The organism is Nocardia sp. SYP-A9097 (assembly GCF_009649815.1).
Classification (GTDB): Bacteria; Actinomycetota; Actinomycetes; order Mycobacteriales; family Mycobacteriaceae; genus Nocardia.
In genome coordinates, this window is record NZ_WJIC01000037.1 from 1 (window position 1) to 56,433 (window position 56,433).

Annotated in this window: 55 protein-coding genes, 1 tRNA gene, 5 pseudogenes and 1 CRISPR repeat array (1 of these 62 only partly in view); of the genes and pseudogenes, 24 read left to right on the forward strand and 37 right to left on the reverse strand. The window is 65.1% G+C overall.

Annotated features, from left to right (window positions below; translation table 11 throughout):
- Positions 1-1,209: HNH endonuclease signature motif containing protein (locus GFY24_RS36575; protein WP_153809698.1), on the forward strand; the 1,209-nt coding region annotated here is incomplete at its 5' end.
- Between the two features lie 456 nt (positions 1,210-1,665).
- Here GFY24_RS36575 and GFY24_RS36580 read toward each other — a convergent pair.
- Complete coding sequence (locus tag GFY24_RS36580; protein ID WP_153809699.1) at positions 1,666-2,922, reverse strand: ribonuclease D; 1,257 nt, start codon at positions 2,920-2,922, stop codon at positions 1,666-1,668.
- A 139-nt stretch (positions 2,923-3,061) separates the two neighbouring features.
- A complete protein-coding gene (locus tag GFY24_RS36585) occupies positions 3,062-3,691 on the reverse strand; it encodes a DUF3000 domain-containing protein (RefSeq protein ID WP_309231774.1) in 630 nt (209 codons plus the stop codon).
- 74 nt (positions 3,692-3,765) lie between these two features.
- On the opposite strand from GFY24_RS36585, the gene hemE reads away from it, so the two are divergent.
- Positions 3,766-4,833, forward strand: coding sequence for a uroporphyrinogen decarboxylase (gene hemE, locus GFY24_RS36590; protein WP_153809700.1), 1,068 nt, complete (start codon positions 3,766-3,768; stop codon positions 4,831-4,833).
- Here the strand turns inward: hemE and GFY24_RS36595 are convergent.
- The gene (locus GFY24_RS36595; RefSeq protein WP_153809701.1) at positions 4,809-5,759 is read right to left on the reverse strand and encodes a LysR family transcriptional regulator; all 951 of its coding nucleotides are present in this window, start codon (positions 5,757-5,759) and stop codon (positions 4,809-4,811) included. The two genes, hemE and GFY24_RS36595, sit on opposite strands and share 25 nt — an antisense overlap.
- Positions 5,760-5,879: 120 nt before the next feature.
- Between GFY24_RS36595 and GFY24_RS36600 the strand changes: the two genes are divergently transcribed.
- On the forward strand, positions 5,880-7,115 hold the full coding sequence (locus GFY24_RS36600) for an MFS transporter (protein WP_153809702.1): 1,236 nt from the start codon (positions 5,880-5,882) through the stop codon (positions 7,113-7,115).
- 14 nt (positions 7,116-7,129) lie between these two features.
- Positions 7,130-8,476, forward strand: coding sequence for a protoporphyrinogen oxidase (locus GFY24_RS36605; protein WP_153809703.1), 1,347 nt, complete (start codon positions 7,130-7,132; stop codon positions 8,474-8,476).
- Positions 8,477-8,489: 13 nt separating this feature from the next.
- On the opposite strand, the gene GFY24_RS36610 is transcribed toward GFY24_RS36605, so the two are convergent.
- A complete protein-coding gene (locus GFY24_RS36610; RefSeq protein WP_309231775.1) occupies positions 8,490-9,431 on the reverse strand; it encodes a threonine/serine dehydratase in 942 nt (313 codons plus the stop codon).
- 136 nt (positions 9,432-9,567) lie between these two features.
- Here GFY24_RS36610 and GFY24_RS36615 point away from each other — a divergent pair, with 136 nt between their 5' ends.
- The 4 genes from GFY24_RS36615 to GFY24_RS36630 all read left to right on the forward strand — a co-directional run bounded on the left by GFY24_RS36615 (position 9,568) and on the right by GFY24_RS36630 (position 12,438).
- Positions 9,568-10,218 carry a TetR/AcrR family transcriptional regulator gene (locus tag GFY24_RS36615; protein WP_153809704.1) on the forward strand — a complete coding sequence of 217 codons (651 nt, stop codon included), beginning with the start codon at positions 9,568-9,570 and terminating at the stop codon, positions 10,216-10,218.
- Positions 10,219-10,269: 51 nt separating this feature from the next.
- A complete protein-coding gene (gene hemQ / locus GFY24_RS36620) occupies positions 10,270-10,965 on the forward strand; it encodes a hydrogen peroxide-dependent heme synthase (RefSeq protein ID WP_153809705.1) in 696 nt (231 codons plus the stop codon).
- Between the two features lie 124 nt (positions 10,966-11,089).
- Positions 11,090-11,299: a hypothetical protein gene (locus tag GFY24_RS36625; RefSeq protein ID WP_153809706.1), complete on the forward strand. Its 210-nt coding sequence runs from the start codon at positions 11,090-11,092 to the stop codon at positions 11,297-11,299.
- Between the two features lie 179 nt (positions 11,300-11,478).
- The gene (locus tag GFY24_RS36630; RefSeq protein ID WP_153809707.1) at positions 11,479-12,438 is read left to right on the forward strand and encodes an acyl-ACP desaturase; all 960 of its coding nucleotides are present in this window, start codon (positions 11,479-11,481) and stop codon (positions 12,436-12,438) included.
- A 336-nt stretch (positions 12,439-12,774) separates the two neighbouring features.
- Here GFY24_RS36630 and GFY24_RS36635 read toward each other — a convergent pair whose 3' ends face one another.
- Positions 12,775-14,097, reverse strand: coding sequence for a phosphoribosyltransferase family protein (locus GFY24_RS36635; RefSeq protein ID WP_153809708.1), 1,323 nt, complete (start codon positions 14,095-14,097; stop codon positions 12,775-12,777).
- A 256-nt stretch (positions 14,098-14,353) separates the two neighbouring features.
- Between GFY24_RS36635 and GFY24_RS36640 the strand changes: the two genes are divergently transcribed.
- Positions 14,354-14,575, forward strand: coding sequence for an Hsp20/alpha crystallin family protein (locus GFY24_RS36640; protein WP_375336156.1), 222 nt, complete (start codon positions 14,354-14,356; stop codon positions 14,573-14,575).
- A gap of 66 nt (positions 14,576-14,641) precedes the next feature.
- On the opposite strand, the gene GFY24_RS36645 is transcribed toward GFY24_RS36640, so the two are convergent.
- Complete coding sequence (locus GFY24_RS36645) at positions 14,642-14,920, reverse strand: DUF1918 domain-containing protein (RefSeq protein ID WP_153809710.1); 279 nt, start codon at positions 14,918-14,920, stop codon at positions 14,642-14,644.
- Positions 14,921-15,111: 191 nt separating this feature from the next.
- Between GFY24_RS36645 and GFY24_RS36650 the strand changes: the two are divergent.
- Positions 15,112-15,363 (forward strand): annotated as a pseudogene (locus GFY24_RS36650) (phosphoenolpyruvate carboxykinase domain-containing protein); the annotation flags it as partial.
- Positions 15,327-15,740 (forward strand): annotated as a pseudogene (locus tag GFY24_RS36655) (formate hydrogenase); the annotation flags it as partial. The pseudogenes GFY24_RS36650 and GFY24_RS36655, both read left to right, overlap by 37 nt.
- A gap of 6 nt (positions 15,741-15,746) precedes the next feature.
- On the opposite strand, the gene GFY24_RS36660 reads toward GFY24_RS36655, so the two are convergent.
- From GFY24_RS36660 to GFY24_RS36685, 6 genes are all read right to left on the reverse strand, one after another.
- Positions 15,747-16,094 carry a zinc ribbon domain-containing protein YjdM gene (locus GFY24_RS36660; protein WP_153809711.1) on the reverse strand — a complete coding sequence of 116 codons (348 nt, stop codon included), beginning with the start codon at positions 16,092-16,094 and terminating at the stop codon, positions 15,747-15,749.
- 364 nt (positions 16,095-16,458) lie between these two features.
- Positions 16,459-18,105 (reverse strand): SulP family inorganic anion transporter, encoded by a 1,647-nt coding sequence (locus tag GFY24_RS36665; protein WP_153809712.1) that lies wholly within the window; start codon positions 18,103-18,105, stop codon positions 16,459-16,461.
- Positions 18,102-19,934: a phosphoenolpyruvate carboxykinase (GTP) gene (locus GFY24_RS36670; protein WP_309231776.1), complete on the reverse strand. Its 1,833-nt coding sequence runs from the start codon at positions 19,932-19,934 to the stop codon at positions 18,102-18,104. Before GFY24_RS36670 ends, GFY24_RS36665 begins: the two co-directional genes overlap by 4 nt.
- 94 nt (positions 19,935-20,028) lie before the next feature.
- Entirely contained in the window at positions 20,029-20,376 is a 348-nt protein-coding gene (locus GFY24_RS36675; RefSeq protein ID WP_375336157.1) for an ArsR/SmtB family transcription factor, read from the reverse strand.
- Positions 20,377-20,580: 204 nt separating this feature from the next.
- On the reverse strand, positions 20,581-20,811 hold the full coding sequence (locus GFY24_RS36680) for a hypothetical protein (protein ID WP_153809713.1): 231 nt from the start codon (positions 20,809-20,811) through the stop codon (positions 20,581-20,583).
- The gene (locus tag GFY24_RS36685) at positions 20,808-21,167 is read right to left on the reverse strand and encodes a metalloregulator ArsR/SmtB family transcription factor (RefSeq protein WP_153809714.1); all 360 of its coding nucleotides are present in this window, start codon (positions 21,165-21,167) and stop codon (positions 20,808-20,810) included. The genes GFY24_RS36680 and GFY24_RS36685 overlap by 4 nt, the downstream gene beginning before the upstream one ends.
- A 206-nt stretch (positions 21,168-21,373) precedes the next feature.
- Between GFY24_RS36685 and GFY24_RS36690 the strand changes: the two genes are divergently transcribed.
- A complete protein-coding gene (locus GFY24_RS36690) occupies positions 21,374-21,766 on the forward strand; it encodes a DUF5313 domain-containing protein (protein ID WP_153809715.1) in 393 nt (130 codons plus the stop codon).
- 37 nt (positions 21,767-21,803) lie between these two features.
- Positions 21,804-22,077: direct repeats of the CRISPR family, unit length 29 nt; unit sequence GGGCTCACCCCCGCACGCGCGGGGAGCAT.
- A 118-nt stretch (positions 22,078-22,195) separates the two neighbouring features.
- Here GFY24_RS36690 and GFY24_RS42625 read toward each other — a convergent pair.
- The 3 genes and pseudogenes from GFY24_RS42625 to GFY24_RS36700 form a co-directional block, all read right to left on the reverse strand.
- A pseudogene (locus GFY24_RS42625) lies at positions 22,196-22,358 on the reverse strand (IS256 family transposase); the annotation flags it as partial.
- Between the two features lie 277 nt (positions 22,359-22,635).
- Positions 22,636-22,851: a hypothetical protein gene (locus tag GFY24_RS36695; protein WP_153809716.1), complete on the reverse strand. Its 216-nt coding sequence runs from the start codon at positions 22,849-22,851 to the stop codon at positions 22,636-22,638.
- Between the two features lie 81 nt (positions 22,852-22,932).
- Positions 22,933-23,355 (reverse strand): DUF4254 domain-containing protein, encoded by a 423-nt coding sequence (locus tag GFY24_RS36700; RefSeq protein ID WP_153809717.1) that lies wholly within the window; start codon positions 23,353-23,355, stop codon positions 22,933-22,935.
- A gap of 261 nt (positions 23,356-23,616) precedes the next feature.
- Between GFY24_RS36700 and GFY24_RS43940 the strand changes: the two are divergent.
- From GFY24_RS43940 to GFY24_RS36715, 3 genes and pseudogenes are all read left to right on the forward strand, one after another.
- Positions 23,617-23,787: pseudogene (locus GFY24_RS43940) on the forward strand (helix-turn-helix domain-containing protein); the annotation flags it as partial.
- An 82-nt stretch (positions 23,788-23,869) separates the two neighbouring features.
- Positions 23,870-24,520, forward strand: a complete 651-nt coding sequence (locus GFY24_RS42630; protein ID WP_228567013.1) for a DUF5753 domain-containing protein — start codon at positions 23,870-23,872, stop codon at positions 24,518-24,520.
- A complete protein-coding gene (locus GFY24_RS36715; protein WP_153809720.1) occupies positions 24,520-24,924 on the forward strand; it encodes a DUF397 domain-containing protein in 405 nt (134 codons plus the stop codon). The genes GFY24_RS42630 and GFY24_RS36715 overlap by 1 nt, the downstream gene beginning before the upstream one ends.
- Before the next feature lie 607 nt (positions 24,925-25,531).
- On the opposite strand, the gene GFY24_RS36720 is transcribed toward GFY24_RS36715, so the two are convergent.
- On the reverse strand, positions 25,532-26,095 hold the full coding sequence (locus GFY24_RS36720) for a hypothetical protein (protein WP_153809721.1): 564 nt from the start codon (positions 26,093-26,095) through the stop codon (positions 25,532-25,534).
- Positions 26,070-26,798 carry a hypothetical protein gene (locus GFY24_RS36725; protein ID WP_153809722.1) on the reverse strand — a complete coding sequence of 243 codons (729 nt, stop codon included), beginning with the start codon at positions 26,796-26,798 and terminating at the stop codon, positions 26,070-26,072. The genes GFY24_RS36720 and GFY24_RS36725 overlap by 26 nt, the downstream gene beginning before the upstream one ends.
- A gap of 120 nt (positions 26,799-26,918) precedes the next feature.
- Here GFY24_RS36725 and GFY24_RS36730 point away from each other — a divergent pair, with 120 nt between their 5' ends.
- Positions 26,919-27,302 carry a hypothetical protein gene (locus tag GFY24_RS36730; protein WP_153809723.1) on the forward strand — a complete coding sequence of 128 codons (384 nt, stop codon included), beginning with the start codon at positions 26,919-26,921 and terminating at the stop codon, positions 27,300-27,302.
- A 119-nt stretch (positions 27,303-27,421) separates the two neighbouring features.
- Here the strand turns inward: GFY24_RS36730 and GFY24_RS36735 are convergent, their stop codons facing one another.
- The 4 genes from GFY24_RS36735 to GFY24_RS36750 form a co-directional block, all read right to left on the reverse strand.
- Positions 27,422-28,246, reverse strand: coding sequence for a DUF6301 family protein (locus GFY24_RS36735; RefSeq protein ID WP_153809724.1), 825 nt, complete (start codon positions 28,244-28,246; stop codon positions 27,422-27,424).
- Positions 28,243-28,692, reverse strand: coding sequence for a hypothetical protein (locus GFY24_RS36740; protein WP_153809725.1), 450 nt, complete (start codon positions 28,690-28,692; stop codon positions 28,243-28,245). The genes GFY24_RS36735 and GFY24_RS36740 overlap by 4 nt, the downstream gene beginning before the upstream one ends.
- Positions 28,689-29,168: a DUF6301 family protein gene (locus GFY24_RS36745; protein ID WP_228567014.1), complete on the reverse strand. Its 480-nt coding sequence runs from the start codon at positions 29,166-29,168 to the stop codon at positions 28,689-28,691. The genes GFY24_RS36740 and GFY24_RS36745 overlap by 4 nt, the downstream gene beginning before the upstream one ends.
- Before the next feature lie 136 nt (positions 29,169-29,304).
- Positions 29,305-32,871 (reverse strand): hypothetical protein, encoded by a 3,567-nt coding sequence (locus GFY24_RS36750; protein WP_153809727.1) that lies wholly within the window; start codon positions 32,869-32,871, stop codon positions 29,305-29,307.
- 296 nt (positions 32,872-33,167) lie between these two features.
- Between GFY24_RS36750 and GFY24_RS43945 the strand changes: the two are divergent.
- Together GFY24_RS43945 and GFY24_RS36760 are read left to right on the forward strand one after the other, a co-directional pair.
- Positions 33,168-33,821: pseudogene (locus GFY24_RS43945) on the forward strand (ISL3 family transposase); the annotation flags it as partial.
- Between the two features lie 106 nt (positions 33,822-33,927).
- Positions 33,928-34,269, forward strand: coding sequence for a hypothetical protein (locus GFY24_RS36760; protein ID WP_153809728.1), 342 nt, complete (start codon positions 33,928-33,930; stop codon positions 34,267-34,269).
- 53 nt (positions 34,270-34,322) lie between these two features.
- Here GFY24_RS36760 and msrB read toward each other — a convergent pair whose 3' ends face one another.
- The 4 genes from msrB to GFY24_RS36780 all read right to left on the reverse strand — a co-directional run bounded on the left by msrB (position 34,323) and on the right by GFY24_RS36780 (position 38,605).
- Entirely contained in the window at positions 34,323-34,766 is a 444-nt protein-coding gene (gene msrB / locus GFY24_RS36765) for a peptide-methionine (R)-S-oxide reductase MsrB (protein ID WP_153809729.1), read from the reverse strand.
- A 39-nt stretch (positions 34,767-34,805) separates the two neighbouring features.
- Positions 34,806-36,089 (reverse strand): glycosyltransferase family 87 protein, encoded by a 1,284-nt coding sequence (locus tag GFY24_RS36770; RefSeq protein WP_309231777.1) that lies wholly within the window; start codon positions 36,087-36,089, stop codon positions 34,806-34,808.
- A 146-nt stretch (positions 36,090-36,235) separates the two neighbouring features.
- A complete protein-coding gene (locus tag GFY24_RS36775) occupies positions 36,236-37,798 on the reverse strand; it encodes an alpha/beta hydrolase (protein WP_153809730.1) in 1,563 nt (520 codons plus the stop codon).
- 36 nt (positions 37,799-37,834) lie between these two features.
- Positions 37,835-38,605 carry a pyrimidine reductase family protein gene (locus GFY24_RS36780; protein ID WP_194853159.1) on the reverse strand — a complete coding sequence of 257 codons (771 nt, stop codon included), beginning with the start codon at positions 38,603-38,605 and terminating at the stop codon, positions 37,835-37,837.
- Between the two features lie 35 nt (positions 38,606-38,640).
- Between GFY24_RS36780 and zapE the strand changes: the two genes are divergently transcribed.
- Together zapE and GFY24_RS36790 are read left to right on the forward strand one after the other, a co-directional pair.
- Positions 38,641-39,666: a cell division protein ZapE gene (zapE, locus tag GFY24_RS36785; protein WP_309231778.1), complete on the forward strand. Its 1,026-nt coding sequence runs from the start codon at positions 38,641-38,643 to the stop codon at positions 39,664-39,666.
- A 49-nt stretch (positions 39,667-39,715) separates the two neighbouring features.
- Positions 39,716-40,543, forward strand: coding sequence for a tyrosine-protein phosphatase (locus GFY24_RS36790; RefSeq protein ID WP_153809731.1), 828 nt, complete (start codon positions 39,716-39,718; stop codon positions 40,541-40,543).
- 18 nt (positions 40,544-40,561) lie between these two features.
- Here the strand turns inward: GFY24_RS36790 and GFY24_RS36795 are convergent, their stop codons facing one another.
- The gene (locus GFY24_RS36795) at positions 40,562-41,512 is read right to left on the reverse strand and encodes an oxygenase MpaB family protein (RefSeq protein ID WP_153809732.1); all 951 of its coding nucleotides are present in this window, start codon (positions 41,510-41,512) and stop codon (positions 40,562-40,564) included.
- Between the two features lie 157 nt (positions 41,513-41,669).
- Between GFY24_RS36795 and GFY24_RS36800 the strand changes: the two genes are divergently transcribed.
- Positions 41,670-42,317, forward strand: a complete 648-nt coding sequence (locus GFY24_RS36800) for a helix-turn-helix domain-containing protein (protein WP_309231779.1) — start codon at positions 41,670-41,672, stop codon at positions 42,315-42,317.
- Between the two features lie 154 nt (positions 42,318-42,471).
- Complete coding sequence (locus GFY24_RS36805; protein WP_153809733.1) at positions 42,472-44,103, forward strand: TlrC/CarA/OleB/SrmB family ABC-F type ribosomal protection protein; 1,632 nt, start codon at positions 42,472-42,474, stop codon at positions 44,101-44,103.
- On the opposite strand, the gene GFY24_RS36810 is transcribed toward GFY24_RS36805, so the two are convergent.
- Together GFY24_RS36810 and GFY24_RS36815 are read right to left on the reverse strand one after the other, a co-directional pair.
- Complete coding sequence (locus GFY24_RS36810; protein ID WP_309231780.1) at positions 44,079-44,618, reverse strand: GNAT family N-acetyltransferase; 540 nt, start codon at positions 44,616-44,618, stop codon at positions 44,079-44,081. The genes GFY24_RS36805 and GFY24_RS36810 overlap by 25 nt on opposite strands.
- On the reverse strand, positions 44,615-45,832 hold the full coding sequence (locus tag GFY24_RS36815; protein WP_153809734.1) for an MFS transporter: 1,218 nt from the start codon (positions 45,830-45,832) through the stop codon (positions 44,615-44,617). The genes GFY24_RS36810 and GFY24_RS36815 overlap by 4 nt, the downstream gene beginning before the upstream one ends.
- Before the next feature lie 219 nt (positions 45,833-46,051).
- Between GFY24_RS36815 and GFY24_RS36820 the strand changes: the two genes are divergently transcribed.
- Both GFY24_RS36820 and GFY24_RS36825 read left to right on the forward strand, forming a co-directional pair.
- On the forward strand, positions 46,052-47,002 hold the full coding sequence (locus GFY24_RS36820; protein WP_309231781.1) for a hypothetical protein: 951 nt from the start codon (positions 46,052-46,054) through the stop codon (positions 47,000-47,002).
- A gap of 79 nt (positions 47,003-47,081) precedes the next feature.
- Positions 47,082-48,062, forward strand: coding sequence for an SDR family NAD(P)-dependent oxidoreductase (locus GFY24_RS36825; RefSeq protein WP_153809735.1), 981 nt, complete (start codon positions 47,082-47,084; stop codon positions 48,060-48,062).
- Between the two features lie 82 nt (positions 48,063-48,144).
- Here GFY24_RS36825 and GFY24_RS36830 read toward each other — a convergent pair whose 3' ends face one another.
- From GFY24_RS36830 to GFY24_RS36870, 9 genes are all read right to left on the reverse strand, one after another.
- Entirely contained in the window at positions 48,145-49,734 is a 1,590-nt protein-coding gene (locus tag GFY24_RS36830) for an ABC transporter substrate-binding protein (protein WP_153809736.1), read from the reverse strand.
- 179 nt (positions 49,735-49,913) lie between these two features.
- Positions 49,914-51,074: a hypothetical protein gene (locus tag GFY24_RS36835; protein ID WP_194853158.1), complete on the reverse strand. Its 1,161-nt coding sequence runs from the start codon at positions 51,072-51,074 to the stop codon at positions 49,914-49,916.
- A gap of 80 nt (positions 51,075-51,154) precedes the next feature.
- Entirely contained in the window at positions 51,155-51,454 is a 300-nt protein-coding gene (locus GFY24_RS36840) for a hypothetical protein (protein ID WP_067564484.1), read from the reverse strand.
- Between the two features lie 120 nt (positions 51,455-51,574).
- Positions 51,575-51,647, reverse strand: a tRNA-Gly gene (locus GFY24_RS36845).
- A gap of 101 nt (positions 51,648-51,748) precedes the next feature.
- The gene (locus GFY24_RS36850; protein WP_153809737.1) at positions 51,749-52,579 is read right to left on the reverse strand and encodes a hypothetical protein; all 831 of its coding nucleotides are present in this window, start codon (positions 52,577-52,579) and stop codon (positions 51,749-51,751) included.
- Positions 52,576-54,270 carry a cutinase family protein gene (locus GFY24_RS36855; protein ID WP_309231782.1) on the reverse strand — a complete coding sequence of 565 codons (1,695 nt, stop codon included), beginning with the start codon at positions 54,268-54,270 and terminating at the stop codon, positions 52,576-52,578. The genes GFY24_RS36850 and GFY24_RS36855 overlap by 4 nt, the downstream gene beginning before the upstream one ends.
- Positions 54,271-54,295: 25 nt before the next feature.
- The gene (locus tag GFY24_RS36860; RefSeq protein ID WP_153809738.1) at positions 54,296-54,916 is read right to left on the reverse strand and encodes a hypothetical protein; all 621 of its coding nucleotides are present in this window, start codon (positions 54,914-54,916) and stop codon (positions 54,296-54,298) included.
- Positions 54,913-55,770, reverse strand: coding sequence for a hypothetical protein (locus GFY24_RS36865; protein WP_153809739.1), 858 nt, complete (start codon positions 55,768-55,770; stop codon positions 54,913-54,915). Before GFY24_RS36865 ends, GFY24_RS36860 begins: the two co-directional genes overlap by 4 nt.
- Positions 55,771-55,773: 3 nt before the next feature.
- On the reverse strand, positions 55,774-56,433 hold the 3' portion of the coding sequence (locus GFY24_RS36870; protein WP_153809740.1) for a hypothetical protein. It continues 135 nt past the right edge of the window; the window shows 660 of its 795 coding nt (coding positions 136-795); its start codon lies beyond the right edge, outside the window — the gene reads right to left on this strand; it ends in the stop codon at positions 55,774-55,776.

Consider the following 56,433-nt stretch of genomic DNA (forward strand, 5'->3'; position numbering starts at 1 on the left):
AGCAAGCTGGGGGTGCGTCTGGAGTTGGGGCAGGAACTCGAACCGACGTTGCCGTTGATCGCCGAAGCCCAACGCGAGGGCGCACTCTCGGCCGATCACGCCCGGCGGGTGATGCGGGTGATGGAGCAGTTGCCGCGCGGGATCGGTGTGGAGAAGACGGAGATGGCCGAGGAAATTCTCGCTGAGTACTGCCGCCGGGGGTACCCCGATGATGTGTGCAAGGTCGGTGCGGCGATGATCGCGCGCCTGGACCCCGACGGGAAGCTGACCGATGCGAAGGACCGTCAACGCCGCCGCGGTCTCACCTTGTGCGCGCAGCAGATGGATGGAATGTCGAGTCTGACTGCTGATCTCACCCCGCAAACCCGGGCGTTGTTCGATGCGATGCTGGCCAAGTTCGCGCGCCCGGGCATGTGCAACCCCGCCGACACCGACAGCCCGTGGACCGCACAGGACGCCACCGACGACGCGCGCCTGCAAGCGGCCGCCGCCCGTGATACCCGCACTCCCGCGCAACGCAATCATGATGCGCTGCTGGGATTCCTGCGTCCCGAACTCGGTGGCCCGGCGAAGCGGGGTTCGCATCGCGGGGTACCGGTCGCCACGATCATGACGATCAGCATCGCCGATGTCGAACGCGCGGCCGGGGTCGCCACCCTCGCCACCGGTGGCACCGTCCCGATCAGCGAGGCCCTGGAGTTGGCCCAGAGGTCCCAGCGGTTCCTGATGGTGTTCGACCACGCGGGGATGCCCCTGCATGTCGGGCGTGAATCCCGCACCGCGACCAAGGCCCAACGCCTCGCGCTGATCGCGACCGAGCGGGGCTGTACCCGCCCCAACTGCTCCGCGCCCGCCTCGCGCGCCCAGGTGCATCACCTCACCGAGTGGTCCAAGGGCGGCGCGACCGATATCGAGAACCTGACCTTGGCGTGCGATAGCTGCCATGCCCAGGTCCACGACGGTCCCGGCGGCTGGAAAACGGTGAAACTCGGCCCTGATACCGCGTTTCCGGGCCGCACCGCGTGGATCGCGCCCCCGCACATCGATCCCACCGGTACCCCGCAGGTGAATCACCGGCATCATCCCGGCGAGTTGATGGCCCTGACCCTGTCCCGGATCCAGGACCGCAACCGGCAAGCCAGGGAACGTCATAAGCGCTGGCTCGCCACCCACAGATCCACCCCCACTGGCGCCCCCGCCACCCCCTGAAAGCGGTCCTCCACACACCCGTGGCACCGCAGGCTCCGGCCTGCCGGTGCCACGGGCGCTGGTGTCTCGGCGACCAATCCTTCTCCGGCTCTTGGCTTTCAGTCTTTTGTTCTTTATTTCTTTGTTCTTTTATGTTTTGTCTCTGAACGTAACCACAGCCTGCCAGCCAGGCTGGTACGAGAGATGACGGCACCCAATGGGGGAGCGAAAGCCGGGTACGGCACCCAAGGTTCCCACACCTCTTCTTTGTCGCATGCACGCCACAACCGAACACCACCAAGATCGCACCACGCCATTGGTTCGGCCCCCTCCGGCTAATGCAGCCGCTCAATGAGGGATCGCCCCGGACCAATCCACCATTCGGCATGCCCGAGAAAGTAATGCCGGTGAGCGAGCCGGTAGAACCCATCATCCCGGCCAAAACGCCGCGTGCGTGTTCGACGGAGTGCGGCTGGCTTACGACTCTTCGGTCTCAGCCGGGTAGAGCGCTTCGACCAGCCGAGGTACGGCAAGGGTGCGTTGCCAATCCCGCGCTCCGCCCGCGGCGAGGAAGTCGTTGATGAGGGTGGGGGCTTCGCCGTTGGTGGCGGTGCGCGGGAGGCCGTCCCAGCACATGCGGCGGAGCAGGTCTGGGGTGAGGAGGTTTTCGATGGGGACGGAGACCTCTGTGGAGAGGTCGCTCATGGCTGAGCGGGCGCGTTGCAGGCGGGCGGCGGCGGCGGGGTCGCGGCGTTCCCAGCGGTTCACCGGGGGCGGGCCGTCGAAAGGTTGGGTGAGGGGTGGTAATTCGTTTTCGGCGAGGGCGCGGGCGCGTTCGACGGCACCGAGCCATTCGCGGGAGTAGCGGCGTTGGCGGGGGCCGCCGAAGACCGGGAGGGCGCGCAGTTGGGCGATCGATTTGGGTTCGCCGTTGGCGGCGGCCACAATGGCCGAGTCGGGGAGGATGCGGGCCGGGGCTACATCGCGGAGCCGGGCCAGGCGGTCGCGTGTGGTCCAGAGTTCACGCACGATGGCCAGTTGGCGAGTGCGGCGCAGGGTGTGAATCCCGGAGGTGCGCCGCCAGCGGTCCGACTTCGGCGCCGAGGGTTCGGCGTTGCGCACATGTTCGAATTCCTGTGCCGCCCAGTCGGTCTTGCCTTGCTCGTCGAGGTCCAGTGCGACCGCGTCCCGCAGTTCGAGGAGCAATTCCACGTCGAGGGCCGCGTAGTTCAGCCATTCATCGGGCAGTGGCCGGGTCGACCAGTCGGCGGCCCCGTGCCCTTTGCGGAGTTCGCGCCCGAGCAGGTTCTCCACCATGGCCGCGAGTCCGACGCGCTCATATCCGGCGAGTCGTCCGCCGAGTTCGGTGTCGAAGAGCCGCGCCGGGTAGAGCCCGAGTTCGGCGAGTCCGGGCAGGTCCTGATCGGCGGAGTGCAGTACCCACTCCAGATCGTTGATCGCGTCCGCGAGGGGTTCCAGGTCTCCGTCGAGGGGGATCGGGTCGATCAGAAAGGACCCGGCTCCGGCGCGCCGCAATTGAATCAGATAGGCGCGATTGGAGTACCGGAACCCGGAAGCGCGTTCGGCGTCGACGGCCAGGGGCCCGGTGCCGGCGGCGAGTCGCTGGGCGGCGTCGGTGATTTCGGCAGCACTGTCCAATACCGGCGGCACACCCTCCACTGGCGCGAGCAGCGGTACCGCGGCAGTGGCTTCGGGCTCTTCTGGTACGGACATGGTCTTGAACTCTACGGGTAGGACAGTCGCGATCCGCGTCACGTCGCCGAAACGACAGACCGCGACATGGCGCCGGGCTGTTGGGAATCGTAGTGGCCCGGCGCCGATTTCGTTGCGGTACAGGTGTTCTCGTTCGGGACTAGTCGGGATCGCTGTCGTCGTGCCGCACATCCAGCCGGGTAACCCCGGCGGGTGGTAGTCCGGCGGCGAAGGCGAGGACTTCGCCGAAGGCTTCGACGTGCGGCTTCATATCGGTATCGCCGACGGTCCAGGAGGCGCGCAGTTCGAGTTGATGCGCGCGTGGCGGTCCGGCGATATCGCCGTAGCGCACCGAACTTGTCGCGGTGACGGTGCCACCCAGCGCGGTGAACGGTGCCCGCGAGTCGAGGGCGTCCACCAGCCAGCTCCATGCCACTTCGGGCAGTAGCGGGTCGGCGGCGAGCGCGGAGTCGATATCGGCCTGGATGTAGGCGACCAACCGGAATACTCCGTGCCAGGCGTCCTGCCCGTCCGGGTCGTGTAGCAGGATCAGTCGGCCGAAGGCGTCCCCCTCGGAGTCGACGGGGACCACATTGGTGTCGGGGCGAGTGACTTCCGCTCCTAATGCATAGGAGTACGGAGCCAGGCGCTGCGGGGGGCGGATCGGAGCTAGCCCGATCCGTGGATGCACTGTTGCGGTTCCCATCGCATCGACCGCGGCGCGGAACCCTATGGGTTCTTCGGGCTCCGGGGTCGGTGCGGCGCCGTCGCGGAAGTCGAGCGGTGTCACGTATGAGGACGGTAGACCTACCGGGCCCGGTGTAGTGAGAGGCGCGCCGCTCGCGGCCTTTACGATGAGCGGTGATGAGCACTCACACTCGCCGCCAGCTGACCGATGCGCCCCTTCTAGTCGCCGCCTCGGGTGGCGTCCCGCATCGCCGTCCGGTGTGGTTCATGCGTCAGGCAGGGCGTTCGCTGCCGGAGTACCGCGAACTGCGCAAGGGGATCGGCATGCTCGAATCATGCTTCGATCCGGAGCTGGTGTGCGAGATCACCATGCAGCCGGTCCGGCGGCACGATGTCGACGCGGCAATCCTGTTCTCGGACATTGTCGTTCCGTTGAAGGCCGCCGGGATCGATCTGGATATCGTGCCCGGTGTCGGGCCGGTCGTCGCGAATCCGGTTCGGACCGTGGCCGATGTGCGCGCCCTGCCGCGCCTGCGGGCCGAGGAGGTCGGTGCGGTGACCGCCGGTATCGGGCTGCTGCTCGACGCGCTCGGCGAGGTGCCGTTGATCGGATTCGCGGGCGCGCCGTTCACCCTGGCCTCGTATCTGGTCGAGGGCGGGCCGAGCAAGAACCACGAGCGCACCAAGGCGATGATGCTCGCCGATCCGGAGACCTGGCATCAGCTGCTCGGGGTGCTGACCGATATCACCATCGAATTCCTGCAGGCGCAGATCACCGCCGGGGTGGACGCGGTGCAGTTGTTCGATTCCTGGGCCGGGGCATTGACCCTCGCGCAGTATCGCGAGTTCGTGTTCCCGCATTCGCAGCGGGTCTTCGCGGAGGTGGCGTCGGCGGGTATCCCGCGCATCCACTTCGGTGTGGGCACCGGAGAACTGCTGGGCGCCATGGGTGAGGCCGGGGCCGATGTGGTCGGTGTCGACTGGCGGATTCCCCTGGATGACGCGGTGCGCCGGGTCGGTCCCGGAAAAGCGTTGCAGGGCAATCTGGATCCGGCGGTGTTGTTTGCCGGTCCGGCCGCCATCGAATCCGAGATTCGGCGGATCGCCCGGGAAGCGGATGCGGCGATCACCTTGGGCGCCAAGGGGCACATCTTCAATCTCGGTCACGGCGTACTGCCCGATACCGATCCCGAGGTGATCACCGCGACGGTCGAGCTGATTCACAGCCTGCCTTCTCCGCTGTAATCGACTGCCCAGGCCGGCCGCCACACCGGTGCGGCCGGCGGTGCCAGGCTCGCGAGATGTTCGATGATCGCCCGCAGTCCCGGGTGCGGGTTCGCGCTCGGGAGGAGGAGCGAAATCGGGTACGCGAGTACCGGATTCGCGATCGGAATACGGCGCAGGTCGTGATTCGCGGGCCAGAGGTAGCGGTCGCGCGCGCCGACCAGCGTGGCCACATCCGCGGAGTCCGCGAGGATGTCCAGGAGTACCTCATTGCCGAAATTCGGTCCCGCGGCGTCGATGCGGAGGTCGAATTCGGTGACGAGCTGATCGTAGAAGTCCGACCATTCGCTGCCCGGCGCGATACCCGGCACCCAGATCCGATGTTTGCGTAATTGAGCCGGGGTGAGGCTGCGTGCGGCGGCGAGCGGATGTCTCGGGCCGACAAGCAGTTCCAGCGGTGAGTCGAACGCGTGGATCATCCGCACCTCGCGCGGTAGCGTGGCCGGATCGGTGACCGAGCGGAACGAAGCGTCGATATCGCCCGCGCGGACGGCGGCCACCGCCGCCTGCGGATCATTGACCCGCAGGGTCACCACATCGAGCGCCGGTTCGGGATGCGCACGCCAATAGTCGTGTAGCACAACGGCTTGCGCGGACCGCAGACCGAGCACATCGATTCGCAGCGCCCGCGAGCCCGGTTTGATCGCGGTGATCGCGCGATCGACACTGCTGACGATATTGCGTGCGTGGGGGAGGAACGCTTGACCGTCGAGGGTCAACTCGACCCCGCGCGCGGTGCGGTTGAACAGCCGGATGTCGAGTGCCCGTTCGAGTGTCGCGATCCGTTTCGACACGGCCTGCTGTGTCACGCCGAGCTCGTCGGCCGCGTGCTGCAGCTGTCCGAGTTCGGCCGCACGAACGAACGATCGCACCGCTTCGGTATCCATCGATCCACCTTACGGGTGCTCAACCGATGGTTGTGGCTCGCCGGAAGACAGTTGTTTGATCCCCGGCCGGTGCGGCTGCTGTGATCGCCGTATTCGAATATCGGTTTGTGGCAAGGGAGTATGCGCGTGCAATTGGGGCGCAATTTCGGCTGGCTGTGGTCGGCCTACGCGGTCAGTACATACGGCACCTGGATCGCGTTCGGGGCGTTTCCGCTGCTCGCGGTGCGGGTGCTGGACTCGAACGCCTTCGCGGTATCGCTGTTGGAGGCGGCGGGTCTGGCGGTCGCGGCCGTGGTCGCGTTCACGCTGGGGCCGTGGGTGGAGCAGCGGGCCAAGCGTCCGGTGATGATCGGGATGGACCTGATCCGATTCGCCGCGATGGCGAGTATTCCGGTCGCGTATGCGCTCGGCGTGCTGTCCTATGGTCAACTGTTGGTTGTCTCGGTCGTGTCCGGGACCGCGAGCATAGCGTTCACCGCCGCCTCCGGCGCATACCTGAAATACCTTGTCCCGCGCGATCACCTGCTGGTGGCGAACGGGCGATTCGAGGCGACGAGTTGGGCGGCGACCGCGGTGGGGCCGCCTCTCGGTGGCGCGTTGATCGGTCTGCTCGGCCCGGTTGTCACCGTGCTGGCCGACGCGTTCAGTTATCTGCTGTCCGCACTCGGGGTGCTGCGTATTCGTGGCGGTGATGTCGCGTCACCGCGCGGTCCGGCGACCAGGATGCGCCCGGCCGACCTGCTTGCCGGTGCGCGGTTCATCCTTCGAGACCACGCGCTGCTGTGCCTGTTCCTCAATTCGATCCTGGTGGGTGGCTTGATCATGGCCACGCTTCCACTGCTGGCCGTGCTGCTGCTGGGCCAATATCATTACCCGGCTTGGCAATACGGTCTCGCCTTCGGTCTCCCGGCGCTCGGCGGTTTTGCCGGCGCTCGCCTGTCCGCACCTCTGGTAGCCCGCTATGGCAGTCACCGGGTCATGATCGTCTTCGGTTGGCTGCGTTCGATCTTCCCGCTCGGTCTGGCGTTCATCGGTCCCGGCATCGCGGGACTGCTCACCGTGATCGTGGTCGAGGCCCTGCTGATCACCTGCATGGGCATTTTCAATCCGATCTACGCGACCGAACGCCTGCAACGGGTGCCTGCCGATCATGCCGCCCAGGTCCTGAGCACCTGGAGCGCCGCGGGCAAACTGCTCCACGCCACACTCATGGTGATCTGGGGTGTCCTGGCTATCCTCACCAGCCCGCTCGCGGCGATCACCATCTCCGGCGTGCTGCTGCTCGCCACTCCGCTGCTGCTGCCCAACCGCACGCACTTGGCCGGCCGACCCGGCCCGAGAGTAGCTTTCAAATAGGAAGGGAGAGATCGATGCGGATCGCGATAGTCGGTGGCGGAATCAGTGGCCTGGTGGCCGCCTACAGATTGCGCCGAACCCTGGGCGCGGCAGCCGACCTGGTGTTGATCGACGAGCGCGACCGCCTCGGCGGCATCCTGCGCACCGCTGAAATCGACGGCCATCCGGTCGACCTGGGCGCGGAGGCATTCGTCGGCCGCCGCCCCGAAATCCCTGAGCTGATGCGGGAATTGGGTATCGAGGACCAACTCGTTTACCCGGCCGGTAAGCGTCCGCTGGTGTGGTCCGGGGGCACTGGGCACAGGTTGCCGGAGCGCACGCTCATGGGAATCCCCGCGGGCCCAGAGTCCATTGCCGGACTGGTGGATGACGAGACCGTCGCCCACGTTGCCGCCGAGCCCGGCAGGCCGCTGCGGTGGGAGCGCGGGGGAGACGTCTCGGTAGGCGCACTGGTAGCGGACCGTTTCGGCGAGCAGGTGGTCCGCCGCAGCGTCGATCCACTCCTGGGTGGCGTGTACGCCGGTACCGCCGATTCGATCGGTGTCCGAGCCGCCCTGCCGACCCTCGCTGCCGCCTTGGACGCCGGCGCAGAGAGCCTCACCGACGCCATCCGCAAGACGTTGCCACCGCCCTCCAGCACGCCGGTCTTCGGTGGTATCCGTGACGGCTATCAGGTTCTGCTGGAGGCCCTGCGTGCCGCCGCCGACGTGAAGGTCGAAACCAATACTCCCGCAACGCGACTCACCCGCACCGCGACCGGCTGGCACCTCGATCCGATAGGCGCGGTAGACGCCGTGGTATTGGCGACCCCCGCACCGGTAACCGCCGCCCTACTCCGCGATATCGCCCCCGACGCCTCGGCGATCGCCGCCGGAATCCGGCTGGCTTCCTCGGCGGTGGTCGCCATGACCTTGCCGAAGGACACCGAACTCCCCGACAATTCCGGAATCCTGGTGGCGACCGGTGAACCGTTGCGCGCCAAGGCTTTCACCCTGTCCAGCCGCAAATGGCCGCACCTGGCCGCCCGCGATGTAGCCCTGATCCGCGCCTCCTTCGGCCGCTTCGGCGACGACTCCCTGCTCTCCTGGCAGGACCCCGACCTGATCCGGGCCGCCGTCGAAGACCTGACCACTGTCACCGGCGCGGCCCTCCGCCCGATCACCGCGGTGGTGCAACGCTGGCGCGGCGGCCTCCCGCAGTACGCCCCCGGCCACACCACCCGAATCGCCGACCTACGTTCCGCCACAGCCGATCTCGACGGCCTGGCCCTGGCCGGCGCCTACCTCGACGGCGTCGGCGTACCCGCCTGCGCGGCCTCCGGCACCGCCGCCGCAGCACGAATCACCCAGCGGCTGAACTGATTTGCGCGGGTGTCTACTTGCTGACCAGGTCGCTGGGGTCGGTGTTGGCTCCGCAGATCACCACTGCGATTCGCTCGCCGGGATCCGGAAGATACGCCCCGGATTGCAGGGCCGCGAGCGCGGTTCCGGCGGCGTGTTCCACTGCGAGTCGCCGGTCGTCCCACAGGGATTGGCGTGCGGCGATGATCTGTTCGTCGGTGACCAGGACCGAGCGGACCACTGCTGCCCCGGCTGCCGCGATGGCCATCTCCGAAGTTCGGCTCGCACCAAGGGAATCCGCGGCGACCGACTTGATGGGGACGTCGACCGGATATCCGGCGGCCAGGCCGGCGTTGAAGGCGCGGCAGCTTTCCGGCTCGGCCGCCACCACTCGAATGCCATGGTGTGCGGCGGCTGTCGCGACACCGGTGAAGAGTCCGCCACCACCGACCGCGACCACCACGGTGTCGAGTTCGGGCATCTGGGCGACGATCTCTTCGAGCAGAGTGCCCGCACCTGCCGCGATATACGGGTCGTCGTAGGCGTGTGAGCGCAGCGCCCCGGTTGCGGTCGCGTAGCGCTCGCATTCGGCCGCGGCGTCGGCATAGGAATCACCGCCGCGCAGCACCTGTGCGCCGAGTCCGCGCAGTCGCTCCAATTTCACCGCGGGTGCGGAGTTGGGCAGGAAAACCGTTGCGGCGGAGTCGACTATGCGTGCGGCCCAGGCGCAGGCGACGCCTGCGTTACCGCCGGAGGCGATGGTGACGCCGACGCGCGGGAGCGTCCCGAGTTCCTGGTGCGCGAGCATGAAGTTCACCGCGCCGCGGGCTTTGAAGCTGCCCGAGTGCTGGAGGTGTTCGACGGCGAGTCGCACGCGTGCGCCGCCGAGGGTTTCGGCGGAGGTGAGGACCACGGGTCGTACCTGGCCCGAGATGCGGTCGCTGGCCGCCTTCACGTCGGCGTAAGTGGGCTGCACTGCACTTCCTTCGCTGTTCGGGTCGGTCCGGGGGCAGGTCGGTTTCCGGCGGCCGCACGGCGTTGGCGCGGTGGCGAACGAAAACTGTGCGCGGGCCGGTGCAGCGGATAATTACACTGTAACTTACGCTGGATTCATGCCCAGGACCTCGAAGTCGCTCGAAGAGGCGACACCGGAGGCGATCGCGCGCGCCGGGCTGGAAATCATCGAGACACGCGGGGCCGCGCAGTTGAGCTTCCGCACAATCGCGGCGTATCTACAGGTCTCTCACACGACGGTCGTCCGGCGTGGCGGCGGTGATTTCAGTGGTCTGCTGGATCTGCTCTCGGATCATCTGGCCGCGAATCTGCCTGAGATTACGCCGGGTTCGAAGCCGTGGGCCGACGCCACGCAGGAGCGTTTCGCCGCCTGGTACACACTCACGGCCGCGCACCCGGGCCTGCTGCTGTTGCGCGGCACCCGCCCGCTGCTCGGCCCGCGCCTGTTGAGCCGGTTGACCGAACCGCAGGTGGCGGACAATATTCTGCTGGGTCTCACGGTCACCGACGCGTTCACCGCGTACCGGGAGATGTACCTGTACACCCTGGGTTGCGCTGCGCTGGTGGAGCATTGGAACGACAAGGCGGTCAAGCTGCGCACGCGTTCGGCGCTGGCGGCGCTGGACCCGGAGGAATTCCCTTTGCTCTCAACTCATTTGACCGAGGTCACGACGATCATCACCTCCGACGAACCGTTCCGGGACGGCCTGCGCCGCCTCGTCGACTCGTGGTCCGCGACCGTGAAATAACCCACCGGGACCGCTGCCGGCACGCGCGCGAGCGAGTGGCACGATGGAGTCATGGCGCGACTCGACTACAAGTCCCTGAACGACACCATCCGTTACCTCATGTTCTCGGTCTTCCAGGTGGAGCCCGGTGTGCTGGGCGAGGATCGGGCGGCCGCCATCAAGGAGGCGCGGGCCTTCTTCGATTCCCTCGAGGACCGCGGTGTGGTGGTGCGCGGTATCTACGATGTCGCCGGTATGCGCGCGGACGCCGACTTCATGATCTGGTGGCACGCCGAGAAGATCGAGGAGTTGCAGGCCGCGTACGCCGACTTCCGCCGCGTCACCGAGCTGGGTTCGGTCAGTAATCCGGTGTGGAGCAATGCGGCCCTGCATCGCCCGGCCGAGTTCAACAAGAGCCACATCCCCGCGTTCCTGGCGGGCGAGGAGCCGGGTAACTACATCTGCGTGTACCCGTTCGTGCGCTCCTACGAGTGGTACCTGCTCCCCGACGAGGAGCGTCGCAAGATGCTCTCCGATCACGGCAAGGCCGCCCGCGATTACCCGGACGTGCGTGCCAATACCGTCGCCTCGTTCGCCCTCGGCGACTACGAGTGGATCCTGGCCTTCGAGGCCCCCGAACTGCATCGCATCGTCGACCTCATGCGCGATCTGCGCGCCACCGAGGCGAGGTTGCATGTGCGCGAGGAGATTCCGTTCTTCACCGGCCCGCGCGTCGAGGTCGAACAGCTGATCGCCGCCCTGCCGTAGTAACCACACGGTAGCTGGGCAACTGCCCGCAAAATTTGGGGCATGCACGTAATCGTGCGTGCCCCATAGAGTTTCTGCGACCAGCTCGTTGTGTTGCCGTCCGAGGGGTGCAATCGCAGAGAGAGTGAGTTGCCCTCGGCGTGTCGACAAGCGGCACGCCGAGGGCGTACGTGACTATTCGACGCCGGCCGCATTGGCGCGCCGCCTGTTCGGGGAGCTGCTGAACGCCCCGCCGGAGTCGGCCCCGGCCGAACCGGCGGACGCCATCGCGGCGATGTCCGCCGATGAATTGGTGCGGCTCGCGCGCGGGATGAGTGCGCCCGAGCTCGAGTAGCTCGCGGGCCGGATCGATGCGTGCGGGAACACATCGTGTTGCCTATTGTGAGCGGGACGACACCGCCGACTCCATTGGATCCCAGCGGTGGTCGTCGACCGCTGCGATGCGGCGGAGTCTTGATGTGCTTATCAGATTTCGGTTCTGCAGTTGTTCTCACTCACATCGGAGGGCTTTGCATGGCGAAGGATTTGACCCAACTCGAGTTGCTGACCGCACTGGATCCGGTGGTCGGCCAGAATATCGATCGGCATCTGTCGATCGCCAAGGACTGGTACCCGCACGACTACGTGCCCTGGGACGAGGGCCGCAATTTCGCCGCGATGGACGGGATCGACTGGGACCCTGAGCAGTCCCGATTGTCGGAGGTGGCGAAGGTCGCGATGATCACCAATCTGCTCACCGAGGACAACCTGCCCTCGTATCACCGGACCATCTCCGAGAACTTCTCCCAGGACGGCGCGTGGGGAACCTGGGTGGGGCGCTGGACCGCCGAGGAGAATCGGCACGGCATTGTCATGCGCGACTATCTCGTGGTCACCCGGAGTGTCGATCCGGTCGCGCTGGAGAATGACCGTATGGTCCACATGACCAAGGGTGTGCAAGCGCCCGCGGGTTACGGTGGTGTGCTCGATCAGGTTGCGTACGTGACGTTTCAGGAACTCGCCACCCGCGTCAGTCACCGCAGTACCGGCAGGGTGTGCGCCGAGCCGATCGCCGACCGCATGCTGGCCCGTATCGCCGCGGACGAGAACCTGCACATGATCTTCTACCGCAATATCACCGCCGCCGCGTTCGACCTCGCCCCCGATCAAACCATCGAAGCCATCACCAAGGTGGTGAAGGAATTCGCGATGCCGGGCCACGGCATGCCGAACTGGCGCCGCAATGGCGTATTGATGGTCAAACACGGCATCTACGATCTGCGCCAGCACCTCGACGAGGTCCTCTGGCCGGTCCTGCGGATCTGGAATGTGTTCGAACGCACCGATTTCACCCCTCGCGGCGAACGGAGCCGCCAAGAACTGGGCGAGTACCTCGAGAAACTCGAACGCGACGTAATCCGCTTCGAGGAGCAACGCGACCGCCTCCTCGCCCGAGAAGCGGCCAAAGCCGAAAAGGTCCTCGCAACCAGCTGACCGAATTCCCGCGCTGATTCAACCCGCGGACTGCGGCGCGGGAATGCAACCGGCGCAATGCAATACGAGCCCGTGCGGACGGACGAGTGTCGGTCCGCACGGGCTTTCGTCCGGGCGAGCCCGTCTGTTCAGTCGATAGGCGGGAAGGTCCTCCCCGTGCCGAAGTCCCCGTTTGCCGACACCTGTGCCAGGCTTCGTCCAGTGCTGTCTACCTGTGCTCGGGGTGGGTGTCACCTTGGTGGTGAGGGTGATTGCTGCGGCGATGCTCACCACACCCTGCCACCCGAGTTCCAGGTGTGCTCGATCGCTCCGCTGTTGGTTGCCGAGACGGTTTGCTCATGCCGGCCAGGTGGCGGGCAGCCGGGTGGTGAACCAGTCGCGGGCGAGTTCCGCTGCTTTGCGTAGGGTGCCCGGTTCCTCGAACAGATGGGTCGCACCGGGTACCTCGGCCAGCTCGGTTTCACACGACATCGCCTTCGCGGCTTGATGATTCAGATCCATCACGAGGTAGTCGTGGCCGCCCAGGATCAGCAGGGTCGGAGCCCGCACCGCGGCCAACGCGCGGCCCGCCAGATCCGGTCGGCCACCCCTCGACACCACCGCAGCGACCTGTACCCGCGGGTCGGCGGCGGCGTACAGGGCCGCCGCGGCCCCGGTGCTGGCCCCGAAGTATCCGATCGGCAGCCCCTCGACGTGTTCCTGGCGAGTCAGCCACGCGGTGACCTCGACCAGCCGCCCGGCGAGCAGATCGATGTCGAACACGTTGGCGCGGTTGATTTCCTCGGCGGTGGTGAGCAGATCGAACAGTAGCGTGCCCAGACCGGCCCGTTGCAGGACCTCGGCGACGTAGCGATTGCGGGGACTGTGACGGCTGCTGCCGCTGCCGTGCGCGAATACCACTACCCCGATCGGATGCTCGGGAATGGTGAGATGTCCTGCCAGCTCGACATTTCCGGCCCGTACGCGTACCTCGTCGTCGCGCAGTGGCGGATCCGCGGCCGAAACCGGTTGCGGTGGCGCCGCCCGGATGGCGGCGCGGGTCAGCAGTTCGACGACCTCGTCGTCGGTGGTCTCGTCGAAGTGCTCGTACCACTGGCCGACAGCGTCGAAGAACCGTGGCCGCTCGAGGCAGATCACCTCGTCGGCCTCCCGCCTCAGCACACGCAGCGCATCCTGGGACGCGACCGGCACCGCCAGCACCACCCGCGCCGCGCCTTGCGCGCGGGCCGCCCGGCAGGCGACGCCGGCGGTGGCGCCGGTCGCGGCACCGTCGTCGACGATCACCGCGGTCCGGCCGGTCAACGGGATGCGCGGACGCCCGGCGCGGAAGCGAACCGCCCGGCGTTCCAGCTCCGCGCGCTCGCGCTGCTCCACCCTCGCGATGTCCTCGCCGGTGAGCTCGGCTCCCTCCACGACGTCGGCATTGATCACCCGCGCCCCACCCTCGCCGATGGCGCCGAACGCCAGCTCCCGCTGATATGGGACACCGAGTTTGCGCACCACGATCACGTCCAGTGGCGCGTTCAGCCACCGCGCCACCTCGAACGCGACGGGGACACCGCCACGGGGCAGTCCCAGCACGACCACATGTGCACCGCGTAGCATCGTGAGCTGCTCCGCGAGCCGATGGCCTGCCTCTGCGCGATTCTCGAGGAACATTGAAACCTCCTGAAAGACAGGTCAACCCAGCCTCGCTCCGGCTGCCGAATACCAACAGATCCCGTTGTCGCCGATCGAGAGGGTCCTTGGTCCTCGGCTGGCCGCTACGGCAACTCAGCGCACGACTTTCATGGCCGCGCTTACGTCGCGCAGACCGCTTCGACCGGCGCGTCACAACCGCGGGCTCTCGGATCGAGGCCGAGTAGCCGCTGCGGCTATCAGCGGCGGATCCTTCCGTCCGGCGGCGGACGTCGAGGTGTCCGTCCATGACGGACGGCTGACGATCAAGGCCGAGCGCACCGAACAGAGGGAGGAGAAACGGTATTCGGAGTTCCGCTACGGCTCCTTCGAACGCACCGTCATGTTGCCGGCGGGCGCACAGGAGGAAGACATCACCGCCAACTACACCAAGGGCATTCTCACCGTCAGCGTGCCGGTCACCGAACAGCCCAAGGAACTGACCAAGAAGATGAAGTGACGTCCGGCGATTGATCCTCGTCCGGTCATAGCGGGCGTATCCCGCTGGTATCGAACCGGCGCGGAGTCAGCGCATGTCGGGATGCTCGGCATGTTTCCCGGTGCGATGCGTCATCGAGGACAGGTGCTCGGCGGCGACTTCCTCTCGAGTCCGCAGATCCTCGGCATCGAGCGCGTATGCGTCCGGGCCCGGATAGACCAGTGCCCGATGCCCGGTGTCGGTCCAGTGCACGAGATACGGGGGCTCCCCGGTATCCCCATGCACCTCCTCGATGAGACCGCGCCGTACAGCGCCGCCGATGTTACGGGGTTCGACTATCAGCCAGTCGCCTGATTTGGCATACATGATCTGAACCTTCCTGTGTCGCTGTGACGCCTTGGATTCATACTCGTGCCGACGTCCTATCCGCGGGTAGTGCCGGAAGTCCTGCGGTTCGCGGCAGGCGATCGGTCGTGTCTCAGCGGCCGATCCCGGTGGTCGGCAGTCGCGGGCGCGGGTGATTTTCGTCCTTCGACGGGAGGATTTCGGCCTCCGGCTTCACCAATACCGCACTCACCGACGACGGCGACGTGTGGTGGGAGGGAGTGCCCGGCGAGCCGCCCGCACATCTGACCGACTGGCGTCGCCAGGACTGGACTCCGGCCGCGGGAACCCCGGCCGCACATCCGAATTCGCGTTATTGCACCCCCATTGATCAATGCCCCACCCTCGCCCCGGAAGAAGATCGCCGAGATCGGCACCCCTCGGGGGCGGTCTGGTCACCGACGCCCGACTCGACCACCCCACCGTCGAGCTGCCCGTCACCGAGGTCGGTGCCGGCACCGGTGATGTACTGGCCCGCTACACCGTGCGTCGCGACGAATTCGCTTCCACCACAACACTTGTGGCCGCACTCGCCGGCAATCACCGCGGTGCGCTACAGCTCGCCACCGAGCCGCGTGAGCTTCGCGGCGGCAGCGGGGTCGGCATTGTGGAGGGCTGGCGCGGCACCATCGTGCACCGCGTCGAGGTCGACGCGACCGGCCGATTGACCCGCGCGCGGATCGTCGATCCGTCCTGGTTCAACTGGCCCGCTCTGCCGGTGGCCATGAGCGAGACGATCGTTCCGGACTTCCCCCTGGTCAACAAGAGCTTCAATCTGTCATACGCGGGCAACGACCTCTAGGGACGCTCAGATCTTCTTGACCACACTGGATTTGAGCTGCATCGGACCGATGCCGTCGACCTTGCAGTCGATGTCGTGGTCGCCGACGCCGTTGACGAGCCGGATATTACGCACCTTGGTACCGGCTTTGATGCCGGTCGGACTGCCCTTGACCTTCAAGGTCTTGATGACGGTCACCGTGTCACCGTCGGCGAGCACATTGCCGACCGCGTCCCGGATCTCGGTCTCATCGGCGCCGGTCGCTTCGGTTGCCGGGGTCCATTCGTGGGCGCACTCGGGGCACGTCAGCAGTGCGCCCATCTCGTAGGTGTATTCGCTCGAGCACTGCGGGCACGGGGGAAGTTGATCGCTCATCGAAGTTCCTTCTCTTTGTCGTCGATGCCGCTGCGGAACGGAATCGGCTGGGGCAGCTGGTCAGCTGTGGACGGGCGCCGCGAACGGGCCCCCGGTTCCGACGACCACGAGTGCCGATGCTCCACATCGTGGACACGATTGGGATCCCGCTGCCAGGGCGGAGGTCCGGCACAGCAGAGTGCAGTTGCCGCACCGCAGAATCCGGCCGCGTAGCCGGTAGAACGGTGTCACCCGGATGACAGTCACCTCCATTGTTGATTGCTGATAAACATAACCACAGCCGGTGTCCGCGAGTTCAGGCTCGGCCGTGGCGGCGTTCGTAGGCTTCGCGTTCCCCGGCGGAGCGCTGCCGGGCCTTCGGTTGTCACCGGGAGGCTCCTGTGGGGCGGGACACGTATTCGCGCGCGAGTGCGATCGCGTCCGGGGTGTGGTCGAACAGGGGTGCTTCACCGTCGCCGGGCAGTGCTCCGATCGCTGCCAGCCGCTGGCGATGATCGGCCCGCAGTCCGGACATGAGGACGGTGATGTGGCGGTGTTCGAGTTTGCCGATGGCGTCCTTGAGCACCAGCGCACCGGTGGTGTCGAGCGCGGTCATGCGGGACATCCGCAGGATGACCACCCGTACGTCGGACACCTCGGCCAGTTCGAGCAGGAACCGGTGGGCGGCGGCGAAGAACAGCGGCCCCTCGATGCGATAGGCCACGATGTGATCGTGCAGCAGGGCGTGCTCCTCGGCCACGTGATCGGAGTCGTCGAGCGGAACCTGTTCCAGCCGAGCCTCTTTCGCGATAGACCGCACCGCGAGCACCACCGCGATACCGACGCCGACAGCGACCGCGGTCACCAGGTCCAGCGCGACGGTGACCGCGAAAGTCACGACCATGATGAGCGCATCACCCTTGGAGGCGCGGGCGATCGCCGCCAGCGATGCCGTCTCGACCATCCGCATGGTGGTGGCCAGCAGCACCCCGGCCAGCGCGGCCAGCGGAATATCGGCGACCAGTGATGCGGCCAGGTAGATGATCGCGGCCAGCACCGCCGCGTGGGTGAGCGCCGCGAGCCGGGTGCGCCCGCCGGAGCGCACGTTCACCGCGGTGCGCGCGATCGCACCGGTCGCGGGCACGCCCCCGAACAGCGGTGCGGCGATATTGGCCAGACCTTGGCCGAGCAATTCGCGGTCGGGATCGTGGCGGGTGCCCACGGCCATCGAATCCGCGGCCGTCGCCGAGAGCAGCGACTCCAGCGCGGCCAGCGCGGCGACCGCCAGCGCGGGTGCCACCAGCGACGCCAACTGATCGAAGTGGACGAATCCGATACTGGGAGCCGGTAATCCGGAGGGGATCGTTCCGATGAGCGCCAGATCGAGATCGAATATCCGCGCCGCGACGGTGGCCAGTGCCACCGCGACCAGCGCGAACGGAAGTTTCGGCAGATACCGGCCGCCCACCAGCATGGCCGCGGCCACCAGCAGTGCGGTCGCCAGAGATACGTGGCTCGGCGTCGAGACATATTGCCGGACCGCGTCGAAGGCCACCTGCCACACCTTGTCACCCTGCGCGTGCGCGACGCCGAGCGCTGCCGGGAACTGTTGCAGCGCAATGACTACCGCGATACCTGCGGTGAATCCCTCGATCACCGGGGCCGGCATGTATCGAACTGCCCTGCCGACCCCGGCGATCGCGAGCACCACCAGTACGAGGCCGGCAAGCAGCCCCACCGCCAGCACCCCGCTCCCCCCGAACCGGTGGAAGATCGGAACCAGCACCACCGTCATCGCACCGGTCGGCCCGGAAACCTGAAAACGGGAGCCACCGAAGACCGCGGCCACCGCGCCCGCGATCACGGCGGTGGCCAGCCCGGCGGCCGCGCCCATCCCCGAACTGATTCCGAAACCCAGCGCCAGCGGCAAGGCGACCAAGGCGACGATCAGACCCGACAGCAGGTCCGCGCCGGGAGCACGGACCGCCGGCTTCCAATCGGACCAGTCCGGTAGAAGTGCGCGCACCGTCATAGTTTTCGAGCCAGCCGGAGCTTCAGCGCGGCGAGCTGTTCACGCAGGGTTTCGGGGAGCCGGTTGCCGCCGATGCGGGCGTACCACTCGTCGATGGATTCGGTTTCGGCCACCCATTCATCGGTGTCGACGGTGAGTGCGGCGGCGGCCAACTCGCGGTAGGAATCGGATAGCCCGGTCAGGTCGAGGTCGTCGGCGGTGGGGACGTACCCGATCGGCGTCTCGACCGCCTCGGCGGTGCCGTCGAGGCGTTCGAGCGCCCACTTGAGCACGCGCACATTGTCACCGAATCCGGGCCACAGGAATTTGCCGTCGGCGCTGCGTCGGAACCAGTTGACCTGGAAGATCTTCGGCAACTTCGCCGGATCCGCGGCCTCGCCCAGCTTCAGCCAGTGCGCGAAGTAGTCGCCCACGTTGTAACCCAGGAACGGCAGCATCGCCATCGGATCGCGGCGCACCACACCGACCTGACCGGCCGCGGCCGCGGTGGTCTCCGAGGACAGCACCGAGGCGGTGAACATCCCGTGCTCCCAGTCGAACGACTCGGACACCAGCGGGATCGTGGTGGCCCGGCGGCCACCGAAGAAGATCGCCGAAATCGGCACCCCGGTGGGGTCATTCCACTCCGGGGCGACCGACGGGCACTGCTCGATCGGGGTGCAGTAGCGCGAATTCGGGTGTGCGGCAGGGGTTCCCGAGGCGGGAGACCAATCCTGGCCGCGCCAGTCGATCAAGTGTGCCGGCGCCTCGTCCGTCAGGCCCTCCCACCACACATCACCGTCATCGGTGCGAGCGGTATTGGTGAAGATCGAATTGCCGACCTCGATGGTGGCGATGGCGTTCGGATTGGTCTTCGCGCCGGTACCCGGGGCGACGCCGAAGAATCCGGCTTCGGGGTTCACCGCGTACAGCCGGCCATCCGCGCCGAACCGCATCCACGCGATATCGTCGCCGATCGTCTCGGCCTTCCACCCGGGCAAGGCGGGTTCGAGCATCGCGAGATTGGTCTTGCCACACGAGGACGGGAACGCCGCGGCGACGTAGTGCGTATTCCCTTGCGGGGAGGTGAGTTTGAGGATGAGCATGTGCTCGGCCAGCCAGCCCTCGTCGCGCCCGAGTACCGAGGCGATGCGCAGCGCGAAGCACTTCTTGCCCAGCAGCGCGTTGCCGCCGTAGCCCGAGCCGTAGGACCAGATGGTGCGAGTCTCGGGGAAGTGCGCGATGTACTTGGTCTTGTCACACGGCCACGCGACATCGTCCTGCCCGTCGGCCAGCGGCGCGCCCACCGAGTGCAGGCAGCGCACGAATTCTGTTCCTGCGGTGAGCTTTTCCCATACCGGGGTACCCGAGCGGGTCATCACCCGCATGGACACCGCCACATACTCCGAATCGGTGACCTGCACACCGAATTTCGGCTCGGCCGCATCCAAAGGCCCCATGCAGAAGGCGATTACGTACATCGTCCGTCCGGCCATCGCGCCGCGGTAGTGCTCGGTCATCACCGTCTGCATATCGAGCGGATCGACCCAGTTGTTCGTCGGACCGGCATCGGCCTTGTCCTCGGAACAAATGAAGGTGCGATCCTCCACCCGTGCCACGTCCTCGGGATCGGAGACGCACCAGAAGGAGTTCGGCTTGGCGGTCAACGGCACGAAGGTGCCCTTCTCGACCAGCGATGCGGTGAGCCGGTCCCATTCGTCGCGGCTGCCGTCGGCGAACACGATGCGGTCCGGCGCGGTCAGCTCGGCGACCTCCGCCACCCACGCCAGGATGCCTTCGTGGGTCGTCGGTGCCTGCAGGGTTACGACGGCGTCGGGATGGTCGGTCACGAATTCTCTCCTTCAGGAAGCTACTAGATATTCAGTTTAGAAAGACTGCAATCAGTGAAGGTAAGCAGTCCCCTCGAACACGCGGAAAACCTTCCTACGCGGACTGGTCCAATGCCTCGGCCTGTCCGGCGACAACCTCGGTGAGGATCACCCGCGCTGCCGCCAAAAGCTCGGCGACCTGGGGCGATGTCAGCTCGTAGGTGACCGAGAGGCCCTCCCGGCGCGCGACCACCAATCCGGCGCGGCGCAGGATGGAAAGCTGCTGCGACAGATTCGCGGGCTCCACGCCGATCTCATCCAGCATCTGCGAGACCGCGTACTGGCGTTCGCTGAGCAGTTCCAACACCCGGATTCGCACGGGATGCCCCAGCGTTTTGAAGAAGTCGGCCTTCATCTGATAGAGCGGCCTGCTCAATCCGGGCATGTGCAAGCCACCTTCCATCGACAACACAGTGGCGGCACACAACCGGCCTACCGATTGCATAGTTTAGCAAACAGTACAACTATGCGAACGTCCGAGCGCCCGTAACGTCGATGCCGGGAACACCCCGCGCTGCCGGTCGAAGGACCTGTCGCGAGCGAATTCGCCGGCTCGGTGAGTCCGGGGCGCGAATCGGTATTCTGTTGGGGCAGAGTGGCTTTGGTTTCAGATGGTGATGGTGATGATGTCGTGGGTGGTGGTCAGTTCCTTGGCGTTGTAGCGCTGGCTACGGATGGCGTCTTCGATGATTTGGGTCTTGTCGCCGCAGAACATCACAACGGCGAGACGGCGCGGATCGATGACCTGTACGACCGCGTGCTCGGAGACCGTCGTATGGGCCAGTTCGGTCAATTCGAGGTGGCTGATGGCGTTCTCGAGTGCGTTGATGGTGGTCATCGGCGTCCTTCCGTCAGCATGGCTGGCTCGGGTAGATCCTCGAGTAGTTCGGCTTGTCCCGCGACCACGCCGGTGAGGATCGCCCGCGCGACGATCAGCAGTTCGGCAACCCGGGGTGAGGTCAAGGCGTAAGAAACCGAGAGTCCTTCGCGGCGAGCGGTGACCAGGCCGGTACGGCGCAGAATCGCCAACTGCTGTGACAGGTTCGCGGGCTCGATACCCACCTCGGGCAACATCTCCGAGACGGCGTAATTGCGTTCGCTGAGTAGTTCCAGCACGCGGATCCGGGCAGGATGGCCCAGGGTTTTGAAGAAGTCGGCTTTCATCCGGTAGAGCGGCCGGTGTCCATCCATCATGGTTGTCCTCGCTCTCCGGGAAGTCGACCATCGTGAATCTTAGTTTCTAATCTAAGCAACTTGATTGATCAACAGGGGTGGATTCGAGGGTGCTCCGCGTGTCGTGATGCCCAGTTGCTAACATTCGCAATTAGGTCGCGAGGTTCGCGTCCGGTTGCTCCGCCGACTGGCGGGACATACGCGCTCGCGACTGTAGGAATCCGCCCATGAGTACCCACGCCCAACGGCGAAAGCCGAACCTCGCCCAGTACCTGGCCTATTGCTACGGGTACGTGCTGCCGGTGTCCATGCGCGACTGGGTGCGTCATGATCTGGCGGGGAAGGGCGCGACAAGGCGAATGATTGTTCGGGCAACCATTCCCTGCATCCTGCTGCTGGCACCGATGCTGCTGATCCGGACATCGCTCTACGTGCACGTCAGCATGACGCTGCCGATCCTCATCCCGTTCATCTACTTCGCCGTCGCGCTCAACACCGTCCACCGGCGCCACCGACTCGTCCAGCACGGACTCGATCCCGCCCTAGCCGACGAACTCTCCCGCGAGCGCGACGCCCACCTTCGCCGCGCCTACGAGCAGCGCTACGGCCCGCGCCCGTAGCAGCCTCGATATCGGGGGTTCACCGGTGAGTCGCGGGGTTGAGGTCCACGGAACCCCCGGGAGCATGCACCCCGTCGACGCGAGCCACCGCTTTACCAGGGCTCACCCCCGCACGCGCGGGGAGCATGACCTCCCGGTCGGTGACGAGTTGCTGCGAGCGGGCTCACCCCCGCACGCGCGGGGAGCATCGACGACAACGAACCATCTACCGCCGAAGCACGGGGCTCACCCCCGCACGCGCGGGGAGCATTGGGACACCGACTGGCCACCGAGCACGTACGTGGGCTCACCCCCGCACGCGGGGGGATGAGCCCTTGACGAACGCCTCGGCCTTCCCAGGGAGCAAACGTTCCCCGCGAGTGCGGGGGTTATCTGATTGGTGCGGATTGCTTGAGCAGTTCCTTGCGAAATGCAGATTTTTTTATCGGTCGAGTCCAAATGTATTGTGTATATCGGTAGTTTCCGATCAGGGCGTCGAGCATGTGATCATATTGCGCGCCAACCGATTCAGGGTCGGCCTGGTCGAACATCGAGTGCAGCGGGTTGCGGACCCCAGCCAGGAGGACTTCGGGGACACGTTCATCAGGTTCACCGGAACCGTAAAGAATCGACGTGGCGGGTCGGCGGCGGTGGTATGTCGGCGAGAAGTACTGTGGCGGTGCGATATCGGGTGGGCGCGCCGCAGAATCCGGCGCCATCGCGTAGTACTCGCGCCACTCGTGTTGCGGAGGTCCACCGAATCCTGGAGGTACGGCTGATCTTTGGGCGCGAGGAGAACTCCGCTGTGACGTAGGTAGGCCGCCAGTTGGCCAGCAGCGGCGACGAACATGTTGGTGCGCAAAGGGATCCGGCAGGGTATCCATTCAGTTCTAATGGGGCTGCGGTTGGGTTGCGGAGTAGGCGGTGCGGTTGGCTTCGAGATCTTCGCGTTCGATGCGGGCCGTGATGCTCTCGACCGACCAGCACTTGCGGGTTGGAGTGGCAGATGCGCCGAGGTTCACTGCCGGAGCGATCAACACGAGGGCCCATGCCAGCAGTCCACCGATGGTGATACCGGCCAGGAACGGCAATACAACTGAGGACATCACGACTCCTAATCGACGAAAGGTATTGGTGGCAGTCATATTTGACTGTTTCCGCTGGTGCTGTCCGGACGAACCCGGTTCCTAGTGGGTGCGGGGTAGCCGCCTCCGTCCGGTCAGTACCTCGTCCTTCAGGTCCTCGTAGCCGACAGCCAGCTCGGCTAATCGCTCCCACGTATCCCGCAGTTCTTCTCCGCCTGTGCTTTTCAACGCTGCGCACGCGCATGCGGTGAATGCCGCGAGTCGATCGATCACCGCGCCCAGGCTCTCGGTGTGGATTCGAGCGCCACCGTGAGACGGCGGTAGCTGCCGGCCGACCCATTGGTCGATGTCATGGATCAGGCTGACGCGCCGTTGTGCGAGTTCCGTTTCAGCGCGCTCTTCGGCCCCAGCCAGTTGTTCGTGAATCTCGGACAACTCGCTGGCCCAGTGCAGCAAAGGATGGCTGTTTTGGACATTGCCCCGGCACGCGGCGAGCAGTCCATGTTTGGCGGGTAGCAGGTCCATCAGTGGTCACCTCGGGGCGTCGCACAGATATCTGCGGTCATCGGCCTCACCTGCATCGGGTCATCGGCGGAGTGATATCAAACACTTTGCTGAACTATGTGTCAGGTTGTCACAGTGCAGGGCAACGTGCAAGAAAGTGGGTGGGTTGCGTTATTCGTCTTGATTGCCGCCAGCTCCGAGCGAGTCGGTCGATCCCGTGGCAGGATTCTGGTGTGACAGATCGTCACTGTGCCGCAACGGAGGTGTGAAGTGGTGTCGCAAGTGACGGGCGCGGCAACTAGCGAGAGGTTTTCTCCGTACAGTCGGCGCCTTCATCTGGGTGATTCGCTGCGTCGCCTCCGTCAGGAGGAGGCTGGCGGTCCGTCGACCCTGCAGGTCGCGAAGGCCATCGGGATGGATCGCACTCTTTTGACCAGGATCGAGACTGGCCAACGTCGGGTCGCTGCCGATGTCAGCATGACGATCGTCGAGCACCTCGGCGTCACTCAGCACTCGCCTCGATGGCAGGAGTTCTATGCGTTGGCTCGGGACGCTGCCCAGTCGGGGTGGTGGGAAAAGCCGGGCGTTCAAGGGTTTATCGCCGCGCCAAGCGCTGCCTGCGGATCTCGAAGCGGGTGCCGCCACCATCCGCTGGTACGACTTTGCTCTGATCCCTGGGCTGCTCCAGTCGCCGGCCTACCTGCGCGCGCGTCACGATGCTGCCATCACGAACGACCATTCCGCGGACAGCCCCGTGGAGGTTCGAGCTCGTGAACGTCGTCAGCAGGAGGTCTTTGTCCCCGGCGGCCCTCGAATCGAAGTCATTGTCGAGGAGACAGTCATTCGGCGACTTATGGTCCCGAGGGCGGCGATGCTCGAACAGCTCGAGCACCTGCTGAAACTCATCGACTCGAACGATCAGGTCGACTTCCGCATCCTTCCGGTCGGCGGCGAATTGCTCGGCTTGCGAGCGCCTCGATCACCTTGGGAGATATACGAATTCGCCTCCGGCGATCCGACCGCGGTAGTGGTTGAGTCGCTGACCGAGGATTTTCTCCTGCGTGATCACGCTGAGGTCGCCAATCATAAGCGATTGTGGCGCAGGCTGTTCGAGATAGCTCTACCTCCGGACGAAAGCCGAGAACTTGTCGCCCGGAATGCCGAAATTCTCACGAAGGAGCAGTAATGGTGGGGAACAAGATCGTGACGGGGCGTCGGCCCCGGGACGGATACGTCAAGTCGTCGTTCAGTGACGGCGGTGGTCAGTGCGTGCTGGTCCGACGAAAGGAAGGCGATGCGAGCGTCTTCCTCCGCGACAGCAAGTACCAGCGAAACCTCCGCAATCGTGCCGAGGACGAACCGATTATCGAACTGCCAGAAGCTGTTTGGCTCGCGTTCGAGGATCTGGTTTTGAATCGTGTGAGTGACGCGGCCATCGCGGACTTTCTCGCGATGGAGTATGCCGACGACGGAAGTACCGTACTACGTGGACCTGATGGAACCATGCTCCTGTTCACCGAAGCCGAGTGGAGCGCCTTCCGAGCCGGTCTCGCCGGAGGAGAGTTCGAACCTCGAACGGTCGCCGCATAGCGTCTGCGCTCCAAGCGTTTCAGTCGGCAGAACCCTCAGAAGGCTTCAAGCGCAGCGAAATCGAGTTGATGCAGTTGCGCTCAAATATCTGCCCGCCGATCGCTCGGGTAAATGAGTCTTTTGGACTGGTGAGGGTAGGTCTTGACGTCCAGCCGGTCGATGACTGAATCACTGGACGTCCGAACCGATCACGGTATATCAGTCTGAATACGTTCGCGAAAACGTTCGCAGCGATCGAGTGGCCTTCGGCGTGTCGTTTAGCGGCGCGCCGAAGCCGTTTGGCGAACGGCAACTTTTTGGCAAATTGATGAGCGCCGGGCTCTGGATCGAAGTGCGTTACCGAACCTGGCGGGAGTGGTCCGCAGAAGCCAGCAGTGGTCGGGATAGCGACTTGGGGGCTTCTTCTCGATTGGGGCAGTATGTGCCGATCTCGGCAGCGCCTGTCCGGCTGTGCCGTGGGTAACTGATCGGACTGAGGCGGCTGGGCTCATAACCCAGAGGTCGCAGGTTCAAATCCTGTCCCCGCTACTGCGAAAGGCGGTCCTGGCCAACAGGTTTCAGGACCGCCTTTCAACCTTTGTCGAGGTTGATGACATCGCCATTGGCATCACGCCGAAACGGTCATCTCGGTCAGCCTCGAAAACTCGGTGAAACATATGTCTACCAGGCGCTTTCCATCGGACAAGGTGGGACGAATGAGACTGTGATCGTTGGGTTTCGTGCCCTGTGATCGCATGACCCAGTCGGCGCTTCCTGGGCTCAAGTGGCTTCTGGCGGGGTTGCGGGCAAAGCTATGTGCCGGTTCGATTCTGTGGTGGGGAACAATGCAGTTGGGAACAGTACCGACCAGCATCTTCTTGTTGGGCAACTGGTCATCGAAGCCGAATTCGACCTGAGCGGGAGCAAACGCCAGGCGGATGTACATCTGGGCGCTGACAACCCTGCTGCTGCTTCCGGTCCCTCTTGCCATCGGCAGCGATATCGTCAAGCATGCCTCGGAGCTCAGCACAGTTGGAATTTCGCGCCCCTGATCCCGAACGGCCGGATCCTTCTCGACGGCGGGCTGACTCTCAGCCTGCATACTGATTTCGTCGGAAGTTTTGTTCGGTAATGCTCTGCTCCAGGTTCGCTGATCGAAGCTGATCCTATCGGTCGTCGGTTGTGCGAGCATCCGCGAGCTGTTTTGGGGTGTATCGCCGCAAATAGTCTCGGAAGAAATCTGTGACCTCTTCCGGTATCGGACGGGCGGCGGAGAGTGAGTAGCCGACCACATATCCGGATCCTTTGGCTGCTCCCTTCCGGAATCTGTATTCCGGTGCGTGCGAGTCCAATAGGTTCTGGTAAAGATCCTGGACTTCCAGAAAATCGAAAAGTTCGACCAGGCTCCATTGCGGGATGGAGTCGCCGGGGCTGTTCGGTAGAAAGGTGCGACGCTCGCCATTGTCGCCGCGAAGCGGAAGGCCTCCACATAAGGTTTGGACCTGATCGATACTCAAGAAATGGATTGGGCCAGCGGTTTCCGCGAAAACCCATCGGTTGAACCGTGGGCTTTCGAAGATATCGCCGGCGGAGAGCGCACTGATCTGTTCGGTGAAGCCGAGCCCGGTCCGCACCGTGTCGTGTAGTCGGCCATCGTCACCGCGAACCGTGAGAAGGTGATCGTCCCGGCAGACCCAGTTCAGCAGTTCTGTGCGGAACTGGTCACGGAGCTCGAAAGCGCGGACACAGGACAGGTGGTAGGACCCGTGAAAATAGGTGGTGTCCCCGTCCCACGGTGCCAGGATGCGGTGATAGGGCTGGAGTGACTCGGCCCACCCTTCCACTTCGAGTACATACCGTCCGCAGAATTGGCAGGCGTGGGGCTTGTCGAACATAGGCGCATCCTACAACCGGGCGGATTCGCTTGTGCCCCAGCGCTGATAGGGTCGGCAGACGTCAGCGTGGCCCGCCGGCCGGATGCGCGTGGCAGCCCAGGAGAGCACGAGGAGTATGACGTGTTGTACTACCAAGCCGTATGTCACGGCGAATTCGGAAAGACGCCGCCGTTCACTCTGTTCGTCACCACCGATCGCTCGCAAGATGCGTTGGTGTGGAACCAAGGTATTCAGATGTGGCAGTACGACCCAGCCCGTGTCGTCCGGTTTACCGCAGACTACAAAAATGACGACCGTTACGAGGCGGTCGATCGTGTGACCGCGGAGAAGTTCGCCCGCGAGCTGGCTGCCGATGGTTCATCGGTCAGCGAATTGCCGAGCGAGGGCTGGATCGAATGGTTCTTCCGGTGGAAGGGTGATCCGCCCGACCACGAGGACGTCTCGTGGAACGACGATCTCCATGTTCGGGACCTCGAGAAGAAAGCCGCGCAGGACGATTCATAGCGTTTGCCAAGCCTGCAGACGCCAAGCGCATCGTGCCAGCGAAACAGGACCATGAAATCACTCTCATCACGCGTTCGGGGCTGCGTGATTCCTTCGGTCGGTAAGGCGGGGCTCCGAAGCTAACGTTTGGGGATGACGAGCAGCCGGATATCGGTCGATGTTCGCAGCAGGGTCAGCCGGAGATCGTCGTTGGCCCAGGCGTTTTCGCGGGGGTGGGTGGATGGTGCCTCGGTTGACCGGCCGAGCGCTTCGTCCAGCGTGGTGGACAGCAGGGTGAACGCATAGGTGAGTTGCAACTCGTCGTCGTCGGGTATCGGCATGCTGATGGGTATCTCCAAGCCCTCTGCACGGCCGTCGCGCCAGTAAAGGTAGCCCTGGGCAGTCCCCGGACCGGTGTCGAGCTGGAACAGGCCGGGCGCAGGTTCGCGGATCGGCCAGCCGAATGTCTCGGCGACGAGGCCGGGCTCGGACCGCCACGAAGGGTCGAGCCCGACCAACCGGGTGGCCAGCACCATGACTTCGGTGTATCCGAGGCGCGGCCAGCCTCGATCGGTTGCGTCGCTGGGCACGTGGTCCGAGAATTCCTGGCTGGTACCGGTATCCGGGACTTCCTGGCTACCGCTGATGATTTCCTGACGATCGCTGATGGAGAGCCCGGCGGCGCGGATACCGAGGGCAGCCAGGCCACGCCATGCGGCCGGAGAAGCTGGGTAGGGCGGGTTGACCGGCGATTCGTCGACCGCGAGCAACCATTCGTTCGTGTCACCGCGCCACAGAGTGAGTTTCGCGGTGGGCAGGGCGGGATCGCCTTCGGAGCGCGTGCCGAGCACGGTGCCGACCGGGTCGGTCACTGTGCCGGTTGCGTTCAGGCCGATGGCTTTTCGCAGCTCGTCGAGTTGTAGCTCGTCGAGTCGTCCGGTCAGGGTGAGCAGCAGTCGCTTCATTGTTGCTCTCGTGCGGGGATTCCGAGTAACGGAAGGTCGACGGGCCGGTCGTTCATATTTGAGTTCCAGGCGTCGTAGCTGAGTCCGGACGGGTCGGGTATCTGGTGACCGTCGCGGAACCCGGTGACGATCATGATCGCCAGCTGGCGATAGATCGGCGAGGCAACCGGCCACGGCAACTCGATCCACCAACTCGTGCCGTGATCGCCGGTTTCTGGCGGTTGCCAGCCAGCGGCCGTCATGAGCTCGGGATCTGCAGATGCGAACTCGTCGCCGGGCTTCGGCTTGCCTTGGAATGTCGCCCACAGGGCATCGCTGAGCTGCACCACCTGCGACTGGACATACGATGTCGACGGTCCAGCTCCGCTGATGGTCACGACCGCGCCATCGGGGAGCATGGTCAATTGCTCGGCGAGCCGGTCAGTGAAGTCGCTCCAGTCGTTCAAATCAGCCCCTGCTTTTCCAAATCGACGATTTGGTCATGCGCAGCCAGCCAGGCGTTGGTGACGAGGTCCAGCTTCAGCGTTACCCGCAGCGACTTCAACACGAGCGTGGTCTGCGTTCCAGCCCAACGGATTTCGGGGTACTTGCCAGGAACACGAACGGTCGGTTCTCCGATCGCATTGACCAGCGCCACGGCCATCCCGGCGAATGCGTCGGTGATGCAGGTCGCGCCATCATCCGCGTAGGCGGTGATCTGGGTACTGATCATCCCGGGCCGTCCGGCCAGGGACACGGTGCCGGTCGATCGCCCGAAACCGGAATCGAAGGTCACCGACTCGTCGAGGGTTCGGTTGAGTGTCCATCCGAAGTCCGCCACCAGTTTCGGTGCGTCGTCCAACTCCCATGACCATTCGAGTGAGTGCAGCCGGATGGCCAGATCCACGACGTCGGCGTTGCTCAGTGCCCGCCATTCCGTCATATGAACTCCCTTTACTCGGTCTGCCGGGGCCGACTGGATCCTTGTCCGGTCGCCGAGGAATCGCGGTATCCGTTTGCGCGGAATCGACTGTGCCACAGTACGGAATATGACGGCAAGGCGAGATGTCACGGCCACGTCAGTTTCCGCGTTCCCGCGCCTGTCCTCGCGCTGGGCCCTCCCGCTCCCGGGCCCGTGTCCGATCCGCGGACTCTGCGGCGGCGCGTTCTCGAATGGCTTCGGCGGCCGACTGAGCCTGTCCGATTTCCATGGACAGGCGTATCGCTATCAACTCTGGCGACAATCCGTTCCGGGCTAGCCCCTCGGCGAGCTCCCGTTGCCGCTCGAGAGTGGTATTCGGCATCGGTTGTTGCGTTCGCTGTTCGGCGCCAGGGGGTTCGGGTGTCCGGGGATCTTGTCCACGGGCATCGATACCACGAGCGTCTCGGCCGCGACCGTCGACCGCACGGGCCGCTATAACCCGGGGATCGTTGGCTCGGTACGGCTGTTGCCGGTCGAGTTCTCGGGCGAATACTTCGAGCTCTCTGCCATAGGTTTTCACACGTTCGGCATCGAGCGCCCGGGTCGCCATTTCGGCATGCTCGCGAGTCAGACCGAGTGATTCGAGCACCCGGGCGTCCCGTTCACGTTCGAGTGCGATGCGCTGCGCGATCGCGTCGTAATTGGTTTGCACCGCATTCAGGTTGGGTGTCTCGCCTTCCTGGACTATCCCCTCCATGACACGAGCGTTTTCGCGAACCCTCTCGACGAACCTCGCACGTTCGTCACGTTCCGGCACATCCCGTTCGCGGGCTTCCAGCACCCGGGATTCCGCTTGTCGCACGATCTCTTGCCCGAGGGACTCCCGGGCCTTACCGAATGTCTCGGCTCGCTTGTCCTCGAGCGATCGGGTGACAGCTTCAGCATGTTCGGGTGCCAATCCCAGCGACCGGACGACCTCGGCATCCCTAGCCCGATCCTTTTCGATCTGGTTGGTGACGGCGTCGTATTCCTCTCGCACCCGTCCAAGCTCGAGTTCCTTGCCCTGTTCGCGGGCTGCCTCCACCTCGCGAACCCGCTCCAGTGCTCGTTCCCGGACCTGTTCACGCTCCAACCCGTCCCGTTCCCGGGCCTCCAGTACCTTGCTCTCTGCCTGCCGCACGATCTCTCGGCCGAAGGTGTCCTGCGCGCGGCCGAGCGTATGCGAGCGCTCGTTATCGAGTAGGTCCCTGGCCTTTTGAACGTGCTCGGGCTGCAGCCCCAATTTCGCGAGCGCGCGGGCCTCCTGCGTTCGCTCGAACGCGATTGCCTGCTGCACGCGACCATAGTCCTTTTGCAGCTCGGCAAGGTCCACTGTCTTGCCTTTGGCGAGAGCGTCCTCGAGTTCACGCACTTGGCCCAGCATGTGGCCAAGGAAGCGTTGGCGCTCCGTCCGGTACTCGGCACGGTACTCACGGGCGATCGCGGCGGCTTCCTGGACCAAGTGCCGGGTGGCCGCATCCAGATAAGCCAGCGTTCCACGATGTCCATCGTGAAACTCCAGGCCGAGCATCTCTCTGGCCAGTGACGGATTGAGCTCTATGCCGGATGTGCGCAGCAGCTCCAGGCCGCGCTCGAGTTCCAGCTTCTGCAGCCGCCCGAGATCCCCGTTGACTGCCGAAATCTCCCGACTTAACTGGTTGAGGGTAAGGCCGCGCTCCTGTGCGTTTCGGATTGATTCCATAGCGGCGTCGATGCGCGCCTGTAGTTCCAACGATGCACCCGGGGTTGCTCGGCTGGCCTGATAGATCTCGACTGCCCGATCGAGCGCTCTGAGGCTATCCGGGTCCAGGCCTTCCCTGATTCTTTCTCTTGCCAGCTCGATTTCTCGGACCCGGTTTTGTTCCAATTCGAGGGCGATCTCTTGCACGGTCGGAGGTGTTCGGACGATACCGGCCAGATCGAGAATCGGTAGTCGCACACCGTCGACATCCTGGTTGAAGTAGCTGATCGTTATGTCGCCATTTTTCGCGGCATGGGCCAGCACATATCTGTCTTCCAGGGTGCCATTGAGGTGAGAAGCTATGATGTCTTCCCGGATCTTGATCTGTGCCTTTCCTATGTCGCTTTGCGGATCGATTCCTCGTGCGATCATGTCTTCGGGGCGTTCATTCAGAAAGCGAATGAGATTTTGATCAATCGCTGCGGTGCGCACCTTATACTGGGGTGTCATCTGTTCCACCCGGCCGTATTCGGCGGTATTCGCGGCTCCGGTCTCGGAGCCGACGCCTTTACACTCGATGAAGATGATGAGTGTTCGACCACCGGTCGCGTCCGATGCGGGGACGCCTATGATTATGTCGAACGTCTCCGATCCATCAAAATTCAGCTTTCCGTCGATCATGCCTTCGTAAGGAGTCAGAACCACCGCGCCCGGGAACCTACTCGGATCGATTCCATAGTCGAGTCCGCCCATTTCGGCCATGGCCTTAGATAGGTCAACGAGGTCCTTCCCAAGTGCGTTGTATTCAGTAGCGACCTCTCTGAGCTCCGGTATTCTGTCGCTCAGGTGCTCCAGGTACTGTTTCTGCACATCGGTTAGCCCGGATTTTCCAAGCTCGTCGTTGATCTCTTTCGCTTTGGCTGCAAGCAGCCCTTCAAGTTCGCCCTGCTTCAGGTCGTGGATGGATTCTATTCCGAAAAGGTTCATAAGTTCTCTGGCTTCGATGCCAATTACTTTTCGGTCATCACCCAAGGCGATACGATCACCGGACGTTTTGGTGAGTTCTTTCCCGATGTCTGTGTTCTTGATGTCGTGACGTTCGTCTCTTTCTTGCAGTTTTTCTATATCGGAGTCTCGCACAGTCTCTGGGTTTTTGATCAAACCATGGTCGTCGGCCAGTGCGTATTTCTCCCCGCCTATCCATTGGCGCCACGTACCCTCACGGTCGCCTTCGGCGTGCAAATGATGACGATTGGCGTGATTGATGTCCTTGCGGTCGTCCGCGTTGAATTCTCGCCACGTGCCGGGTGGATCCGGCGCAAGGCTCGGAAAACGGCTCACGTCACGGTGTAACAGCCCGTCCGGACCACGGTACAAGCCCGGCGGTGCAGGAGCTTCGCGGTCCTGTTTGCTGGGAACCAAGGGCTCGTGCGGAGTCTTGTACACATCTTTGGCCTGTTGCGGCGCCACTTGGTTGTCTGCGGGCGTGATGCGGTTGGGGTCGGCGGCCTGGGCGTCGAGCTGTGCGAAGTGGATGTCCAAGTAAGGCCCAGCTCCAGGTAGATTCCCAGGATCGTGCCGGTAGGGCTCTCCGTCCGGTCCTCGAGTATGCCGGGCCATTTCCCGCGACGGCGCAGTACCGTCGGACGGTTTCGCCGCTATGAGGTCGCGGACCGGGACCACCCGGCCCTGGCGGTCGATGGGGCCGCCTTCGGGATGGGTTCCGGCAGGCAGCACTTCGGAGTCGTCGAAGAACCGGACCTGTCCGTCACTGCCGATCACGGCCTCGATATGCGGTGTGACCTTGTGTAGTACATCGAGCCGCATGCTGTCCCCGGTCGCCGCGGCGGTGCTGGTCTCATACTCGGAGGCAGGTCCAGGGAGGCGTTCCTCGGGATGGGTATGGATGGTGAATTCGTACTCGCCCCTGAGAGATTCGGGAATGGTGATGATTGATTCCGAGCCACGCAGGAGTCGTAGTTCGCCAGCGGTGTTCTGCACCACCGCGTGTTCGACGCCGGTGTAGCGCCAACAAGATCCCGAACCGATGGGCGACCCTTCAATCAGCCTGACGGGGAGAAACCGTGGAGAGCCCGTTGCGTCGAGAGGCGCACGGCGGGTTCGGCGAGAGGTCCGGGGAAACGGAGCAGGAGCAATCCCGCCACCGCGCCCCGGGCCTACTCAGCGATTGACCCGGTTCGGGATGCGAAGGGGCGGTTGATAGTTCATCATGTCGCGAGTGTTCTGATCTTGGACCGATGGAGGTCCTGTTCCCGCATCTGGACGGTCTGCGGATCGAGATGATCCGCGCGGCGGGCTCGACGGTACGAATCGAGGCCGCCACGGGTGGGGATCCGGTGGGCTGCACCGGTTGCGGAACGCTGTCCGGCAGGGTTCACAGCCGGTATCAGCGGCGATTGTCCGATAGCTCGATCACGGGCCGGGAGGTCGTGATCGGGTTACGGGTCCGCAGGCTGTTCTGCGACAATTCCGATTGCGGCAAAACAACTTTCGCCGAGCAGTTACCACAGCTGGCGGCCCGGCACGCCCGCCGCACGCTCGTCTTGGAGCGTGCGTTGTGCGCGGTCGCGCTGGCATTGGGCGGCCGCGCGGGAGCGCGGCTGACCCGGCAGTTGGCCGCGACGGTGAGCCGGATGACTTTGCTGCGCCAGATCCGGGCACTGCCCGATCCAGCGGCCGCGGTCCCGCGGGTGCTGGGTGTCGACGACTTCGCCCTGCGTCGCGGGCACAACTACGGAACGATCCTGATCGACATGCAGACCCGCCGCCCGATCGAGGTCCTGGACGACCGGACCGCTGACACCCTCGCGGCCTGGCTGCGAACCCACCCGGGAGTGGAGATCGTCTGCCGTGACCGCGCCGGCGCCTACGCCGAGGGCGCCGCTGCCGGAGCACCGGACGCGATGCAGGTCGCCGATCGCTGGCATATCTGGCACAACCTCGGCGAGGCTGTCGAACGCACCGTGGCCCGCCACTGCACCACTCTTGCGGCCGCGATCGTGGAACCCGCACCGCAGGACCGGCCCGAGGTGGCCGAGGTTGCCGCCGAAATACATTGCGGGCCAGTGGCACCCGACCAACGGCAGGACCGCACCGCGGTCCGCACACGCCAGCGTTGGGCCCAGGTCCACGCCATGCTGGATCAAAAAGATCCTGCGCACCAACAAGCTGTCGACGGTATGGCACTCGATCGTCAAGGACACCGAGCTGTCATGGTCGACGCTCAAGACGCTGCGCAGCACCCGGGCCACCCGGGTCGCGGAGGCGCACGGCATTCCCGCGGCACGGCTGATCCTGGGGCACGAGGAGAACTCCGCTATCACCACGCAGGCGTACGTGAACCTGGAACGCCCCGTGGTCGATTACGCGGACACCCAGTGAAAACGTTCGCAAAGCGTTCACGGGGCGTCCGTGAGCGGCCGTGCTCCGGTGTTTCAGCTGGCAGAACCCTCCGCAGGCTGCAAACGCAGGGAGATGCTGTTGATGCAGTACCGCTTGTCTGTGGGCGTTGGGTAACCCTCGCCCTCGAATACGTGGCCGAGGTGGCTGTGGCAGTTGGCGCACAACACTTCTACGCGCGGCATGTCGAGGGAGTTGTCGGAGCGCAGGATTACCGCTTCGGATTCGGCTGGGTCGAAGAAGGAGGGCCAGCCGCAGTGGGAGTGGAATTTCTCAGTGCTGCGGAACAATTCGGAGCCGCAGGCTCGGCATTCGTAGATGCCGTCGGTTTCGGTGTCGGTATATTCACCGGTGAAGGCGCGTTCGGTGCCTGCTTCGCGCAGGACCTGGTATTCCTCCGGGCTCAGCTTGGCTCGCCACTCCTGCGGGGTGAGCTGGATGCGGGGAGTCGGTAGCGAAGTATCGGCGTCGGAACTCATGGGGTCCACGCTAATACTTCGCCGGGGGTGTTGAGCGAGTCAGCTGGTGACGGGGACGGCGGTGCGGGCTTGGCCGTTGGTGCTCGGTGCGGCTTCGAGTTCGGGGTGCATCCACGCCGGGTCGAGGGTTTTGCCGACCTGCAGGCGGCCTTCGCGGCGTGCAGCGAGGTAGCGGTCGCCGAGGACGCAGAAGACCACGATGAGTAGCAGTCCCCAGCCGAAGGTGACGCGCAGGTAGTCGAGGGAGCGTCCGACGCTTTGCCAGCGGTCGGATAGCCATTTGTCGTAGGACATGAATCCGAAGACGGCGACCCAGGCCGGCCAGTTCCGCATGACCGAATTGCGTTGCACCACAGTCATGAGAATGGGGAACAGGAACATCGAGTAGTACATCTGGCCGAGTGAGCCGAGGACCAGCGTGCCGGTGATCAGCAGTCCGGAGGTGGTGCAGATGAAGAAGACTTCGTCCTCGCGGTAGTACCGGTACAGCAGCCACAGCGAGATCGCCACCATTACCCCGAGGGTGAGGCGAATGAGCAGGGTCAGCCAGTCCGCGACGCCGTAGTACCCGGCATTACCGACGATCGCGCTGTTGAAGTAGTCGCGGGATTCGGCCAGGTACGGCAGCGTATGCGTCCAGAACTGCTTGTAATCCACGATCAATGGCCAGGCGAGCAGATTCAGGACAATGGGCACCGCGGTCGCGGTACAAAGCGTTTTCCATTGCCCGCGCGCGAGCGCGACCAGCAGCAGCGGGGCCAGCAATGGTCCCTTCACCGAGATAGCCAATCCCATAATCACACCGGCCCAAAGGTCTTGGCGGCGCAACAGCAGATGGATGAACACCACCATCGCCAGGAACAGGCAGCCGTTGATATTGGTGAACACCAGTGTGTTCGTCACCGTTTCGGAGGTGAACATGGCCAGCAGCAGGGCGGGCGCGGCCACCGAGCTCAGCGTGTAGTTGAACAGCCGCAGCAGCAGATATCCGGCGAGCATGATCGCGATAGCGTTGATGAGGATGAATCCCCATCGCGATTTCTCCGGATCGATGATCGCCAATGGCGAGATCAGCAGCGTCCCGCTCGGCGGATACAGATAATGCGGGTCCGTCGAGGAGAAGTTCGCGTTGTAGATCGGCTTGTGGTTCAAGAACGCCAGCGACGCGTTGTACACCGGCCGGAAGTCATCGGTGATGTACCCGTTGACGGCCTTGATGATGACGCGGTTCAGCACAGTCAGGACCGCTAACGGCCACAGAGCGAAGTTCAGGACCTCGGCGGTGGTGCGAGCGGTGCGGGGCTCGAGCTGGCGAAGGAACACTCGGGCACGGTACACCGGAACTTCACATCACGGGTGCGCGGACCCGCCGTGACGTCCCAATCCTCGGCTTCCGGCGCTGTCTTCCCGGTGCCTCGGATGACGGGGGAGCAGCATGCCGGGATGAACGGAAGGTGACACCGAAGATGTCAAGCCGGGCAGGCGGTGCCGTCCTGGGGCAGCTTGGCGTCCTTCAGATAGTCGGTGACGGTCTGCTGGGCGCAGCCGGAGTGCGCGAAAGTCGGGTGGCCCCAGCCTTGCCAGACCACGGTGGCGGTGCGGGCGCCGGCTTTGCCGAGGGCTCCGGTGACGGAGGGGCGGCTGTCGATGCCCGCGACCGGGTCGGCTTCACCGCCGATCACCAGTACCGGGTGGTCGAGTTTCTCGGGCAGTGCGGTACTGGTCGGCGTAGGCCAGGCCGAGCAGGCCATCAGGTCGATGGCCCCGACCTTGCCGAATACCTGGTATTTCGCACCCCATTGGGCGGCAAGCTCTTTGGCGCGCCCCGGGGTGGCGGGTTCGTGATTGTCGCTGCAGCGGTTCACATATTCACCGTCATTGGCGATGGTGGAGGTTTCCCGCAACACCAGCGGTGTTATCGCCCCCTGATCCCCGTGCCCCAAAGCCGAAAGCGCGTCGGCGAATTCGGTGATCTGCGGATTACCGAGATTGCGCGGATCCCCGAGGAATCCATTCAGCGTGGTCACCAGCGCCGCCGCGGACAGATCGCCGAACCCTCCATTACCCGCCCGATTCACCAGATCGGTAATGGCCGCGCGCGGATCCCCGCCGAGCGAACACTTCAATGCCACACACTTCTGCGCGAACGCGGTCAGCGCCGCCTCGGCACCGCGCACCCGCTGTTCCGCGCGCCCGATGGAATCGAGTCCGACCGCCTGCGGTGAATCCAGCACCAGCCGCCCGAGGTGCTCGCCGTACTTGCGCGCGTAACTCATGGCCACGGTCGCCCCGCTGCCCGTTCCCATGAGCGCGATGTGATCGACCTGCCACTGCTTGCGCAGCTGATCGATGTCATCGGCGGCGTGCGCGGCATCGAACGTCCCCTGCGCGGGCGACAGGAAATCCAGGCACGCGATGGTGGCGTCCTGACTGGCCTTGGCCACCGTGTCCACGGGATCGGCTGTGCCGTGCGTGAATTGGGCCTGATCGGCGATGGTGCGCCGAATCTCGTTGGTGAGACAGCTGACCGGCTGCGAACTCCCGATCCCGCGCCGATCGATGGCCACGATGGGCCGCGCCGCGAGCAGCGACCCGGACGGCCCGGCCGCCAGCGCCGCGAGTGTCGCGGTGGATGCCCGATCCGACCCGGAGGTCAACACCAGCGGCGCGACATCCTTGGGCGTCCGGTCATACCGTGCCCGCATGGCCGCGGTCCGGAAGTTCCCGCCCACGGCCCCGCTGATATCGACCTGCGTGCTGTATTCGGCACATTCGAGAATCAGCCCGTTGGGCGGTGTCCCCAGCGACAGCAGATTGAATGTCGGCACCGTGCAGTCATGCCAGGCCAGATCGGTCTTGGGCACCTCGGGTGCGGGCGGCGGCGTATCGGTCGGCGCGGTACTGGTTTCGACGATCCCGGCATGCGGTCGTTCGACGGCCACGGCGGGTCGATCCGAGGGTCCGGCGGCACAGCCGGTGGTCACCACGATCGAGAGTGTCGACGCCAGCAGAGCGGCCCGAGTCCAGCGCATGCGGTACAGCCTGCCAGGTCTCGCACCCGGTTTCAGCTACAGGGTGTGTGGACGCACCCAGCGAGTCAGGATCGTGCCGTCTTGGTCGAAGATCAGGTGGCGGCATGTCATGGGTGTGGGCATGGCATTGGGAGACATCGCGATTCGCCGTTCCGTCCCCGCGACCAGCATGGGAGACAGGGTGAGACAGAGTTCGTCGACGGCCTCGGCGACTATGAGATCGCCAAAGAGCGCGGGTCCGCCTTCGCACAGCACGCGTCGCATGCCGAGTTCTTCGAGGGCTTTGCGGAGTCCGCCCGCGGTGACGCTGGTGTCGCCGGCTTCGATCACCTGCCCGCCCGCGGCGGTGAGCGCGGCCTTGCGATCCTCGGGCGCGGCGGCGGTGGTGAGAATGATCGGCCGTGCCCCGGTATCGGTGAACAGCCGACTACTCGGGTCGAGCGTGGCGGTGGCCGTCACCACCGCGATGCGCGGTGGCGCCCCGGCCGCGTCCCCGCCGAACCCGTGGTGATGCAGCCGAATCCGCAGCTGCGAATCCGTATGCGCCGCCCCGTAATTCTCCGCCCGCGCGGTGCCCGCCCCGACGACCACCACATCGGCGAGGTCGCGCAGTATCCGGAACACCTTCTTGTCCGCGGGCGTGCCGAGCCCGCCGGAGCGTCCGTCCACGCTGACCGCGCCGTCGATACTGCTGACGAAATTCACCCGGATCCAGGGTTCCGCAGGTCCGGCGGGGTACGCGTACAGCGCCAGCAGATCGTCGTGGGTGAGTTCTGTGAGCTGGATCGCATTGGGCATACGCTGCATGAGAACCGATTCCACCACGTAACTAGGCTGTCGCGGTGCAACAACGCCTCGTCGATCGCCACCCGGAGGTTCCGGCCGACCAACTAGTGGCTCAGATGGTTCCCCCGCCGACCTTCGACGAGGTGAGCTTCGCAAGCTACATCCCCGATCCGCAGCAGCCGTCGCAGGCGGCCGCGGTGCTGAAGGCGGAGCTATTCGCCGATCAGGTCACCAAGCTGCATCGGGCCGCTTCGAAGAAGAGCCTGTTCGGTAAGAAGAAGCCGGTCTCCGGTATCGGCCTGTATCTCGATGGTGGCTTCGGCGTGGGTAAGACCCACCTGCTGGCTTCGATCTTCCACAGTGTGCCGGGCCCGAAGTCGTTCGGCACCTTCGGTGAGGTGACCAACCTGGTCGGCGCGCTGGGGTTCAACAATTCCGTCGAGCGGCTCGCGGCCAATAGCGTGCTGTGTATCGACGAGTTCGAGCTCGACGATCCGGGCGACACCATGCTGGTGTCGCGGCTGCTCTCGGAGTTGACCGCGCGCGGTGTCTCGGTGGTCGCGACCTCGAACACGCTGCCGGGTCAGCTCGGTGAGGGTCGTTTCGCCGCATCGGATTTCATGCGTGAGATCAAGAAGCTGGGTTCGCTGTTCGAGCCGATCCGGGTGGACGGCCCGGATTACCGGCATCGTGATCTGCCGCCCGCCCCGGAGCCGACCTCGCCCGAGCTGCTGGCCGAAAAGGCTTCCCACACACCGGGATCCACGCTCGACGAGTTCGAAGCCCTGTTGAAGCATCTGAGTACGTTGCATCCGTCGAAGTACAACGCGCTGATTCACGGCGTGTCGGCGGTGTACATCTCCGGTGTGCATACGGTGACCGATCAGGCGGTGGCGCTGCGCATCGTCGTCCTGGCCGACCGGTTGTATGACGCGGGGACTCCGGTCACCGTTTCCGGGGCCAAGCTGGACGAGATTTTCTCGCAGGAAATGCTCGATGGCGGATATCGCAAGAAGTATCTGCGTGCCATCTCACGCCTGCTGGCGTTGTCGCGGTTCGAAGCTCCGGCGACCGCCTCTTAGATTGCCGTCCGGTGAAGTCGTGCCGGGCATTCGAGAAAGGGAAGTTCGTATGATCCGACCCCGCGTGCTCGGCGCCTCCCTGGTGCTTGCCTCCGCGCTGTCCTTCGGTTCGATGCCGGCTTTGGCGTTCGCCGATCAGCCCGCCGTCGTGGCGGTGCAGCCGCCTGCCGCGACCGGCAGCGTCGTGGTGAACACCGCGGATCGTTCGCTGAACCTGCAGGGTGTGGTGAACGCGCGGGACGCCGGCGGTTACAAGACCACCGACGGTCACACCGTGCGCACGGGTCTGGTGTACCGCACCGGTGAGCTGGCCAAGGCCACGGATTCGGATCTGGCCGAACTGACTTCGCGCGATGTGAAGTCCGTGCATGATCTGCGCACCGGCATGGAGCAGCAGCTCATGGGCGTGGACAAGGTGCCCGCCGGTGCCACCGAGTACCACAACGACATTATCGGCCAGGCTCCGCCGCAGGTCATGGCGTCCACCCTGTCCGCGGGCACGGACCTGTACCGCGCCTTCATCACCGCCCCTGGCGCGAATGAGGGTTTCGCGGACGTACTGCGCGATATCGCCACCAACCCCGGCGCGGTGCTCTACCACTGCACCGCCGGCAAGGACCGCACCGGCTGGACTTCGGCTGTGCTGCTGTCGATCCTGGGCGTCGACCGTGACACCGTCACCTACGACTACCTGCTGTCGAACTACTACCGCGGTGCGACCGACGGCGACATGGTGAACGGCGTCAGCGCCGCCGCCCTGAACGCCGCCTTCGACCAGGCGAGCCAGTCCTACGGCAGCTTCGACAATTACGTCCGGGACGGCCTGAAGCTGACCGACGCCGACATCTCCGCCCTGAAGGCGAAGCTCCTCTCCTGAGAACCCTGGCGGTAGAACTCAGCTCGCTTCGGCGACCTGAGTTCTATTGCCGCGCAGGCTGTATCGCTCGCGGGCCTGGGCCGGAGTGATGGTCTCCAGCGTGGTGGGCGGTTCCTTCGACAGATGCTGTTTCAGGATCTGTCCCGCCATCGGCGCGATGAACGGCGCGGCCTTGATAAGGCCGAAGGAGCCGAAAAGCGTGAAGAGCCAGACGATCAGCTTGGCGGGGAGCTTCACCAGCGGGTCCACGATGCGAGGAACGTTGTAGCGGCCCAGCTTTCGCATCCACATCGGGGTGAGCGCTGCCGTGGTGAGCGAAAGCGCAATGCTGCCAAGGGCATACGAGATGCCCGCCCCATTGCGCGGTGAGGTGCGCAGCAGTTGGTGCATACCCTCTTCGGCGCGCACCGAGCTGCACAGGCGCGGCTTCACCTTCTCGAAGTAGGCGCGCACCTCATCGCGTGAGCGCGGCACGTCCTCGGGCTTGCAGGTCTGGAGTTCGGCGGCGATCGCGCATTCTTCCCAGTACCGCAATTCCTCTTCGGCACTGAGCTTTCCGGGCCCGTACGCCTCGTACGCCTCGAGTACCGAATGCCAGCCGGTGATGTGAATCCACAGCTGAGTTTCCGGACTGTTGGCCGCGTACCGCTGCCCGGTGATGGGTTCGATGCCGGTCATCGGCGCGTGCACCTGCATGAGGTGTTCGGAGGCCTGAATCGCGGTGCGCCCGTCGCCGATGGCCACGAGCAGGAAGTACGCGAAGGTGTGGTCGAGCCGGCTGCGCGGATTGGTGTAGATGCCGCGCGCGTCGGCGACGGCCGCGGTGAGGAACGGATCGAAGAATTCCAGCACGGTGGCGCGCTGGAAGCCGATGACCGCGGTCGGTGCGGTCCAGATCTTCCAGCTGGGGGAGTCGGGTCCGAAGAACCCGTAGTCGTCCCGGCGAAGGGTGGTCGGATCGAAGCCCATCGGTGTCTCCTTGTGCGCTGCCCGCCTCAGCGGTGAATACAACGCAACCGTAGCAATTGGATGCGTCGAAAACAACGGTCGCGTAGGATTTTGGCGGGGAGGGTGCCGAGGGCTCTCCGACCGGCTGACATCATGAAGCCGTGGAGGTGGAGAGACAGTGACGACATCACGCGCGGCGGCCGAACGGCCGAGGCGCCGCTATGCCCCGCGCTTACCGCCGGAGCAGCGGCGGGCGCAATTGCTGGACGCCGCCTTCGAGGTGCTGCGCCGGGCCGAGCTGCACGAGCTCAGTATGGAGGCGGTCGCCCAGCAAGCCGGTGTGGGAAAACCGGTGCTGTACACCGTGTTCAAGACCCGAGCCGATCTGGTGGAGGCGCTGCTGCAGCGCGAACGTGAACGCGCCCTGGAGCAGGTGGCCGACACCCTGCCGACCGATCTACTCGACGACGATCCGGTCGGCGTCGCCTCGCGCACGGTGGCCGCGTTCGTCGGTGTGGTACTCGCCGATCCGACCCGCTGGCGTCTGATCCTGGCCAGTCCTGGCAGCGCTCCGGAGGAGTACCGTGCGGCCCTGCGCAGTTCGCGTGTAGGTATCTTCGATCAGGCCGAGGCCCTGGTCCGCATGGGCGCGACCCTCGATCCGCGTTGGGCCACAATAGATTCCGGCCTGCTCACCAATTCCCTGCTCACAGTCGCGGAGATGCTCGGCGGCCTGGCCGTCAGCGATCCGGCCGACTACCCGCGTGAGCGCCTGGAGGATTTCGTCCAGTCCATCGTCCGATTGCTGAGCGGCCCGGCGGCCTGAATCGGGCCGGGCATGGCGCGAAAAAGGGTTGACAGCTTCGCTGCGACGGCTATAGGTTACCAACCCTCATGCATTTCTTCTTCCTGTAATCGCCACGTCGCGTTGAGCTTTCGCTCCGCGTCGTCTTCTCACACACCGAGAACAGGGGATACCCATGCTTACTGCCCAACTCACGCTCGTAGAAGTAACCAAGCGATACGACGACCGCGTCGTCCTGGATCGTGTCAGCCTCACCATCCAGCCCGGTGACAAGGTCGGTGTGGTCGGCGACAACGGCTCCGGCAAATCCACGCTGCTGCGATTGATCGCCGGGCGGGAACGACCCGACAATGGCGAGCTGATCGTGCACTCACCCGGCGGGACGGGATACCTGGCGCAAAGCCTGGATCTCCCGCCCACCGCGACGGTCGCCGACGCGATCGACTTGGCGCTCAGCGATATTCGGGATCTCGAAGCCCGCATGCGTCAGGCCGAACAGGCGCTGATCGCGCCGGGTTCGCTCGGCAAGCGCCTGGCGGTCTACGAGGATCTCGTACAGCGATTCGAGGCGCGTGGCGGATATGAGGTCGAGCAGCGGGTGGAAGCCGCCCTGCACGGCCTCGGCCTCCCCGGCCTGGATCGAAATCGCTTGCTACACACACTCTCCGGTGGTGAACAGCGACGTCTGGCCCTGGCCGGAACTCTCGCCTCCGCCCCCGAACTGCTCCTACTTGACGAGCCCACCAACGACCTCGACGACGCGACCGTGGAATGGCTCGAACGCCACCTCCGTGCCCATCGCGGCACCGTCGTAGCGGTCACCCACGACCGAGTATTCCTGGAACGCATCACCTCCGTGGTCATCGAAGTGGATGCGGCCCAGGTCTCCCGCCACGGCAATGGCTACGCGGGCTACCTGACCGCGAAAGCCGCAGCCCGCCAACGTCAACAGCAGCAGCACGACGCCTGGCGAACCGAACTCGCCCGAGGTGAACGCCTCGCGGAGTCCAATGTCGCTCGCCTGGAAGCCATCCCGCGCAAACTCCCCCTGGCGGTCTTCGCCGCGGGCCCCTTCCGCACCCGCAGCCGAGGCCACGGCGCACAGTCCCGCATCCGCAACGCCAAGGAACGCGTAGCCAGACTGACCGCGAATCCCATTGCCGCACCGGCAGATCCATTGCACTTCACCACGCGAATGACTGCCGCCGGGGGAGCGGGCGGGCTACGGGTCGCGGAGCTTGCCGACATTGTGGTCGAGGATCGATTGCGGCTGGATGGTCTGCGGATCGGTGCGGGCGAACGGCTGTTGGTTACCGGTCCGAACGGGGCCGGTAAGACCACGCTGCTGCAGGTACTGTCCGGTGAATTGTCACCGGACAGTGGGGAACTAACTGTGCGCGGTCGCGTCGGTCATCTACGTCAGGAGGAATTGCCTTGGGCGGCAGGCGAAACCGTCTTGGAGGCATTCGCCGCAGGCCGCGTCGGCTATCCCGATGAGCATGCGGAGGAGCTTCTCGCGCTGGGTCTGTTCCGGGCGGCCGATCTGACCCTGCGGGTGCGGGAGCTGTCCTACGGTCAGCGCCGCCGCATCGAATTGGCAAGGCTGGTAACGGATCCCGTCGATCTGCTACTCCTGGACGAGCCGACGAACCATTTGTCCCCCGCCCTGGTGGAGGATCTGGAGCAGGCCCTGACCGGCTTCCCGGGCGCGGTAGTCCTGGTTACCCACGACCGCCGTATGCGTAGTCAATTCCGTGGCAGCACCCTGGAAATGCCTGCGGCTCAGAACTTGTACTGCATGACGTAGTCGCTGTGAGTCTGCGTCCCGACCAGGAAGGTTTTGGTACCGGCGATCTCGAATCCGTGTTTGCTGTAGAACCGCTGGGCACGCACATTCTCCTGGTTCACGCCCAGCCACACCGCCGCATTGCCCGCATTCCGGGCGGTTTCGAGTACCGCGGACATGAGTCCGGCGGACACCCCATCGCCGTGGTGTCCGGGCAGCACGTACATCTTGCTGAGCTCGGTTACCTGCCGCAGCGTAATCACCGCGGCCACATCGGGATTGGCGGGTTCGGCGGTGTGCAGCAGGCTGTATCCGACGATTCGTCCATCCGAGACGGCTTTGAGAACCGTTCGGGTCGGATCGGTGAGGTATTCGCCGAACCGTTCCGGTGAGAGCCATTCGCTGACGAACGCCGCGATATCGGCGGCCGTGGATCTCGGCGGGCAGGCCAGTGGAAAGGTCGCGGCGGCCACTTCGCTCAGGGCTTCGGCATCGCCGCGACCGGCCCGAACGATGGTGACGGGGGAGTTGCTCACTGGTCCAGTGAAGCATGGTCCGTGGCGGCCCGGGCGGGCGCTCCGGTGCCTCCGGTGCGGGTGTGGAAGACCTGCGCGAACCCGATCAGCACCACCGCGAACAGCAGCGGCACCACGAATCCGGCCCGCAGATTCGCCCCGGCCGAGATGGCGCCGACGACCACACCACCCACCAGCGTCCCCGCGTAATTGAAGAGGTTGAGCCGTGCGATCAGCGCATCGAGCCCGCGCCCGCTGGTGAGCTGTCCGGTCTCGCTGAAGCACAGCGGTGCGATGAGCGGCAATCCGATTCCGGCAATGAGGAATCCGATAATCGCGACAACCGGCACGGGAGACGCGAGCACCACGACGAGCCCGATCGAACCCACGATGGACGCGCCCCGCACCACCATGCGCGGCCCGTACCGCCGCACCCAGATATCGCCCGTGAGCCGGCCCAGCAGCGAAGCACCTTGGTAGGCGGCCAAAGCCAGCGCCGCGGTCGACGACGAGGACAGCAGCACATCGGTGAGATACAGCGCCGACCAGTTGCCCACCGCGAAGTCGATGGCGAACGCCAGCGCCAGCACCACACCGAAGATCAGGAAGATCCGCGTGGGCACCGAGGTAACGGGTTCCTGCTCGGCGGGCCCGGCCTCGGCGTCATCGCTGCCGAGCAGTCGCGGCCCCGCCGCCACCGCTCCCGCGAGCACGACCGCGGACGCGGTCAGAATCGTCACCCACAGCGGCACATTCAGCCCCTCGAACGCGGAGACGAACAGCGCCCCGACAATCGACCCGCCACTCCACGCCGCATAGAACGAGGACAGTACGAACCGCCCGTACCCGTGCTGAATGAACACCGCCTGCATATTGGTGCCCGCGTCCACGATGCCGACCGCGATCCCGTACACCCCGAGCGCGATGAACAGCACGACCTTGTTCGGCGAGAACGCCACCGCCACACCCGAGATCGCGATGAGCAGCAGCCCGATCCGCAGCGCCGTCCGACTGGACCAATGCAGCGCGATCTTCTCCGCGGTGAGACTGCCGCCACCTGCGAGCACGGAGATCATGGCCACAGAGGCGACGATGAGCGTATCGGTGAGTCCGAATTTGTCGCGCTGCTGCGGCAGCTCGGTCAGGACGACGGCCAGGAAGAACCCCTGGAGTGCGAACGCCACCGAATTCGCGGCGCGCGCCGCACGGAGCTGCGGGTTCGTGGTCTCGAGCATCCCGAAAGAGTAGCGGCGGCAATCGAGTCCGGCATCCCGGGCGGCGATAACAATCCGCCCGGCCGTTCATTACGACGCGCTCGCGGTTGGGTAACGAATCTTGCCGCTTTCCTGTCTGGGTACCCATGGGCTGCGGCACTCTGGAGACTAAGGCGTGGACCGGTGGTTTCCGGGTACATCGGAAGCGGTTCATGAAGAAGTGGCTGGGGCGGTGATCGTGTGAGCACGAGGCAAGTGGAAGTTCCGAGCGGGCAATCGGTGGCCCTCGTCGATCCGGAACCGAATCGGATACCGGCGGTGGCGGATTCGCGTGGGCATCGGCCGGGTGAGCGGTGCCGGGAACCGGGATGTGCGAACTGTCATCGGGATGTGCAGCGGTTGAAGTTCTGGCTGCGCGCACGATTGGTGGAGGCCGGTGCCGACGAGGCGCGAGTGGATGTCGAGATCGGTGGATTGACGCCGGATCTGTTGTGGCGCAGCGGCGATCGGGTGTGCGCCATCGAGGTGCACAGTGCGGCACCGGAGTTGGGGCGCGCGCGCCAGCTCACCGCCGCGTTGAAGTCGGGTGGTGTCGGTGAGGTGCTGTGGATTACCCCGCCCGGTTTCTGGACCGCACAGCTGCCCGCCCTGGGTATCGACGATTTCGCGCCCGCGGCGTGTGACTACCGGGTACTGGGCGGTATGCTCTCCGCCGGCCCCGGTGGTGTGGTCTCGCCCAGTCAAACCGCCTGTGAGCTAAGGGAATTCATCACAGGTTGGGTCGCGCAGGAGCACGCTTACGGCTGCCGCGACGAGCACATGGGAGGCTGGGCCACGGTGACCGATTGGGAGCGCCACACTCGGACACAGGCGGCGGTGATCGCACGGCAGCGCCAGGAGCTTATGAATCAGCGCACCGCGCTTGCCCTGGCGCGCAAGGCCACCCGCGATAAGACCAAGCAGATGCTGCGTTTGACGCATCGGCTGGAGCGGGCCGAGGTCGCCGCCCAGGAGCAGGCCGATGATCTGGCGCAGGCACGTCGCCGCATAGCCGATCACAGCCGGGTGGATGCCACGCTGCGGATTACGGTCGCCGGTCAGAAGGCGGCGATCATGCACTGGCAGTTGATCACCTGGTTCGCCGTGTTGATCATCATCACCTTCATAACCGCGGGTGTGTTGATCCGCTGACTGGTAACCGATTGGTCACGATCGTTGAATATCGTCGCGCGCAAGGGAAGTACGAGCTTTGAGAGTTTGAGGTAGTGCGTTGACGAGCATTCGTAGGACTGTCGCGAAAGCCCAGGTGGAGTTGGTCCGTCAGGTGGTGAATGTGCTGACCGTGCCGCATCGTCTGCCGCGGCCGTTCGGGCCGACGCTGAATGATCGCGTGGCGGGTAAGACGGTGCTGATCACCGGCGCGTCCAGTGGTATCGGTCGCGCCCTGGCATTGCGGGTGGCGGACGCGGGCGCGCTGGTCATCGTGACCGCCCGTCGCACAAGCGAATTGGATCAGCTGGTCGCGGAGATCCGGACGCGGGGCGGCAAGGGTTTCGCCATCACCTCGGATCTGTCCACCGCCGAGGGCGTGGACAAGCTTGCCGATGAGGTGCTGGTCGAGTTCGGCGCACCGGATGTACTGGTCAACAACGCGGGCCGCTCCATCTGGCGTTCGGTCGCCGCGTCCGAGCATCGCCTGCATGATTTCGAACGCACCATGCGCATCAACTACTTCGGTCCGGTCGGGCTGATGCTGCGCCTGCTGCCGGAGATGCGCCGGCGTGGTTCCGGCCATATCGTGTCGAGCTCCTCGCTCGGTGTGATCACCGATGTGCCCCGCTTCTCCGCCTACGTCGGCTCCAAGGCCGCGCTCGAAGCGGTGAACCGGATAGCAGCGGTCGAATGCCTCTCCGACGGAGTCGCTTTCACCGACGTCCGCATCCCCCTAGTAGCCACCGATATGAGCGCCTCCCTGGGCTGGAGCGGCTACAAAACCCTCTCCGCCGATGCTGCGGTGGACATGCTGGTCGACGCCATCGTCCGCCGCCCCGCACACCTGGAGAACCTGCACGGCGCCCTGTCCCTGTGGTTCAACCGCATGCTTCCGAGCGTGGCCCGCCAGGGCCTGAATTCCCTGCACCGCATGCTCCCCGACACGGAGCTAACGAAAGCCCCTGCGCCGCAGCCGGAACCGGCCGCGGTAACCGACGACGATCAGGTCACCTCCAGCACGCTCGTCGGCACCCCATAGCGCAGGAACCGAACCCCGCGGCGCGCATCGGTCTCCTCCCGATGCGCCCGCAGGGCTCGGCCGCATTCAGATGTGTACCCGGCTACGGCTTCTCGATGTTCTCGAAGTCGAAGAGTCCGGACCAGGTGACCTTGGCTTTGACCTTGTCCGAGCGGGCCGCTGCGGCGCTGTACTCGAGCACGGGGATGTCGGCCATATCGGCCAGCAGCAGGGTTTGGGCTTGGGCTAGCAGCCCGTAGGCCTGATCGGGGGTGGCCGACGCCAGGGCCGCGTTGATGAGCCGGTCGACTTCCGGGTTGGCGTAGTCGATGTCGTTGGTTTCCGAGCCGGACAGGTACTGCGAGGTGAGGAATTCGAACATGGACGGGTAGTCGCCCTGCCAGCCATACCGGAACGCCTTGTTGATGGTGCGATGGGTGACTTCGTCGCGCACGTTCTTGAAGGTCGGATACGGGAACCCTCCGGTGTCGATGCCGAGGGTGTTCTTCACGCTGTTGGCAATGGCTTCGATGACCGCCTGGTGATCGCCGTCGGCGTTGTAGGCGATCTGCAGACTGCCCGACCACGGGGAGATGGCATCGGCCTGCGCCCACAGCTTCTTGGCCTCGTCCGGGTTGAACTTCAGCCATTGCGCGCCGGGCAGGTCACCGCGGAACCCGGGCAGGGTGGAGGCGGTGAAGTCGAGGGCGGGCAGGCGCGCGCCGTGGAAGATATTGGCGCAGATCTGTTCTCGGTTGATCGCCATCGAGACCGCCTTGCGCCGCAGCACGCCCTCCGCGCCACCGAAGTGCGCCAGGTTCGGCTGGATACCGATGTGCAGGTTCTGTGCGGTGGGATGGTCGATGGCGCGGTCGCCGAGATCCTTCTTATAGGTTTCCAGCGCGCTGGTGGGGACGGTGTCGAGCGCGTCGAGGTTGCCGGCGAGCAGATCGGCGTAGGCGGTGTCGAAGGACTGGTACATCATGAACCGCAGCCCTTTGTTCTTCGCGGGCCGTCCGCCGTGATAGCCCGGGTTCGGCTTCACCTTGATCTCGACATTGTGATCCCAGCTGGTCAGCTCGTACGGGCCGTTGCCGACGGGATGTTCACCGAACGCCTTCATATCCTTGAAGGCGACCTCGGGCATCGGATAGAACGGCGAGAAGCCCAGTGACAGTTCGAAATCCATCGAAGGCTGGGTGAGATCGACTGTGAACGTACGTGTGTCGACCACTTTGAGCCCGGACATGGTCTGCGCCTTGGGCGGATCGGCTGCCACATCGGTGTAGCCGACAATGGGCGAGAACACCCAGTTGTTCAGCTGGCCATTGGTGCCCAGTGCGCCGTAGTTCCAGGCGTCGACGAATGATTTAGCGGTGACCGGCGTCCCGTCGGTGAAGGTCCAGTCCGGTTTCAGCGTAATGGTGTAGTGCTTCCGGTCCGGTGAGTCGATCGACTGCGCGAGCTCGTTGAAGGATTTGCCGTCCACGTCGTAGTACTTGAGCCCCGCGAACAACCGGTCGACGACGCGCCCACCCATGTTCTCGTTGGTATTGGTGGGCACCAGGGGATTCTGTGGCTCACCGGCATTGACTGTGACGTATCCGTCATCGCCGCCACTGCTGGACGAACACCCCGTCAGCGCCGGACTGGCGATCAATGCGGCCGCGAAACACAAGGCGGCGATAGTCATTCGTTTCAAAATTCTCCCCATTCCTGCGTGTGTGGCACAGCCGTGGCGTCAGGCGTCGAGGCACCCGCCCGGCTGCGGCTATCGTGGGAGGGTAGCGATCTTGAACGGCGTAACCACAGGTCTGAATCGTATTTGTTTCAGCATATTTGCGTCCCGGCAATACGAAATTCGGCCGGAGCTCACCCGTGTGTGAGCCGGAACGGCCCACGGTCCCAGCGCCATTGGTGCCGTAGCACCAGTGCCGCGAGGTCGAGGAGTTCGATGCCGGTGTCATCGCGGTAGCGGCGTAGTTCGGTCCAGTCCATGGGGCCGGCGGCCAGTCGGTTGCGCAGTAGATTCTCGTGCCGGGTATTCACCTTGTGCGCCATGAGATCCGCGACGCCTTCCTCACTGCCGGTCCAGACCAGCCAGCCCCAGCCGTGGGCGTGCGCGTAGGCGCGTCCCGCGGCGGATTTGACGCGGTTCACATGGAATGCGGTGTGAGCCAGAGGAATTACGTCGATCAGCACGACCCGGCCGTCGGTGAAGCGGGCGACGGCGGTGGGGTAGTGCACGCGTTCGCTGCCGTCGATGTCGTAGACGATCTCGGCCGGGTACTCCTGGAAGCTCTCGACGCGTTCGCTGCCGTCCAGCTGGCGCAGCATGCGAGCCTGTAGCCCGGTGTCGAAAGTCGTTTCGCGGGAGAGTTTTTCGGAGTACATCGACCCGCGCCCGTCATCCCCGAGATCCAGGGTGCGCGCGGGAGCTCCGGGCAGTTCGTCGGGCGACCCGTCGGCCCATTCCACGCGATGCAGCCAAGGGTTCCAGATGCCCGCCGGCACCTCTTCCAGATGCTCGGGCGGCATGAGATGCCACCGCCCCTTCTGCTGCCAGCCGGCGATGCGCTGGAATACGAAGCCCGCCAACCGCTTCGACTCCTGCAGGTCATGCCCGGCCAGGCGCAGCTTCAGATAAGCACGGTCCTGCGCGACGATATCGCTGTCGGTGGCATAGGTTTCCGCGAGCAGCGTGCGCACCAGACGTTCATCGCTCCACCCGAGTGGATACCGCTGGGCGAAGACGCTCAGATCATGTTCGCCGTCGAGCTGTGCGGCACGCACCATATTGCCCACGGCACGGGTGTAGAGCTGGCGCGCACGATCGCGGGATACGCCGAAGCGTGCGCCCAGCAGGGTCAGGGTTTCCGGGGGTTCGCCGTCCAAGCCGAGACGGCAGGTGATGAGCTCGCCCTCGCGCGGGCGTTCGACAGCTTGTTCGCCGACCATGATGGCCAGCACCTCGTCGATATCCTCCAGCCCGAAGGCATCGGAGGATATCGCCGCACGCTCAGTTCTCGTCACAGTGGCCCCTGCCGTTTCGCCAGTCTGTTCGACGAGCTTAGTGGCGGGGGCCGACAGGTTGCGGGAGGTCGGCTACCGAATCAGCCGATTGCCGCGTTCATGATGGTTCCGGCGCTGGTGGCGATGATGCCGCCGATCATGGCGCCCGCCACCATCTTCGGCGAGGCCAGGCCGCCGCCGGACCATTTCTCCCACGCGAAGCGACCGCCCGCGTAGGTGATGCCCAGGACACCGGAGAGCAGCACGAACCAGGTGAAGTAGCGGACCAGCTTGAGCAGCTTGTCGGCCACCGGCGGTGTCTCGGGTGTGGGGTTGCTGATCTGGGCGAGCACGGAGCTGTCGCTGAGATGAAGCACAGTGTCGTGGAAGGCGCTGAGCATGGGGGTCACCCCAATGACGTTACCTCGAAAACAGCCCGCCATGCGCGGGAATGTTGTGTGAGATGCTTTGCGCGAGAGGAGTTTACGTGTCCGTAAGGGGGATGGACAGGAAGTCCGTTGAGCGGATGACGAGATTCGAACTCGCGACCCTCACCTTGGCAAGGTGATGCGCTACCAGCTGCGCTACATCCGCTTGCGCGTCCTCGGGAGCCTCGCGACTCCGTCCTGCGTGCGAGAAAAGACATTAGCCGACGATGCGCCGAACACCAAAACGGGGCTTGTCCAGCCCCGTTTTCAACGCGGTGCCGCCTCGCTCTGCAGCGGCACGATGGAGGAGACCAGCGTCCGGTCCCCGGTGGTCGAGGTGAGCACCAGTTGTGGTGGCCACACCCGCCGTGAGCTGTCCGGATGCGTCTCGGTGACCACCATGATGTGCTGTCCGGCGAACGGTCCGGGCATGATCTGCACGCAGTAGATGGTGCCCACCGGAATGCTGTCGATCCCCGCCTGGATATCGGCGACCGAGGGCGCGGTGGCATCGGGTGCGAACATCTCGTGCACGCGCTGCCCATTGCGTTCCACGTAGTACCGATTCTGCAGCGCGAGGATGGCATCGGGTCCGGTGTGCGTACTCCCGGGTCCATTGCCGCGAATGCTGGTGCCGCTCATCTCATTCGGGCACAGCGCCGGATTCGCCTCCGCCGCCGGTGCGGCCGAACTCGGTGCGGCCGAGCTGGGCGGTGCGGAGGCGACCACGGTCGGCATGGGTCCGCTCTTGTCCTCCGGACTCATTTTGGCGATCTGCACCGCGACGGCGGCGACCACCGCGAGTACGGCCAATACCCCGAGTAGTGGTACGGCCCAAGCGGGGTAGGGCCCCTTGCGCGGTTTCGACCGCAGCGGTGCGGCCTGCCCCCGCCGGTGCCGCGCGCCCACATGCGCTCGCAGACCGGGCTCGTAGTACTCGTCGTCGTAGTCGTCATCGTCGTAGGCGGGTTCGGCGTAGCGCGCCGCGACGGGTTCGGGCTCCGGTTCGGGTTCGGGTTCGATCCAATCCGACCAGTTGCCGGTGTATTCGTCCTCGTCCGCGCGGGGAGTCAGCGGCTCCCGTTCCTGTGTGGTCATCGTGTCGCCTGTGGTTGGAGGTCCGGGATGAGCGGCGCTCCGCTGGTCGGCGCGGCCGCACTGGTGGGCGCGATGGCGATGACTGGTGCGCTGCCGCTGGTGGTGGTCCCGCCGGAACCGCCTGTGCCGAGCGGGAATTGCCCACCGGGTACGGCACTGGTGGTGACGGTGCTGGTCGGCGCGAAGTCGAATCCGCCACTGGGCTTGTCACTTCCGCCGACCGGTACCGCCCCGGGCTTGCTCACCGAGGACAGGTCGTGTGCCAGCGCCGCGAACCAGGTGCCCACGAATTGTGTTGGGCTGTCCCCGAATCCGCCACCCTGTGCGTGGGTGTAGTCATGCTTGGCGGCGGTGTTCCAGTACCGCACCCAGGTGGTGACGTCCAGCAGGTCCTTATTGTCGGTGACGTTCTGCACCAGCGCCGAGAAGGCCTGCGTGGTCAGATTGCTGATGGTGGTGGGTGGCACCAGTTCCGCCACCGCGCCGACCAGTTTGGTGCCGAGCAGGGCAAGTCCGGCAATGGGATTCGCGAGTCCCGCCGCCGCGATCTCGGCGATATTGGTGGCGGTGAGCACGCTCTTCACCACGGCCACAACGGAATTGAAGGCAATGGTGCCGACCTTTGCCAGGGCCTGCAATGCCCCGGGCAGGTTCAGCGCGGTATTGGGATCGGCGGCATCGGCCACCCGCTGCGACAGCGACTTCTGCGGCTGAATGGACAGATCGGTAATCGATTTACCGGAGATGTCATTGTTCACCACCGAGGTGAAAGTCTTGATGGAGGTGAAAGCCAGTGCCTCGGCAATGGATTTCAGCGATGCGATCGGATCGCCGCCCGAAATCTGCACCTGCCCAGCGATATTCGCCACCGCCTTGAGCAACGGTGCGTTGTCCGGCGCGTCGCATGCCAAGTCCCCGTCGGCGCAGAAGCTGGCCACCCGCCCGCTCAGGCTGCCGAAGTTGACCGCGGTCCCATTGGTCCCGGTGGTAGCGGAGACAGTGGAGATGGTGGAGACATTGCCGATATTGGCGGCGGTACCCATCCCCGACCCTTTGGGCGGTGTATCCGATTGCGGTGGCGGCGGCAGTTTCGCGACTTCGGTGCCGCCGGTGCCGGGCGCGGGATCGGGTTCCTTCTGTCCGGGCTTGCCGGGGAACATGGCCGCCCCCGCGGTCCGTGTGGGATCGCCGAACAGTGCGACCGCGGCGACCTTGTCGGCGGGCACCACCCCCTTGCCCGCGGCGACCTCCTGGGCGAAGAGCGACGCCACATGCGCCCCCTGCGAATATCCAGCTACCGCGATCCGGGTGTTCGGGCACCGGTCCGCGACCTGTTTCGCCATGGACCGCAATCGATCCAGCCCATTGGACACCGACTGTGAGTAAGTGGTCTTGTCACTGATGACCACTCCGCCGAACGACGACTCGTACGGCACATACGCGCGATCGACCAGTCCCGCGTCCGATGCCTCGGACATCATCGGTCGGAAGACCGTGGACAGCATGCCGGTATCGGTGGTCACCGCAGCATCGGGTGAGGACTCCCCGGTGCCCTGGATGCCGAGCGCGAACAGCGCCGGGCAGCTCTCCAGGGACAGGCTGGTATCGGGCGGTCCCGCCCCGGCACCGCCGATGGCCACCGCCGTGAAAAGCCCTGCGGTGGTGATGATGAGCAACAGTTTCCGGACCACGCCACACCCTCGTTCAGCTCATGGACTAGGTCTGCGCGTCTGGATACGCGCGTTCGGTGATCCGCGCCCCGGCCGCGCGGGCCGAGGTGAGGATCTGTTCGGCGAGATGCCGAACCGGTTGGGGCGGAGTGCGAGTGGGATCGCCGTCATCCAGCGGTGAGCCGGTGACAGCCGGATTCCACGCCGCCATTTCGTGAGGTTCGAGGGCACGCCACTGTTCCAGCCAGCCGAGCCGCCACACCTGCGCGCCGAGTTCCCGGGCGAGGTCTTCGGCATCGTGGCGGCGGTCCTCGACCGGATTGGGCAGTGGGCGTGCGGAATCGGCGACAGTGATAATTCCCACCACTTCACTGCCGGCGGGGGTGGCGTGCTGTTCGTGTGAGAGCAGCGCGCGGTGCAGCGTATTCATCCCGCGCATATGCGTGCGTGCCACCAGCACGACCAGGGGCGAGTCCATATCCGCGCCGATGCCGATGCGCGCGGGCCAGCGCTGTCCGGCATCCCCGGCCCAGCTCATGCTCGCGGCCAGACTGCTCACGCCCGCGCCGCCGTGCACGCCGACCAGCCACAGCAGCGGCGGACGGGCGGGCCGATTCGGTACGGCGCGTTGCCACATGGGCACCGGGGGCAGGCTCAGCATGGTCATCGCACCGCCCCCAGTAGCGCCAGGTAGGCGTCGCGGGTCTCGGCGGCCAGTCGATGCCAGGAGATGAGTCCACCGCTGGCGAGGTGAATATCGAAGGGCACCAACTGCACCGCGCGCACCCATTCGCCGAGGTGCGCGCGCACATGCGCGAGGATGGCCGTGCCGGAGCCGGGTGTCTGCTCGGTCAGCACGATCACCGCGTCGCCGACGACGAATTCGCTGAAGTTCTCGTCCAGCCATTCGAGCGCGGGTTGCAGCCGGTTGATGGCGTCCGGGCGCGCGGCCACGGTGATCACCAGGCCCACGCGCGGATCGGAGAGCAGGGGAGCGGCGAGCCGACTGGTCACCGGTGCGCCCGCGTCGAAAACGGCCAGCAGCCCGGCGGTTTCGAGATGCCGCGCCACCGAGACCAGCGATTCCCGGCGCGGCAGCGCGTCCGGACCGCGGGGGAGTACCCGCACACCGGTACTGGTCTGCCCCGCGCACGCGCCGACACTGGAGGGCAGTTCGGGGTGCGCGGACACCAGCCAGGTTTGGATGGTGCTCACCGGTTGGGCCGCATCGCAGCCGCGTCGTCCGATATCGCCGCCGCCGAGGGTGGCGTCGACCGCGACCGGCCACACCTCGCCCTCACTGTCGACGGCGGCCGCGGCGGCCAAACCCAGTGCGGTGGTCGATGATCCGGACGACCCGGAGCCGCCGAGCACCAGCACCGAGGGCACGGCGGCGCGCACCAGGCGTCCCTGTCCGCCGCGCAGCGGTACCGGATCGGTGGGTTTACCGATCGGGGTGCGCGGCGCGGGCTCGGCCTCGGGTTCGGTGGCGCGGCGGATCAGGTCATGGACATCGACCATCGCTCACCTGCCGCCGGCGATGATCGAGCTGATCCGCACATTGCCGTCCCGCGAGACGGTGGTGAAGATCTGCTGCCAGGACGATTGCGCACCGTCCGGGCGGAGTTCATTGACGGTGACATCCCAGCGGTCGGCGGTCAGCCGGGTAATGCTCACACAGTGCTGGGTTCCGGCCGGGACCGCCCAAATGGCATCGCGGGTGGCCTGTTCCGGTGCGGCCTGCGCGTCCGGGGTGAGCAGACTGCGGACCACGGCGGCATCACGCAGCACGTACCAGGCGTATTCCAGGTGCAGGATGACGCCGGGGCCGCTGCTGAGATCGCCTGTGCTGGAACCGCTCACGCGGTCGGCCGTGCTGGCGGTCTGACACCACGCGGGCTGGGCCGGCTGGACCAGCGGATTCGCCGACGGGGCAGCGGATTTCGTGACCGGGGCCGCGGTGGGTTCGGTGTCCGGGGTGAATATCACCAGCGCGCCCACCGCGAGCACGGCGACAGCGGCGACGGCCGCCGCGACCATCATCAGGCGCGCGCGTATCTGACGGCGGCGACGGGTCTGCTCGGAGCGTTCCCGGGCGGCCGCCATCAGCCCCGCCATCGGGTCGTCGGGGATATAACCGTCCGGTTTGGAGAGTGATACGCGCACATGCGCATTCGACTCACC

Coding starts and splice junctions, on each gene's coding strand:
- GFY24_RS36580 (WP_153809699.1), bottom strand. CDS start 2,922: ATGTCCGTACCAGAAGAGCCCGAAGCCACTGCCGCGGTACCGCTGCTC.
- hemE (WP_153809700.1), top strand. CDS start 3,766: ATGAGCACTCACACTCGCCGCCAGCTGACCGATGCGCCCCTTCTAGTC.
- GFY24_RS36595 (WP_153809701.1), bottom strand. CDS start 5,759: ATGGATACCGAAGCGGTGCGATCGTTCGTTCGTGCGGCCGAACTCGGA.
- GFY24_RS36600 (WP_153809702.1), top strand. CDS start 5,880: ATGCGCGTGCAATTGGGGCGCAATTTCGGCTGGCTGTGGTCGGCCTAC.
- GFY24_RS36605 (WP_153809703.1), top strand. CDS start 7,130: ATGCGGATCGCGATAGTCGGTGGCGGAATCAGTGGCCTGGTGGCCGCC.
- GFY24_RS36615 (WP_153809704.1), top strand. CDS start 9,568: ATGCCCAGGACCTCGAAGTCGCTCGAAGAGGCGACACCGGAGGCGATC.
- hemQ (WP_153809705.1), top strand. CDS start 10,270: ATGGCGCGACTCGACTACAAGTCCCTGAACGACACCATCCGTTACCTC.
- GFY24_RS36630 (WP_153809707.1), top strand. CDS start 11,479: ATGGCGAAGGATTTGACCCAACTCGAGTTGCTGACCGCACTGGATCCG.
- GFY24_RS36635 (WP_153809708.1), bottom strand. CDS start 14,097: ATGTTCCTCGAGAATCGCGCAGAGGCAGGCCATCGGCTCGCGGAGCAG.
- GFY24_RS36645 (WP_153809710.1), bottom strand. CDS start 14,920: ATGTATGCCAAATCAGGCGACTGGCTGATAGTCGAACCCCGTAACATC.
- GFY24_RS36660 (WP_153809711.1), bottom strand. CDS start 16,094: ATGAGCGATCAACTTCCCCCGTGCCCGCAGTGCTCGAGCGAATACACC.
- GFY24_RS36665 (WP_153809712.1), bottom strand. CDS start 18,105: ATGACGGTGCGCGCACTTCTACCGGACTGGTCCGATTGGAAGCCGGCG.
- GFY24_RS36675 (WP_375336157.1), bottom strand. CDS start 20,376: ATGGAAGGTGGCTTGCACATGCCCGGATTGAGCAGGCCGCTCTATCAG.
- GFY24_RS36680 (WP_153809713.1), bottom strand. CDS start 20,811: ATGACCACCATCAACGCACTCGAGAACGCCATCAGCCACCTCGAATTG.
- GFY24_RS36685 (WP_153809714.1), bottom strand. CDS start 21,167: ATGATGGATGGACACCGGCCGCTCTACCGGATGAAAGCCGACTTCTTC.
- GFY24_RS36690 (WP_153809715.1), top strand. CDS start 21,374: ATGAGTACCCACGCCCAACGGCGAAAGCCGAACCTCGCCCAGTACCTG.
- GFY24_RS36695 (WP_153809716.1), bottom strand. CDS start 22,851: ATGTCCTCAGTTGTATTGCCGTTCCTGGCCGGTATCACCATCGGTGGA.
- GFY24_RS36700 (WP_153809717.1), bottom strand. CDS start 23,355: ATGGACCTGCTACCCGCCAAACATGGACTGCTCGCCGCGTGCCGGGGC.
- GFY24_RS42630 (WP_228567013.1), top strand. CDS start 23,870: ATGCGTTGGCTCGGGACGCTGCCCAGTCGGGGTGGTGGGAAAAGCCGG.
- GFY24_RS36715 (WP_153809720.1), top strand. CDS start 24,520: ATGGTGGGGAACAAGATCGTGACGGGGCGTCGGCCCCGGGACGGATAC.
- GFY24_RS36720 (WP_153809721.1), bottom strand. CDS start 26,095: ATGCTCGCACAACCGACGACCGATAGGATCAGCTTCGATCAGCGAACC.
- GFY24_RS36725 (WP_153809722.1), bottom strand. CDS start 26,798: ATGTTCGACAAGCCCCACGCCTGCCAATTCTGCGGACGGTATGTACTC.
- GFY24_RS36735 (WP_153809724.1), bottom strand. CDS start 28,246: ATGAAGCGACTGCTGCTCACCCTGACCGGACGACTCGACGAGCTACAA.
- GFY24_RS36745 (WP_228567014.1), bottom strand. CDS start 29,168: ATGACGGAATGGCGGGCACTGAGCAACGCCGACGTCGTGGATCTGGCC.
- msrB (WP_153809729.1), bottom strand. CDS start 34,766: ATGAGTTCCGACGCCGATACTTCGCTACCGACTCCCCGCATCCAGCTC.
- GFY24_RS36775 (WP_153809730.1), bottom strand. CDS start 37,798: ATGCGCTGGACTCGGGCCGCTCTGCTGGCGTCGACACTCTCGATCGTG.
- GFY24_RS36780 (WP_194853159.1), bottom strand. CDS start 38,605: ATGCAGCGTATGCCCAATGCGATCCAGCTCACAGAACTCACCCACGAC.
- GFY24_RS36790 (WP_153809731.1), top strand. CDS start 39,716: ATGATCCGACCCCGCGTGCTCGGCGCCTCCCTGGTGCTTGCCTCCGCG.
- GFY24_RS36795 (WP_153809732.1), bottom strand. CDS start 41,512: ATGGGCTTCGATCCGACCACCCTTCGCCGGGACGACTACGGGTTCTTC.
- GFY24_RS36805 (WP_153809733.1), top strand. CDS start 42,472: ATGCTTACTGCCCAACTCACGCTCGTAGAAGTAACCAAGCGATACGAC.
- GFY24_RS36815 (WP_153809734.1), bottom strand. CDS start 45,832: ATGCTCGAGACCACGAACCCGCAGCTCCGTGCGGCGCGCGCCGCGAAT.
- GFY24_RS36830 (WP_153809736.1), bottom strand. CDS start 49,734: ATGACTATCGCCGCCTTGTGTTTCGCGGCCGCATTGATCGCCAGTCCG.
- GFY24_RS36840 (WP_067564484.1), bottom strand. CDS start 51,454: ATGCTCAGCGCCTTCCACGACACTGTGCTTCATCTCAGCGACAGCTCC.
- GFY24_RS36850 (WP_153809737.1), bottom strand. CDS start 52,579: ATGACCACACAGGAACGGGAGCCGCTGACTCCCCGCGCGGACGAGGAC.
- GFY24_RS36860 (WP_153809738.1), bottom strand. CDS start 54,916: ATGACCATGCTGAGCCTGCCCCCGGTGCCCATGTGGCAACGCGCCGTA.
- GFY24_RS36865 (WP_153809739.1), bottom strand. CDS start 55,770: ATGGTCGATGTCCATGACCTGATCCGCCGCGCCACCGAACCCGAGGCC.